Below are 56,525 nucleotides of genomic sequence, written 5' to 3'. Positions count from 1 at the left end.
GTCCGTGTCGGCGTCGTAATCTCGTCGGGGAATCCTATGGTCAAGGCATTGAAGCGGTTATGGATACCGCTCGTCATCGTGATCGTGGTGGCAGTTGCCGCGTTCGGTGTTTTCCGGCTGCATGGCGTCTTCGGGAAGACCGAATTGACCCGGCCCGGAAGCGGCCTGGCCAACGACACCAAACCGTTCAATCCCAAGCAGGTGACGTATCAGATCTTCGGCCCTGAGGGCGCGGTGGCGACCATCAACTACCTCGACCTAGACGCGCAGCCGCAGATCGCCCGCGACATCACGCTGCCCTGGTCGCTCACGCTCACCACAACCGCTCCGGCTGCCAGCGCCAATATCGTGGCGCAGGGCGATACCGACACGATCGGCTGCCGCATCCTCGTCGACGGTGTGCTCAAGGACGAGAAGACCTCGACCGGCGTCAACGCCCAGACCTTCTGCCTGGTGAAGTCCGCATGACCGATCTTCAGAGCCCCCCCAAGAAGAACCCGCTGATCCCCCGGTTCGTCCGGGCATTCTCGGTGCCGATCGTGCTGCTCTGGCTTGGGCTCGTCGTCGTCCTCAGCGTCGCCGTGCCGTCGCTGGAGCAGGTCAGCCAAGCGCACACGGTGTCGCTGGCGCCCGAAGACGCGCCATCGATGAAGGCGATGAAGCAGGTCGGCAAGACCTTCCAGGAGTTCGACTCCAACAGCAGTGCGATGGTCCTGCTGGAAGGCGACCAGCAGCTGGGCCCTGAGGCGCACCACTACTACGACACGTTGATCCAGAAGCTGCGCGCCGACACCAAGCACGTCGAGCACATCCAGGACTTCTGGGGCGATCCGCTGACCGCTGCCGGCTCCCAAAGCGCCGACGGTAAGGCCGCCTACGTCCAGCTCTACCTGGCGGGCAACCAGGGCGAAGCTTTGGCCAACGAGTCGATCGACGCCATCTCCAAGATCGTCGAGGCCAATCCGCCGCCGCCGGGAATCAAGGTCTTCGTCACCGGCCCAACGGCATTGAGCCACGATCAGCACAACGCCGGCGACTCGGCCGTCAAGATGATCGAGGCCCTCACGATCGCGGTCATCTTCGTGATGCTGCTGTTGGTCTACCGGTCGATCACGACCGTGATCCTCGTGCTGGCCATGGTCTTCACCGAACTGACCGCGGCCAGGGGCGTCATCGCCTTCCTCGGGAACTACGAGATCATCGGCCTGTCCACATTCGCGGTGAACCTGTTGGCGACATTGGCGATCGCCGCGGCCACCGACTATGCGATCTTCCTCATCGGCCGCTATCACGAGGCAAGACTGTCCGGCGAAGACCGTGAGACGGCGTTCTATTCGATGTACCACGGCACCGCCCACGTGATTCTGGGTTCGGGCCTGACCATCGCGGGTGCGACCTTCTGTCTGCACTTCACCCGGCTGCCCTATTTCCAATCGCTGGGCTTCCCGTTGGCCATCGGCATGTTGGTCGTGGTGTTCGCGGCGCTGACGTTGGGCGCCGCCGTCATCTCGATAGGCGCCCGGTTCGGATTGTTCGAACCGAAGCGGAAGATGAACACCCGCAGCTGGCGACGAGTGGGAGCGGCCGTAGTCCGCTGGCCCGGACCGATTCTCGTCGCCTCGATCGCGGTATCCCTGGTGGGGCTGTTGGCACTGCCAACGTACAAGACCAACTACAACGACCGCTTTTACCTGCCTGGCGACATCCCGGCCAACCAGGGCTATGCGGCCGCTGACCGGCACTTCCCGCAAGCCCGGATGAATCCCGAGCTGCTGCTCATCGAAACCGACCACGACGTACGCAACCCGGCCGACATGATCGTCGTCGATCGCATCGCCAAATCGGTCTTCCACATTCCGGGCATCGGTCGGGTGCAGACGATCACCCGTCCGCTGGGCGCCCCGATCGAACACACCTCGATTCCGTTCATCATCAGCATGCAGGGCACGAACCAGACGATGAACATGTCCTACCTGCAGGACCGCATGAAGGACATGCTGAAGATGGGTGACGAGCTACAGGTCACCATCGACACGATGGAGCGGATGCTGGCGCTGACCAAAGAGATGGTCGGCATCACCCACAGCATGGTCGGCAAGACCAAACAGATGGTCCTTGACACCAACCAAATCCGGGACCAGATCGCCAATTTCGACGATTTCTTCCGGCCCATCCGCAATTACCTCTATTGGGAACCGCACTGCTACGACATCCCGCTCTGCCACTCGATTCGATCGATCTTCGACGCGCTCGATGGAATCGACACTCTCAGTGACGATCTCGGACAACTGGTCGTCGATATGGACAGGCTTGACGTCCTGATGCCAAAGATGGTCACGATCATGCCGCCGATGATCGCGACCATGAAGAACATGCAGTCGACGATGCTGACGATGCAGTCGACGATGGGTGGCCTGCAAAATCAGATGGACGCCATGCAGCAGAACGCGACGGCGTTGGGGCAGGCCTACGACGCGTCGAAGAACGACGATTCGTTCTATCTGCCGCCCGAGGTGTTCGACAATCCCGAATTCAAACGCGGCCTGAAGATGTTCGTCTCCCCGGACGGAAAAGCGGTGCGGTTCATCATCTCCCATGAAGGGGACCCCGCTACCCCCGAGGGCATCTCGCACATCGAGAAGATCAAGAACGCCGCGTTCGAGGCGATCAAGGGCACACCGCTGGAGGGCTCGAAGGTCTACCTCGGCGGCACCGCTTCGGTCTACAAGGACATGCAAGAGGGAGCCAACTACGACCTCATGATCGCCGGGATCGCCGCGCTGGGGTTGATTTTCGTCATCATGCTGGTGCTCACCCGAAGTGTGGTAGCGGCGGCGGTGATCGTGGGCACCGTGGTGCTCTCACTCGGCGCGTCGTTCGGGCTCTCGGTCCTGCTGTGGCAGCACATCCTTGGCCAACCGTTGCACTGGTTGGTGATCGCGATGGCGGTGATCATCCTGTTGGCGGTGGGCTCGGACTACAACCTGCTCCTCGTGGCCCGGTTCAAGGAAGAGATACATGCCGGGCTCAACACCGGCATCATCCGGGCAATGGCGGGCAGTGGCTCGGTGGTGACCTCGGCCGGCTTGGTGTTCGCCTTCACGATGGCCTCGATGTCGGTCAGCCCGCTACGGGTCGGCGGCCAGGTGGGAACGACGATCGCCCTTGGCCTGTTGTTCGACACGCTGGTGGTCCGCTCGTTCATGACACCGTCGATCGCCGCCCTGCTCGGCAAGTGGTTCTGGTGGCCCCAGCGGGTGCGTCAGCGCCCGCTACCGCAACCGTGGCCGTCGCCGTCGCCGTCGCCGAAGGAATCGACCGATCGGGCAGAGGCCACCGCGAGCGCGCCTAGTGACTCGCAGTGACCGAGCAGCTACTCTGACCTGGCGAGTCGTCGGCTGTTAGGAACCTGTTCAGCTGCCGTTCGCACAGTGGCAAGTCCGGCCATTACTTTGCTGTCATCCTTGACGGCAGCCCTGTTGGCCGGCCGTCCCGGAAGGACTCTGATGTCGCTCGAACTGCGTCACGTCGCACCGCTGTTGCTCTGTGTCGGCGCGTCGATTGTGCTCGCGCCGTTGGCAGTTGCTGATCCGCCCGCCATCCCCGAGCCGGGCTCGGAGTCGGCCGCCGCCACCATCCGCGACCTCGACGCCGCGGGCTACGATGTCTCGCTGCAGTACGAGAACGGCGTCCCCAACGCTGGGCTGTCGACGTGCACGGTGACCGATATCAACACCCAGGGCACGGCGGGCTCCCAGGGCATCGCGTACGTCACCATCAACTGCTCGAAGTAGCCTCAGCGCGCGTGGCGTAGCGCTCCGACGGTGTCGAGTTCCTCGAGCGCGGTCACCGCACGCAGCAACCCCTCCATAGCGATACCGTCGTCCTGCATTCCGCCGAGGCTGGCCGTGCCCAGACCCGAGAACCAGGGGTGCACAACGGCGTGCCGGTAGCGTGTCCACAACTCGTCGCGATCCAGGTCCGGGCCGCCCTGGCCGGCCTGTGCGCTGCGATAGGTGTCGAGCAGGTCGCGTAAGGCGAGATCCCGGGACGAATGGCCGCGCCGGACCACCTGCCAATCCAGTAGCCCGGCGTTGCCGTCGCGGATGTAGGTGTTGCCGGGCTGGGAATCACCGCGCAGCACAGTATGGGGGCCCTGTCGATCGCGTCGAGCACAGCCGGGAAGTTCTCTCAGGTGTAACCGGCCCGCAGCCCTTGGGATCGACGTCGAATCGGCCAGGCGGCGCGCCGACATCCGCATCACCGTCGGCGCGATGAGATTCGACGGATCGCCTGGGGGCGCCATCAGCCAGCCGAATTGTCGACCGCCACTAGCCTTTTGCGGTAGCCGCCCTGGGAACGTCGCGTGCAGCGCGGCCAGCACTTCGACGAGCTGAGCCATCTGATCGGTCGATAACGGGTGCAGGGCGTCGGGAACTGGCACAGCGAGGTGGTCATGTCTTCGAGAACGACGACGAAGCGACCGGTCAGACGATCGAACGCCGACCCGTACGTGCGCGGTATGCCGCGCCGAGTTCGCGCGGGAGCTCGCTGGACTCAGTTGAGGCCGTGGTGATGAGTGCGGCGCCACCAACGACAGCGGCTATACGGGCACCATTCCTGGGCGCCTTCATGGGATTCCTCATTCGAAGCGGCGAACTCGCCCTCGCCGGGCGCCCTAGATAGGCCTGAATGCCTGTTCAACCAGGGTTTTTCCAGGGATTCACCGAAATGGGCAATCCGCGGAGTTTCCTCGCGCCGGTGTCACAGTCGCGTCACGATTCGCCAACGTCGCGGCCCACGAGCCGTGATCGCATCGGCACGATGGCTTCTCGCAACCGTTTGACCGGGGAGTTTGTTTGCGCGAGTCGTGTCCAGCGTGGCACATGGGGTTTGCCAGATGCGGTACCGTCGGCTCAATACCAAGGGGAGGCGTGATGAGTTCGACGAAGAATGCCTCGGCCTATGTAGGTCGTATAGGCGGCTTAGCGGTAGGCCTGGGAGTAGGTGTGGCGATCCTCGCTGGCGCCGGTGCGGCGTGGGCCGAGACCGCCGGACCCGGCGACTCCGGCCCATCGGCACACAGGTCATCTGCCACCAGCTCCCCCGGCACGGTCTCCGGGCCAAAGGAGGTAAACAAGCCCGCGGCGGCGCGCACCTCCAAACGTCCCGCACCGACGAGTTCGCCAGACGCACCGACCAGTGCGGCCACCAGCGGCATCAGCACGGCCGGCACCAGCCGGACCACCACCCCGACCGCCGCGGCCCTGCCCGCTCTGGTGCCGACGGCACAACGGGACGCCAAACACGTCGAATCGACGATTCGGGCGATGGTGTCGACGACGACCAGCAACATGACACCAACGTCGGCCGCGGTGAACTCCTCAGTGAGCCAGGTGACGTCGAATCCGATCGGCTGGGTGACCGGTCAGGTCAACGGCAGGTGGCCGCAGACCAATAACACCGCCGGCTTCGGCATCTACGGCACCGATCTCGGCATCATGTGGGAGAACACCCTCACCGGCAAGATCCAGCTGGCGTTCGGCGATACCTTCAGCGGGCCGAACATGACCGGTGGTTGGCGGTCCAACGTTCTACTGCTGAGCACCGACACCAATCTGAAGAATGGTCTGAGCCTGTTGCAGACCGGCTACGCCTACCAGTTCATCAAACCTGCTCCGAGCGCACTGTTCCCGTTCTTCGGCTCCGAAGTCACCATCATCCCGACCGCGGCCATCTCAGTGCTCGACCAGCAGTACGTCAACTACATGTCGGTCAAATCCTGGGACACCCCCGGCCGGTGGACCACCAACTACTCGGCGATCTCGATGTACGACGAGGCGACCGACTCCTGGAACCTGCTGAACTCGACCATCCGCTCGGCGAGCTGGTTCGGCTCGTCGAAGCCGTACGTGCCCGGCAATCAGAACTTCCAACAAGCGGCCTACGTCCTGGAACCTCTCGACCAGGTCGCGCCGGGAGACACCCAGTACCTATACACATTCGGCACGCCCTCGGGCCGTGCGGGTTCGGCCTACCTGTCCCGGGTCGGCGTCGACGATGTCGCCAACCTGGCCAAGTATCAGTACTGGAACGGCAACGACTGGGTGACCGGCAGGCCCGTGGCCGCCACGCCGATCCTCGGCGACTCCACCCATTCCGCAGGCCTTTTCGGCCCCATCATCGACTGGGCCAATAACCCCAACGTGTTCGGCGGCTATCTCGGCGGGCTGTTGGGCGCCAAGACAGGCGGCAATATCAGCGAGATGTCGGTGCAGTACAACGACTACCTCGACAAGTACGTGATCATGTACACCGATAGCCAGAACAACGTCGAGCTCCGCTACGCCGACCAGCCCAATGGCGAGTGGTCGGCACCGGTGACGGTGGCAACCTCGGCGACGTATCCGGGGCTGTACGCGCCGATGATCCACCCGTGGTCGGGCACCGGCAAGCTGGTCGACAACAGCGGTGACCCCGACATCAGCACCCTGTACTGGAACATGTCGATCTGGGGCAATTACAACGTCATCCTGATGTCCACGGATCTGACGTCGATCAAGAACTCGCTGGGCTCCGCCTCCACCAACGCGTAACCGTCACAGTCGTGCGTCACTCCTAAGTGACGTTCGACAGGTCACCTGAGTCTGAAATTCAAACCCTGCTAGGCTGATGCCCGTGTCCGCCGTCCGCGATCAGATCAGTGCCGAAAACTGTTCGGTCAAGCGAGCACTGGACGTCGTCGGCGAAAAGTGGACGCTCCTGGTCCTGCGTGAGGCGTTCTACGGCGCCCGGCGCTTCGAGCGATTCCAGACGCGCATCGGGTGTCCCCGCCAAGTCTTGACCGAACGACTCAACACCCTCGTCGGCGCTGGCGTGCTGCGGCGGGTGCCGTATCAGGAACCGGGCCAACGGGAACGCCACGAATACCGGCTCACCGAGAAGGGCCGCGATCTGCTGCCCGCGGTGATCGCACTCATGCAGTGGGGCGACAAGTGGGCGGCCGACCCGGCTGGACCACCGGTCGAAATCGTCCACCGGGACTGTGGGCACGCCGTCGAACTGACCCTGCGCTGCAGCAGTGACCAGACTCCCCTGACCGCTTATGACACCGAGCCGCTTCCCGGCCCCGGAGCCCGATCCGCCACGACCGGAAGGACGATCCGATGACCACCACCCTGCATTCGTTCGACACCGCAATCGACCTGGCCGACAACGGAAACGGGCAGTACGTCGGCCAAACCACATCGGACTACGCGAATATGGTCGGACCGTTCGGCGGGGTGACGGCCGCGGCGATCGTCCGCGCGATCGAGCGTAACCCGGACCGAATCGGCGAACCCGTTGCGTTGACCGTCAACTACCTGGCGCCGGTCACCGACGGTCGATTCGATATCACCGTGCGCGCCGCCCGCACCAATCGGACCAACCAACACTGGACCGCCGAGGTGGCCCAGCAACACGGGGTGACCACCACCGCCACTGCAGTCTTCGGCATACGCCGCGACGCCTGGTCCGATACCGAACCCACGATGCCCCCCGCACCGGATCCCGAAAGCATCGCGCACACAGCGACTTCCGGACCGGTTCCCTGGATGCGCAACTACGACATGCACTACGTCGATGGCGGGATACCGACGGAGCCTGCCGATAGTGCGTCGTCCACCACCACCCTGTGGGTGCGCCAACGTCCGGCTCGCGCGCTCGACTTTCCCGCACTCACTGCACTCAGCGACGTGTTCTATCCGAGGGTGTTCCTGCGCCGCGGGCGAATGCTGCCGGCCGGCACGATCTCACTGACCACCTACTTCCATGTCGACGGCACCGAGCTGGCCGCCCAGGGCACCGATTTCGTCCTGGCCACGGCGCGCGCTCAGCGCTTTGCGCGCGGTTACTTCGACCAGACCGCCCAGATCTGGGGCCGCGACGCGACCCTGCTGGCAACCAGTCACCAGATCGTCTACTACAAAGACTGAATGACCGACACCGCCGATCCTGCGGTAGCCCGCCGGTGGCCCCACATCCTGCGACTCGCGCTGTTCGCCGCGTTCCTGCTGGGCCTGTTCTATCTAGTCGCGGTGTCCCGGGTGATCGACGTGGAGCAGGTCCGTGACACGGTCGCCTCCACCGGACCGCTGGCTCCCCTGGTCTACCTCGCGATTTCGGCGCTACTGGCCGCGGTGTTCGTGCCGGGGCCGCTGCTGGCCGCCGGCAGCGGTGTGCTGTTCGGGCCGCTGCTCGGCACATTCGTGACCCTGGGTTCGACGGTGACGACAGCGCTCATCGCCGCCCTGCTCGGCCGGCGGGCCGGCCGAGACAGTGCGCGGGTCATCCTGGGACCGGACTGGTCAGCGCGCATCGACGCCCAGATCCAGCGGCGCGGGCTGTGGGCGGTCGTGGGTCAGCGGTTCGTGCCGGGGATCTCAGACGCGATGGCATCCTATGCATTCGGCGCCTTCGGAATGCCGTTGTGGCAGATGGCGATCGGAGCTTTCATCGGATCAGCGCCCCGCGCGTTCGTGTACACCGCACTGGGGGCGTCGATTTCGGATCTGTCCTCACCGCTGGCCTATGTCGCGGTCGGGGTGTGGTGCGTCACCGCGGTCATCGGGGCATTCGCCGCCCACCGCGGATACCGCGGATGGCGGCGGCGTGGCCGAGACAACGGGTCCCTCCCCACGGAGTGAGTAGGACCCGTAGCCGTTGTCGCTCATGGCCGCTGTAGCCGCCGCTGGCGGACTTGTGCGGGTGCTTCGAAGTGCTTACCGAATTGCTCTTGTCGTTGCCGTCATTAGCAAAATAGGTCGCGAAAACTTGGTGCCGCAAGGCCTTTGCCGTCTTCCCGGCTTCATTCGGCGCGGACGTACTGTCGTCGGCCTTGGCTGACGTGTCGGGCTTGGCCGATGTCTCGGTCGTGGACGACACGGCGGGCAAGGCCTTGGCCTTGACGGACGCCGGTGCCGGCGGCACTGAGGCCGGTGATCACCGGTCCGAGTAAGCCGACGACGTAGAGGCCGTCCTGCAGTGGATCACTGAAGACACCCGCCACGTTGAGCAGGTTCTGGAACGGCTGGATGACAACGTGCTCGACGGCAGGAAGGAGGTTGGTCATCGGCAGGCCGACGGCCAGGGGCACGGTGACGCGCGAAGGATCTTCACCGCGCTGCACCAGCGTGGCCTTGCCGATTCCCGGCTCGCCGCAGAGACAGATCACTGCGCCCGCACCGCGATCACCCGCCTGGCCGTAGCACCGCGGCCACGGGATACTTGCCAGATGGCTGATCGCAATGTGCTGGGCGGCCCCCTGGAAGCGTGCGGAACCGAGCCGATGACGGGTTTCTATCGCGACGGCTGTTGTTCGACCGGACCCGAGGACGCCGGCCGGCACACGATCTGCGCGGTGGTGACCGCCGAGTTCCTCGAGCATCAGCGGTCGATCGGCAACGATCTGACGACCCCGATGCCGCAGTACCGCTTCCCCGGCCTGTCGCCCGGCGACCGGTGGTGCGTGACCGCGCTCAACTGGCTGCGTGCCCATACCGACGGCCATGCCGCGCCGGTGGTGCTGGCCTGCACGCACGAACGGACCCTCGACGTCGTCCCGCTGGAGACGCTGCGGGAGCATGCCGTCGATGTGCCCGACGATATCGGCAGCCTGTGATCAGCCGTAGCCGTTGGCCGGCGGCCACACGCCGTTGACCACGTAGTTACCCGTCGCGTGGGCCTTGCGTGCTGTCCTTCGTGCTGGCCGGCCACGAACCACTCGAGGTCGGCAAAGCGCTCAACGCCGAGGGGATCGCAGTCCGGGCCGGGCATCACTGCGCCCAGCCGATCCTGCGGCGAATGGGCGTCGGGACCAATAGCGGGTAGAACCGCATTACCGGTCTCACACTGACCCTACGGCGTCTGGTAAAACTGTCTAAGCAGATTGCCGTAGCGGGGAGGATCTGGGCCTGGTGAGCACCCCGACCCAAGAGCGCGTGGTCGCCGCCGAACCGCCACAACGTGCGGCTTTGGCCAAGTGGATCCGCCGATTGGCCGTGCCGATCATCCTGGCCTGGATCGGCCTGATCGTCGTGCTGAATACCGTCGTGCCGCAGCTGGAAGAGGTCGGCAAGCTGCGGGCGGTGTCGATGTCCCCCAAGGACGCGCCATCGGTCATCGCGATGATGCGTTCGGGCAAGGTTTTCCAGGAGTCCGACTCCGACAGTTCGGCGATGATCGTCCTCGAGGGAGACAAGCCGCTCGGGGACGACGCGCGCCGCTTCTACAGCGACATGATCACCAAGCTGCGGGCCGACACCACCCATGTGCAGCACATCCAAGACTTCTGGGGTGATCCGCTCACCGAAGCCGGTGCGCTCAGCGCCGACGAAAAAGCCGTGTATGTGCAGGTGAACCTCGCCGGAAATATGGGCGAGGCACTCGGCAACGACTCGGTCGAGGCCGTCCAGAAAATCGTCAGGGGCCTGTCCCCGCCGCCGGGTGTCAAGGTGTTCGTGACCGGTGGCCCGGCTCTCCAGGCCGACCAGCAGCTGGCCGGCGACAAGAGCATCCGGATCATCGAGCTCACGACCATCGGCGTCATCATCATCATGCTGTTGTTCTTCTACCGGTCGGTGATGACGGTGGTGCTGGTTCTGGTGATGCTGATCCTGGGACTATCGGTCACCCGCGGCGCGGTGGCGTTCCTGGGCTATCACGACCTCATAGGCCTCTCGCCGTTTGCGACCCAGCTACTCGTGACTTTGGCAATAGCCGCGACAACGGACTATGCGATCTTCCTGATAGGCCGATATCAGGAGGCCCGGGCGCTCGGGGAAGACAAAGAGTCGGCGTACTACACGATGTATCACGGCACCGCGCACGTGGTGCTGGCCTCGGGTATGACGATCGCGGGTGCGACCTTCTGCCTGTCCTTCACCCGGTTGCCGTACTTCAAGTCGTTGGGCGTACCGCTCGCAGTCGGCATGGTGGTCGCCGTGGTGTCAGCGCTCACGCTGGGCGCCGCGATCGTCACGGTGGCCAGCCGGTTCGGAATGCTCGAGCCCAAGCGCGCTATGCGGATCCGGTTCTGGCGCAAGCTTGGCGCGCTCGTGGTGCGCTGGCCCGCTGGCATCTTGTTCGCGACGATCATGATTGCGTTGATCGGTCTGATCACGCTGCCGGGCTACAAGCCGAACTACAACGACCGCCAATACCTGCCGGCCGACCTGCCCGCCAACGAGGGCTTCGCCGCCGCCGAGCGGCACTTCCCGATTGCCCGGATGAACCCCGAGATGCTGTTGGTGGAGACCGACCAGGATGTGCGCAACTCAGCGGACTTCCTGGTGATCGAGCGGATCAGTAAGGCCATTTCGAAGGTTCCCGGTATCGGTCGGGTGCAGTCGATCACCCGCCCCGCTGGAAAGCCGTTGAAGTACAGCACGATTCCGGCTCAGATCAGCATGGGCGGAACCGGGCAGACTTTGAACCGCTCCTACCTGCAGGACCGCATGGCTGACATGCTGAAGCAGGGCGAGCAGATGCAAGACACCATCAACACGATGACGCAGATGATCAACTTGATGGAAAACATGAGCGGCCTCATGCACGACATGGTCGGCAAGATGGACGAGATGTATGTCGATATCGCGGATCTGCGCAACCACATCTCCGACTTCGACGACTTCTTCCGCCCCATCCGCAGTTACCTCTATTGGGAACCGCACTGCTACGACATTCCGCTGTGCTGGTCGACGCGGTCGGTGTTCGACACGCTGGACGGCGTCGGCACCATGGTCGACGACATCCAGGAACTGCTTCCAGATATGCACCAGCTGGATGCCTTGATGCCGCAAATGGTTCCGCTAATGAAATCGTCGATCGAATCGATGAAGCGGATGCGGATCATGATGCTGACCCAGCAGGCCACCCAGGCCGGCCAGCAGGATCAGCAGGCCGCCCTCAGCCAGAACCAAGCGGCGATGGGCACCGCGTTCAACGACTCACTCAACGACGACACGTTCTACCTGCCGCCGGAGATCTTCGACAACGACGAGTTCAAGCGCGGCATAAAGAATTTCATCTCCCCTGACGGCCACGCGATCCGTTTCATCATCTCCCACGAGAACGACCCGCTGTCGGCCGAAGGCATCAACCGCATCGACGCGATCAAGAATGCAGTCTTCGAAGCCATCAAGGGCACCCCGCTGGAGGGCTCGAAGGTCTACTTGGGCGGCACCGCCTCATCCTTCAAGGACATGCAGGAAGGCAATGAGTACGACCTGCTGATCGCCGGCGTGGCGGCGTTGTCGCTGATCTTCATCATCATGCTGATCATCACCCGGGCGGTCATCGCCGCCGCGGTGATCGTCGGCACCGTCGTGCTCTCACTCGGGGCGTCGTTCGGGCTGTCGGTGCTGCTCTGGCAGCACATCTTGGGGATGGAACTGCAGTTCATGGTGATGGCGATGGCGGTCATCATCTTGTTGGCGGTGGGTGCCGACTACAACCTGTTGCTGGTCGCCCGGATGAAAGAAGAGATACCGGCGGGCATCAACACCGGCATCATCCGCGCGATGGGCGGTAGCGGGTCAGTGGTGACGGCGGCGGGTTTGGTCTTCGCATTCACGATGATCTCGATGTCAGTCAGCGCCATGGTGGTGGTCGCCCAAGTCGGGACGACGATCGGGCTCGGTCTGCTGTTCGACACCTTGGTGGTGCGCGCGTTCATGACGCCGGCGATCGCCGCGATGATGGGTCCGTGGTTCTGGTGGCCGCAAACCGTGCGGCCCAAGCCGCTGTCGAAGCGGCCGCACGGCGCACTGCTGCGCTAGTTCTTCGACGAGCGTGCGTGTCGGTACACAACACGCCGGTGCGGACGTACCGGAACGCACACTCGCGGCGACGCCGGTCCGTGCATGCCCAGAGCGCCGCTCCTTATTGTGACCAGAGAGGCACATTCGGACTGTTGAGACACCTGTGACAGACCTTCTCGAACACACCCCCGACACCCGCCCACGGGGCGGTGAGATGTCGGCGCGGTGGCCTATCTTGGAGCGTCCGACCAACTACATCGAGGAGGAACGGCGTGGACGACGGCACCACCTTGTCCGCCGCTGACCTGCTCGAAATCAATCGCGGTATCCAGGGCTCCCCCACGGTCCGGCTGCTGGCCACGATCAACCTGGGCGGCTACGCCACCCTGATGGAACGCCACCTCAACGACGGCGTGATCCCCGAAACCGAACTGGTCGTGCGCATCGAACGTGACCTCGATGATCTCGGACGCCCCGGCGGCGAACAGTCCGGGCTCGGCCTGATCAAGAACTGGGCCAGCCAGGGCTGGCTGCACCGGGTGGCCGACCAGCGCAGCGGCATCGAACGCAACCTCTGCTATCTGACCCAGGACGCCCGTCGCGCTTTGGACTTCCTGCGCGGGCTGCGACGCCAGGACACCATCGCCACTGGCGGATCGATCAACGGCATCGCGGCCCGCCTCAAGCAGATCGCCCTACGGGTGGGCAATGACCCGGTCCGGATCCGCGCCGGCATCCAGGCCGAGATCACCGCACTCCAAGCCGAACTCGACGCCCTGGAACGCGGTGAGGACCTCGGCGACCGCACTGCCGAGGTCGATATGACCGATATGTACGACGAGGCCCACGCCATCGCCCTGCAGATGGAACGGCTGATCACCGACATCGGTCAGTACGGCACCATGATCGAGCGGGCCACCGCCGCCCTGGACGAGCCGATCGAGGGCAACCTCGCCTACCGCGACCGGCAGCGTCAGATGTACGCCGACTACCAGGCCGCGTGGGACTCCCAGGGCCGCGACAGCCACCGCGCCTTCCTGCGAATGATCAACGATCCCGACCAGCGGTCCGAGTTCGAGGCAGACGTCGCCGCCGTCGCCCATGCGCTGCCCGCCCTCGACCCGGCGCTGCGCAAGGTGATGGCGGGCTTCTTCGAGCTCGTCGGCCAGCAGATCGATGAGGTCGAGCGCATCCAACAGCGCTGCGCCCAGCGGGTCAAACGATTCACCGCGTTCGGGACCCTGGAGCAGAGTCGCGGGGTGGCCCGTCAGCTGGGCGACGCGATCGGCTCGGCCCGGGCGCTGCTCAAGAGCTCGCTGACCGACTCGCGCCTCGATATCGAACTCCCCCTGGCCCGGCACGCCATCAGTTCGGTTGGCGCCTTGAGCTTCCGGATCGGCGACCTGTCCAACCCCAGACCGGCGCAAACAGCTGAGGGCGAGCTCGACCTGTCCAGCTTCGCAGCACTGACCACCCAGGTCGACGCGCCCGCGATGTCGGAGATGATCAACACCGCGATCGACGCGGGCGGGCGGCTGTCGCTGCCCGAGGCAGTGGACATGCTCGATGCGGCCTACCTGGGCCACGTCATCGTGTTGTGGTCCTGGGCGCTCAAACAGCCCGACGTTGCACCAGACGCCAAGCCGGTCACCGTCCGGTTCCAGTCGCTGGACGGACGTGACCGCGAGATGGAGGTTCCACACCTGGTGTTCACCGAACCGATCTCCAGTCTGCTGGGAGCCAGCGCATGAGCACCGACGCCGATATCGATTTCTCCTCACTCCCCCAGGTCGACCAGACCGCCCGCACCCCGCACCAGCGGCGGCCACGATTCGACGGCGATATCAGCGAGCTGCCCGACCGGGCCTGCTGGGCTCTGCAGCAGCTGCTGACCCGCCGCTACATCAGCGCCGAGGCCGACCAGGACCTCTACAGCTGGGTGCTCGAATACCGTGCGCAATTGTCCGTGCGGCTCTGCGAGCTCGACCTGATACTGCGGATCACCGATGGCAGTGACATCGCCTTCATTGAGCAGGCTCGCTACGAATCAGCAAGGGGAGCAAAGCTTTTGCGTCGGGAGCCGCTGGGCACCTACGACTCCATCCTGGCGCTGCACCTGGCGCAAATGACGCGCGCAACGGGCGGCCAGGCCGTGTTGATCAGCCGCGAGGAGGTGCACGGGCTGTTCGCCGGGGTACTCAACGATGTCGACCGCGACACCGTCACCTTCACCGCCCGTATCGACGCGGCCATCACCCGCCTGGCCGGCCTGGAGATCCTGCGCAAGACCCGCGACGACGAAGACAGCTACACCGTCAGCCCGGTGATCAACGCCGTGATGACCGCTTCGGTGATTGCCGAGTTGCAGCAGCAGTTCGAACTGCTGCTGTCCGGCGGAGCCGCACCGGAGCGTGACGATCAGGAGGCCGCCCAGGATGGCTGAACAGTTCCACTTGTCGCGACTACAAGTCATCAACTGGGGTGTGTTCGATGGATACCACGACATCCCGTTCAGCGATGGTGGCGCGCTCATCGCCGGTGCCTCAGGCAGCGGCAAATCGTCACTGCTCGACGCGATTTCGCTCGGATTCCTGCCGTTCAACCGGCGCAACTTCAACGCCTCCGGTGATAACACCGCCGCCGGCTCCAGCGCGGGCCGGCGCACCGTCGACAAATACGTGCGAGGGGCATGGGGTCAGCGCAGCGACGGTGGTACCAGCAAGGTCATGTACCTGCGCGGCGAAGGCACCGCATGGTCGGCCATCGCGGTCAGCTACTCCAGCAACACCGGACGCACCGTCACCGGCCTGGTGCTGAAATGGCTGACCGGTGAATCCCGCTCGGATTCCTCGAGCCGGTTCGTGCTGGCCGATGGCGACCGCGATATCGAGGATGTCTGCAACCGCTGGGCCGCAGGCCGTTTCGACTCCGGGGTGTTCAAGGACGACGAATGGCGCTTTTCCACCAAAGTCGAATCGCAGTACCTCGCCCAGCTGTACGCCACCATCGGCATCCGCGCATCCGATGCGGCCCAGCAGCTGCTCGGCAAGGCCAAGTCACTGAAAAGCGTTGGCGGATTGGAGCAGTTCGTCCGTGAGTTCATGCTCGACGAGCCGAGCAGCTTGACCCGCCTGCCCGATGCGCTCAAGCAGATCGACCCGCTGGTGGAGGCCCGCGAGCTGCTGGCCGTCGCGCAGCGCAAGCGCAAGATCCTCGGCGATATCGAGAAGATCCAGCAGCGCTACGCGTCGGAGTCTTCCGACCTGGGCATCATCGACCTCGTCGATCTGTCGATGGTGCGGGCCTACACCGACCATGTGCGACTCGCGCAATGCGCACCGCAGATCACCGCACTGGACTCGACGATCGACCAGCTCGGCAACGAGTATGAGGACGTCACCCGTCAGCTCAATCTCGCTAAGGCCGAAGGAGATTCGCTCAATGCGCAGATCAGCGGATCCAGCGCGAACCTGGGGCCGTTGCAGTCGCAGGTGGCCGGCGCCGAGGCACAGGCCGAGCAGGTGTCACGCCGGCGGGCCGCCTACGAAGCGATGCTGAACGCGCAGGACATCGACATCCCCAACAGCGCTGACGACTTCTGGAACCTGCGTGAGGAACTCACCACCAGTGTCACCGAACTGCTGGCCAAGCTCGACCGGGGCCGCGAAGCCTCCACCGATGCCGAATACGCGCAAAAGGCGGCGCGCATCGCCCGCGACGACGCCGCCAAGGAACTCAAACGCGTCGAGCATGTCGGCTCGGCGCTGCCCGAGTTCGCGATCACCATGCGCGAACACATCTGTGCCGCAGTCGGTGTCGACCCCAGCGAACTGCCCTATATCGCCGAGTTGATGGACCTGCGCCCGGACCAGAGCCGCTGGCGGGTGGCGGTGGAGAAGGTGCTGCGCGGCGTCGGCCTGCGACTGCTGGTACCCGACGAGCAGTATTCCGCAGTGCTGCGGTTCGTCAACGAGACCGATATGGGTGGCCGGCTGCAGCTGCATCACGTCCGTACCAGCCTCGTCGGCGCCGCGGTGACAGAGGCCGAGCCGAATACGTTGGCCGGCAAGCTGTTTGTCGTCGACCCGACCCATCCGTGTGCCGCCGAGGCCGCTGACGTCATCGCCGCGGCGGGCGACCACATCTGTGTGGATACCCCGGATGTGTTCTCCCGCTTCCGGCGCGCGGTCACCGATACCGGCCTGTACAAGGATTCCGACCGGCTGGCCATCAAGGATGACCGGCGTCCGCTGCGACAATCCGATTACATCTACCAAGGTGAGGTGGCCGCGAAGATCGACGCGCTGACCGTCGATCTCGCCAATGCCGAAGACGCCTACCAACAAGCGCGCCGGGCCGCCGATGAGATTGCCGCACAACGCCAGCAGTGGCGGGACCGGTCTGCGGCGTGCAAGGCGATCTGCGAGCAATTCCCGCAGTGGAATCAGGTAGACGTCGATACTGCCGACGGGCACGCCGACCGATTGCGCGAGCAATACGAGCTCCTGCTGGCCGACAATCCCGATATCGAGGCGCTCAACGCGCGCGCCGACGAGGTGTGGGACGAGATCCAGACGCTGATGACGCGGCGCGGTGCCATCCAGACCCGCCGTGACGATCTGGACGCCCGACGCACCCAGCTGCTCGACCTCCAGGATCGGCTGGCGCCCACGTTCGTCTCGGAGCCGCTGACCGAGCTGCTGAACCGTTATGCCGCCGATGTGCCGGTGCCGTTGGAAGTGCTCAATCCCGAGCCGCACCGCGAAGCGGTGTTCAACACTATCCGCAAGGAACGCGAGCAGCTGAGGGAAAGCCGCAGGCGTTCCTACGATGAGCTGGCCCGCATCCTCAACACGTTCGACACCACCTTCCCCGATGCGATCCCCAACGACAGCGATGTCTTCGACGAGCGGGTGCATGACTACGTGGCGCTGTGCCGGCATATCGACGAACGCGAGCTGCCCGAGGCCTACGACCGGATGATGCGGCTGGTCACCGAGCAGGCACCCGACGCCATCCTCACCCTGCACCGAGTCGCCGAGCAGGAAACCCGGCGGATCAGCGAGCAGATCGACCGGGTCAACACCGGCCTGGGCGCCGTCGAGTTCAACAACGGCACCCGGTTGACGCTGCGCGCCACTCCTCGCAGCCTGACCGCCGTCGCCGAGCTCACCGAGATCGTCCGGGCCATCTCTCGGCGCATCGCTGAGGTCGGCCTGGGCGATAAGCAGGCGATCCTGGATCAATACGCCGACATTCTGCGGTTGCGCAACCGGCTGGCATCGACCGCACCGGAGGACAAGGCGTGGACCCGTGACGCGCTGGATGTCCGCAACCGCTTCACCTTCGACTGCGCCGAATGGGACATCCGCACCGAGGAACTGATCCGCACGCACAGCAACGCCGGTGACAACTCCGGTGGCGAGCAGGAGAAGCTGATGGCGTTCTGCCTAGCCGGCGCGTTGAGCTTCAACCTGGCCAACCCTGAGAGTGCGGACAACAAGCCGGTTTTCGCCCAGTTGATGCTCGACGAGGCGTTCTCCAAGTCCGATCCGCAGTTCGCCCAGCAGGCGCTGCAGGCGTTCCGGAAGTTCGGTTTCCAGCTCGTCATCGTCGCCACTGTGCAGAACGCGACGACGATTCAGCCCTATATCGACAGCGTGATCATGGTGTCGAAGACGGAAGCCACCAGCCGCAATGCCCGCCCGGTGGCCACCGTGGCGGCCAAGACGATCTCGGACTTCACCAACCTGCGCGCCGAGATGCGCAGCACGGCGGCGCGGGAGCGGGTGCCGGCGACCGTCTGACTCATATCGCCAACGCCAACGCCGGTTTCGGCTTCCTGCGACGGATGTGGTGATCGAGCTCGACACTGTGGACGAACTGGTGGAGCGATTCTGGCTCAGAAGATCATCACTGCTGAGCAACGGATCGTCCTGCAGCTTGGCACCGAATGCTCCGAAGAGGCGTCCGCCACGGTGACGCTGGCGGTCCGCCGCTACGTTCAGCTGCGCATGCGCCGGGCGACCCGCGAACATAATCTGATTTGGCGTCAGGGAAAGCGGTCACTGTTCAGCGGCTCGCTGCTCTTCATCATCGGCGTCTCGCTGTCGTACGCGTTCACGCGGCCGATCATGGGCGAAGTGGTCGAGGGCCTGCTCGGCAACGGGGTGTTCCTGGTGGTGGTCCGCGCCCGCGATGAGAGCTCGACGGGAGGAGTGACCCCGCATCCCCCGTTCAACCAGGCGTTGCCGCTGAGCGTGAATGCGCGCTTCCGGCGGTTTCGCAGGCCGCCCAAATCGGGGCTCTAGAAGCGAAAAGGCCGGGGGTGCAACGCCCCCGGCCGTTTCGCGAGGAGTTACTTCAGGTTGGGCAGGCCTGCCTGGATCGCGGCGACCTGAGCCTTGCCGACGGCCTCGGCGTAGTCCTGCGGGACCGGGGTGAGATCACCGGGGCCGCTGCCTAACACGATCACCGCGACGGTCCGGTCAACCGTGAACAGCAGAGCCGCCATCGCCGACTTGCCGTCCGGCGAGGTGCCGATGGTGACGGTCGCGTCGGGCGAGACTGCCGGCAGCGGTACCGGCGAGCCGGTCACCTGCGACGGAACGCTGTTGGCAGCGCCGGTCAGCGCGGTGGCGGCCTGCGATGCGTCATCGGCGATGATGATCGACACGTTGATGGCATTGGTGCCTGACGAGAACGTCTGGGTGACATCCGGCGGTGCGGGATCCAGAGTGGTCTTTGGCGCGTCACCAGTCCAGGGCGCGGTGCCGATCGGCGGGATGTCTGCGGCCTTGATCAGCAGCGACTCGTAGTTGGATGCCGCCGCAGCCGTTGGCGTCGCAGTGCTGGTGGACGTTGGGGTCGACGTCGCCTTGCTCATCGACGTTGAGGACGACTTTTCGTCATCCTTACCGCAGCCGGCCACGACCAACCCGAGAACGACGGCGGCCGCCGTAACCCGGACGACTGCTCGCGTCCATACACGACTCATAACGGCGCGCTCCCATCTGGCCACACCCCGCTGGAGGGCCAGGTGCAGCCTAAACGAGTAAGGTGGCCCACCCGCGCTATTTCACAGATTCGTCGGCAGGGTCAGTATTGCGCGGCGCAGAGCGCCGGTTCATGCGTCGCAACCATTCACCGAATGACAGCCACCACACCCAAGCCCCACTCTGTTCCGCTGGCTCCCGGTCGTTGCTCGAGCCGCGGCAGGATTTTGAAGCCGTTTGCCTGTACTGCGCGTCAAGCGTCTCGCCTTCGCGGTCGCGACCACGAAGGTTCACGAGTATCGATAGGAGTTAGAGAGTGGAGCACTCCGATGCCGTCGCGCTGGCGGCCTGTTCCATCCCATTGAGGATCTGGCTCGCCGACCGGGAGCGACTGATCGAGGCGGGCGGCCAAGGCTTTCAGATTTGCGATAGGCACCGTCACGATCGGGCGCTCCGGCGTACCCGTCACCATCGCCTTGGCCATGTCGGCGCCGGCGATGAGCAGCCCCAGATCGGACGGTTGATCGGCGAGGCTTCGATACGTACGAGGACCTCGTTCTCGCTCGGCTTGGGAACTGGCACTTCGTGCAGGGAAAGCTCGAGCGTGCCCGCTGAGGTCACCAACGAGCGCAGCTCGAGGGCCTTGTCAAGTAGATCTGCGGCGATGGGTGGTGGTTCCTGTGTGCGGCGGATACTCAGACCATTGGAACTCATGACGGCGGCAGAAATGTCGCCACGCCGATTTTCTCTGCGAGACAATGCAAATCACGCACAGAGCCGCTCGGTCACAACATGGCGAGCGACATCGCCTGCCTCTAGGACAACCCAAGTCATCCTCGAACTGGGCAATTTGGGTAGCTGACGCGACACCCGGTCCTTTGATGCCACCTGCGAGATCGACAAACCATCGAAGGCAAAAGGGTAAGCAGCACCCGAGGTCATACGACCCCTGAAGTAGGGCGGGCGGGGCTCGAACCCGCGACCAAGGGATTATGAGTCCCCGGCTCTAACCAACTGAGCTACCGCCCCAGTGCGGCAACTATGGTCGCATGCCGACAGCATGTGGAGCTACCAGGCTCGGGTTAGCCCAGTGCGCTGCCGTCGCCGTCGATGATCTGCTCTACTTCGCCCGCGAACGCTGACAACTGCGCGCGTTCTGCGTCGGTGTACTCCCGCGCGGCGTCATCGAGTACGCATACCGTCCCGACGACCCTGCCCGCCGCGCCGACGCTGTAGTGCTGCGTGGCTTCGCCCGCAGTGGCAGCGACCACCATCGAATCCGGTTCCGAGCGCATCACCAACACTGACTTCACTCCGAGCTGCTTGGCGATCTTCTCGAGTTCGACGGACAGGGGTGCAAGCCCCGCCGTGGTGTCCGTCTTGTGAGGTTCGGCCTGCGACATGCCCCCAGTCTCCTGGTACGCGCGACGGGCAGCAACCGTTTCCCTCATTCCCTGCTCGACGAGGCCGGCGGCCCAACACGCGTCTCCGGCGCCAGCCTGTACGCACTCGCCAGCGACGACGGCATCGTCGACCCCGCCTTGCTGGACCATCGCATCACCCGCCGTAGCGACGTTCACGTCGACGGCTCCCGATTCGCCAATGCGATTGCCGCCCTTGATGTCCCGCCAGCCTAAGCCATCGGTGGCGCGATCCTGGTGCGCCGTCCCGAGCACTTCACCGGTATGGAGTTCGCCCAGAAGCAGAGCGGCCATCTGGCCAGCAAACACCGTTACGTCAGAGAGCGCTTCGCCGTCCACTCACCCGACCCGCACAAGCCGGCGGTAAGGTTCGTTTGTTCACGGGCAACCACCGACGACGACGTCGACGCCGCCCTGCACACATTCGCGCAAGCCCAGGATCGCACCATCTAAAGGAGCGACGGGATGCCGGTCACCACGGCGTATCTGGCCCGGCACGGCCGCACGGCTTCAACGCCGAGGACCGGATGCGCGGGTTGAGCGAACCGCCGCTCGACGAGGTCGGCATCGCCGAAGCCCAGAAGCTGGCGGAAGCACCGGCCAACAGGCAACGTGCGACCGTGATCAGCAGTCCACTGCAGCGGGCAGTCGCCACCGCGCAGTCGATCGCCGACGCGGCCGGGGTGCCGGCAGAAGCCGGGCTAAAGCTCGGCGAACGCCGTCTGACCGTCGGCGTCGATGACGTAGCGGTCGGTGCCCTCCGCCACCCGCGCCTGATCGGCCTTCAAGGACACCGCGATCTTGTTGCTCGCGTTGCGCATCACATCCAGGGTCAGCTCGCGGGCCTGCTCGCGCGAAAAGTGTTCCCGCACACCAGCAGCCACCGCCGGGCTGATCCGCGCCGGCGACCAGATCAACGCATCGGCGTACCGCAGCGCCGCCTTGTGCGCCTCGGTCAGCAGCTCGGAAGACTCGAAGTGCTCGATGTCGTCGTACATCGACTCGCTACCACCGGCGTCCAGGGCATTGCCCTCCCGCAGCGACTTGCACAGCCGGCAGTTGTGCGCGACCGCCCCGCGCAGCCGCACCACCTCGGTGGTCACCGAGTCCACCGACTTGAGCTTCGCCACCCCCGGCAGCAACTGGTTGAACAGCACATCGGCGGCGTCGACACCTGGATCCCACACCGGCTCCTCGGGGACCCAGCCGACCGGCAGGCCGAGCACTTCCAGTCCGTTGCGCACGCGCGGCAGGAAGTCGGCGAAGAACATCTGCGCGACGGCGCCGAACGCGCTGGCGCCCACTGCGCCGGTCAGCGATTCCCGGTCGCGATCGGAGATCGCCGACACATCGACACTGAACTGTTCGGCGAACGCGGCGACCGCCTCTTCGGCGTCGGTCTCCAGCGCGCTCACCGGCGTCTGCGCGGGCAGCGGCGTCAGCGACAGCGTGTTGCCACACCTTGCGCGTATCAGTCCCACCAACCGCTGCTGATCGGCCGGTGACTGCACCACCAGCTTGGTCAGTACTGCATCAAGATCGTCAGCCATCTTTGGATTATTGCGCTTGGCTGACCGACGACATGTGGAAGTCTGGGATTCGCAGCGTCGGCATCACCGCCCGGGTCGCCCAGTCACCCCATTCACGGGGCAGCGTCGGCTCGGCCACACCTGCCTCGGTGGCCCGCCGCAACAGATCCAGCGGGCTCTCGTTGAACCGGAAGTTGTTGACCGCCGCGGTGACTTCGCCGTCCTCGATCAGGTAGACACCGTCGCGAGTCAGCCCGGTCAGCAGCAGCGTCGTCGGATCGACGGTGCGGATGTACCAGAGTGTGGTCAGCAGCAGGCCTCGTTCGGTGGCTGCCACCATGTCCGCCAGCTCGGCGCTACCGCCGGTCATCAGCAGGTTGTCAGCCGGAACCGCCGGCGAGGTCCCGAACTCGGTGGCCGCCGCCCGTGGATACGCCAGCGCGTTGATGACACCGTCGCGGATCCAGTCCACCCGCCCGATGTCCATCCCGTTGTCGAAGATCGAGACCGTCTCCGAGCCACTGACAGCCGCGACGAACGGCGCACACTGAAGGCCCGCCGCGAAGGGGTCGGAGTACATCGTCAGCGGTAGCGCGGTGAGCTTCTCTCCCACCCGGGTTCCGCCGCCGGGCGCCGATAACGCGGTGCGGCCCTCTTCGGCACCGCGACCGTCCATCGACCAGCCCAGGTAGATCATCATGTCGGCCACCGTCGATGGCGGCATCAGCGTCTCATAGCGACCCGCGGGCAGCTCGATAGTCCGGTCGGCCCAACCCAGCCGCAGCGCGAGATCGTCGAGCAGCGCATCAGTCTGCACATCGGTGAACCACGGTGCGCTCACCCCGGCCCAGGCGCTGGCCCCGCCGCGTTTGGCGGTGACCTCCACCGTTCCGGTCGGCTGGGTGAAGCGCCGACGGATCCCGGTCGAGGTAGCCAGAAACGTCGTCTCGACAACGTGATGGGCGTACCCGTAGAGCCGGTCGGCGCCGCCGAAGCCGCGCGACAACGATGCTACGACATCGGCGAACACCGCGGCCCCGGTCTCGGGCACCGGCGCATTCCAGTCGTCGGGAGTTCCGTTGCCCGTCAACAGCGGGGCGCTGTCGCGGGCCTCGGGAGCGGCATGTGCGGCTTCCTCGGCGGCGGCTACCAGCGCACCGATCGCGGCCGGGTTGACGTCGCTGGTGCGGATCGCCCCGGTGTGCGACGAATCCTCTTCGCGCACAATGGAAATAACGGTGGTGGACCGGGTGGTCGAGACGCCGTTGGTGGTCATCGAGTTGCCGGCCCACCTCAGGGACGCCTCGGCGCGATCGGTGACGATGACGATGGTCTCGTCGACGGTAGCGGCCTGCAATACCAGTTCGACGACTTGCTGTGCGGGGATCATCGACCGGACTCCTCCCGGGTATTCAGCACGTTGACACCGCGGAACAGCGCCGACGGGCAGCCGTGGCTGACCGCGGCGACCTGACCGGGCTGGGCCTTACCGCAGTTGAACGCCCCGCCGAGGCGCCAGGTAGACGGCCCGCCAACGGCTTCCATCGAATTCCAGAAGTCGGTGGTGGTGGCCTGGTAGGCCACGTCGCGCACCTGACCCTCCAGTCGCCCGTACTTGATCCGATAGAACCGCTGCCCGGTGAACTGGAAGTTGTAGCGCTGCATGTCGATTGACCAAGACTTATCGCCGACGATATAAATGCCGTCTTCTACTCCGCTGATCAGGTCGTCGGTGCTCAGGTCATCGATTCCCGGCTGCAGCGACACATTGGCCATCCGCTGGATCGGCACATGGTGTGCGGAGTCGGCATACGAGCAGCCGTTGGAGCGGGCCTGACCCAGCCGCGGCGCGAACACCCGGTCCAGCTGATAGCCGACGAAGATCCCGTCGCGCACCAGATCCCAGCTCTGCGCGGCAACCCCTTCGTCGTCGTATCCGATTGTCGCCAAGCCGTATTCGACCGTCCGATCGGCGGTCACGTTCATCACCGGTGAGCCGTAGCGCATCGTGTTGAGCTTGTCCGGGGTAGCGAACGACGTGCCCGCGTAGGCAGCCTCGTAGCCGATCGCACGGTCGTATTCGGTGGCATGCCCGATGGATTCGTGAATCGTCAGCCACAGGTTGGTCGGGTCGATCACCAGGTCGGTCGCCCCGGCAACCACGGTGGGCGCCTTGGTCTTGTCGGCCAGCAGAATCGGCAGCTCAGCCAGCTCGGTACGCCAGTCCCACACATCGTCGGCGACGAGCGCTTCCCAGCCGCGTGCCATCGGCGGAGCCAGCGTCCGCATCGACTCGAAGCTGCCCGCGGCGGCGTCGACGGTGATCGCATCCAATGCCGGCATAAGCCGCACCCGCTGCTGGGTGATGGACGAGCCGAAGGTGTCGGCGTAGAACACCTGCTCCTTCACGGCGTTGACCATCGCCGAGACGTGGTCGACCCCGTCTGAAGCCAGCAGCCGGCCCGAGTACTCGCCCAGCACCGCAATCTTGTCGGCGGTCGACACCGTGAACGGGTCGATGACGTAGTTCGACACCCACGTCACGTCGGCGTAGACCGGCTCGGGCGCCAGCTCGATACGTTCGGCGTTCAGCGCGGCCAGCGACGTGGCCACCGCGACGGCCCGCCGTGCGGTGTCGGCGGCAACCTCCGGCACAAGCTCGGCATGGGAGGCGAACCCCCAGGTTCCGTCGACGATCACCCGCACCGCGAGCCCGATCTCACGGTCGGTGACCGCGCTCTGCAGCTCCCCGTCGCGCAGCTGGACCACCTCGGTGGTGATGGCGTGGATGCGCAGGTCGGCGTAGCTGGCGCCGGCCGCACGGGCCGCCGACAGGGCCGCGTCGGCCAGCGCGTGGCGTGGCAGGGCCAAGAAGTCGGCGTCAACATCACGTGGACTCACGTGCTACACCGTAACTGCCACGTCGGTGGACCCGCTTTAATGGCCAAGGTGACGACTCGGCGTGTGCGCTCCACCCTGCTGGGGTACGCGTTGCTGGCGCCGAGCCTGTTCGGGGTGGTGTGCTTTCTGCTGCTACCCATGTTCGTGGTGATGTGGTTGAGTCTGCACCGCTGGGATCTGCTGGGCCCGATCCGCTATGTGGGGCTGGACAATTGGCGTTCGGTGCTCACCGACGCCAGTTTCGGCAACTCGTTGTTGGTGACGCTGGCGTTCATCGCGATCGTCGTCCCCTTCCAGATCGTCCTCGGGTTGGCCGCCGCGGCCCTGCTGTCCCAGGAGCTGCCCGGAAGTGGCGTGTTTCGCACCCTGTACGTGGTGCCGTGGGTGTGCTCGCCGCTGGCGGTCGCGGTGCTGTGGCATTGGATCCTGGCCCCCACCGACGGCGCGGTGAGCACCCTGCTGGACCGCCGCATCGAATGGCTCACCGATCCGGGGTTGGCGCTGCCGGTGGTCTCGGCGGTGACGGTGTGGACCAACGTCGGTTACGTGACGCTGTTCTTCGTGGCCGGCATCCTGGCGATCCCGCCGCAGATCCACGCCGCCGCGCGGCTAGACGGCGCGACCAGCTGGCAGCGGTTCTGGCACATCACCCTGCCGATGCTGCGCCCGACGCTGTTCTTCGTGTCTGTCACCGGCATCGTCAGCGCTGCCCAGGTCTTCGACACTGTGTACGCACTCACCGGGGGCGGACCGGCCGGGCACACCGATCTGGTGGCGCACCGCATCTACGCCGAGGCGTTCGGTGCCGCGGCACTCGGGCGGGCCGCGGTGATGGCGCTGGTGTTGTTCCTCATCCTGGTCGGCGCAACGATCGTCCAGCATCTCTACTTCCGTCAACACCGTACATACGATGTGTACTAGCAAATGACCAGCATCAAGCTGGTTTCTGCCGTCTACTTCTGAGGCGAGTGCGGCGGAGCTTGGGGCTGCGGCACACCGGTAGTCGACGTGATTGTCTCCTGCGGAGCGGGGTTGTCAACCCTGGTCTTTAGGTAGGTGCATCCCGCGCCTAGCGCCAACGTCACCAGCGTCACCAGAAGGCCGCCCACAATCGCCACGAACCACTGATGGTTCACAAACCGGCGGAACGGGCTGCTCGCTGGAAAGTTCATGGCTGGCGGATCAGCACGCCAGTCTTCAGCCTCTTGCCGCGCGAACTCTGACTCATGCGTAGGGGTCCAACAAAGGACATCACCGACGACCGTAGTGATTCGGTGGCTTTAGATCAGCCCTTTCGGGATCTCGGGGTGGTCGGTGTCCCACGGTAATTCGAGCCAGTGCCGCAACTTCGCGTAGTAGTCGAGCCGGCGTACTTGCCGCTGATCTTCGGTCAACCGACACACTGCCCGCGACTTACGGCGCGTCTTCGCCATAGTTCCCGACATGGTCAGCCTTCCTCGAAGTTGAGACGAGCGAGAAGCTGAGCCATCAGCGAACGTTGGGCTCTGGCCTCCGCGATGAACGGCGAGATAACCTGTTGTCCCATAGACCCGCTGACCGTCAACGGTGCATCCGCTGCGGCCTCATCCAGCTCTGCGATCACGTCCGCGACGCGGCACGCTTGGGTGAGAATCTGAATCTTGTGGGGCTCGGATTCAAGGTCGAACTCGGCGGTAACGGTACGCCATAGGCGCTTACCGTCAACGCGCAAACCCGCAGGTGAGCGCATGAAATCTCCTAACTTACTGACTCTGAAAAAATGAACTTCTGGCTCGTCGTATCGGGCGCACGCTTAACCGAGCGATCAAGCGCGCGGGGGCAGGGGCATACCCCCCTGGGGCCGGCAGCGTAATCCCTTGCCGCACAGCACAATCCCGCGCTAGCGTCTGCCCCATCCGGGCGGTGCCTCGCCCGCAACCCCACTCCCACAAGGACACCCGCGAGGCCACGCACCTACACACTCCCCCTCGCTGCCCTACTCCTAGCCGCTAGTGCAGCCCCTGCTGCCCACCCCGCAGGCCACAGCCACGCCGGCCACCCCCACCCTGGACGGCTTGCCTACCTGCCAGCAAGAGGACGGCAACCCGGACGGGGCAGCGTGCGCCTGGACAGACCCCGATACCGGCACCCGGTATCGGGTGGACTCGGCCGACTACGATTGACCGGCATGCCCTCGCGCGGCATCCGCCGAAAAGCACTGCACCTTCTCTGCCGCCTGCGGAATACTCTCCGCGTGACATCCAACGAGACCGAGCGGGTACCAGTCGGCTACATCGGTGACGTACGACTCGATCATTGGCCGGAGCCAGAGCGCGCAATCCTCCATTCACGGGAGGGCAACAAGGTCTACCTTCGCGGTGCCGACCCGTGCGACGAAGTGTCCGAGCGCGTTCCGGTGTACGAGGGCGACGAAGTGATTGTGATGGAGCACATCGCGTACATCAGTGCCCACACTGAACCCGAGGGTGCAGCGGGATACATGCTGTCGCAGCGAGTTGTCCCTTTGCGGGAAGAGCCCGGGAAAGTGTTCGCCCGCACTCTGCGCCACGGCGAGGAGGACGACGGCCGCCGCGCGCACTGTCGACCAGGTGATGAGTTCGTACTCGAAGAAATGCAGATCAGTGTCGATCACGTCGATGAGTGGGAGGGGAAGGGCGTGGACGGATACGTTCCCCTTACGCCTGTGCTGTTCACTTGGATGTCTTTTGCCACCCACCACTCCGCTGAGAAGCACCGCTACTTGTTGGCAGCCGCCAGACGGCTCGATCAGGCGCAAAGCCTGTTTGACCGGATCGACGTACTCCGTCAGAGCGACCCGGAAGGTGCTCCCGCGGTTCGGCGCGCTGTGTTCGAGCTTGTCGGTACAACCGAGTTGGCTACCGTCTCGCTCGGCCGCGTCGTAGACATGTGCATGCAGGCCCGAACCGCCATTGGTGCCGCGGCTCCGGTGCCGGCCGACATCCGGACACGATGTGATGGGGTGCGCGCTATTCGTAATGCGTATGAACACATCGAGGACCGGGCGCTCGGCAACGTCCAGGGATCTCCACATCCCGACGCACTGACAATTTTCAACCACCAACGTGTTGTGGCAGATGGCGTAATCGAGTACGGCACTCACCAACTCGACCTCAGCACAGACGTGCCGTCGATCGTCAACGCGGCGCGTCAATACCTCAAGGACGTTGCGAAAGAGGTCTAGAGGTGCTTAATTGCGTGCCATTGTTCATCGGTGATGCCGACCTCTGAGGCCGCTTGGTACAGCCGGTAGTCGCTGGCGTAGTAATCCGTCAGCGCATCGTTCAACGTGACCGCTGCGACCCAGTGAGCCGCGTCTCCGGTCGCTTCGCAAATACGTTGTGCCCGTTCAAGTTCCTGGTGGACAACGTCGCACAGGAAACAACAACCCGCGCGGTCGCCACGGACGTTGCGGTTGCACCCTGAAACGCCCTGGTTCTGCCGGAGGCTCGGGCTATTGGATTTCGACCAGGTGTTGGTCGCTCCGTTGGGCATCGTAGAACGTGGCTTCGAACTCAGCGGGCGGGACGTCGTTGAGGTAGCCGTGTAAGCGGTTGGTGTTGTGCCAGAAGACCCAACTGAGGGTGGCCAGCTCGACGTCCTCGACGGTCTTCCACGGCCCGCTGCGGGCGGGACCGTAGATCAGCTCGGCCTTGTAGTAGCCGTTCACCGTCTCCGCCAAGGCGTTATCGAAGCTGTCCCCGATCGAACCTATAGAGGGGCGCCGATCTCGGCGAGCCGTTCGCCGTAGCGAATGGAGGTGAACTGCGACCCAGCATCGGAGTGACATCTCAAGCCCGCCAACAGGTTTCCGCGCGACCAGCGCGCCATCTCCAACGCGTCGAGGACCATCGAGGTCCGCATATGGCCGGCCACCCGCCAGCCCACGATCATCCGGGAGTACGCATCGACGATGAAACACGCGTACGCGACGCCGGCCCAAGTCGGCACGAATGTCAGATCCGTCACCCAAAGCTGGTTCGGCGCGGTCGCGGTGAACTTGCGCTTCACCAGATCGGGTGCCGCGCAGCGCTGGCATCTGGCTTCGTGGTCTTGACCCGTTTACCGCGCCGTGCCCCGCAGATACCGGCAGCCCGCATCAACCGGCCCACCTGATCGCGGCCCACGTCGTGGCCATTTCGGCGGGCGGTCTTCCACAGTTTGCGGGCCCCGTAGACGCGGTAGTTGTCCTCCCAGAGGGCCACCAGGGCCGGCCCCAGTTCGGCGTCACGTTGCGCGCGCGCCGACGGACCGCGGGACTTGGCGTCGTAGTAAGTGCTCGGGGCCATCACCACGCCTGCCGATCGCAGGACGGTGATGATGGGCTCGACCCCGAACTCCTCGCGCTGGGCGTCGATGAAATCGACTATTTCTTGTGTTGGCGGTCGAGCTCCGCCCCGAAAAAACTGGCCGCACGTTTCAGTATTTCGTTGGCACGCTTGAGTTCTCGGATCTCCTGCTCGAGCTCTTTGATCCGTGACGACTCCGCGCTGGACACTCCCGGAGCGCATCCCTCGTCAATATCGGCTTGACGCACCCAGGACCGCACCGACTCCACCCCGTAGCCGAGTTGGCGGGCCACCCGCGACACGGTTCCCTGCTCGGTCCCCAACTCGGCACGCAGAGCCCGGACCATCCGCACCGCAGCGGCCTTCTCCTCCGGGCTGTAACGACGCGCCGTGGGCTTCCCGGCAGACTGTTCCTTCGGCATACCTGCATCCTCGTTTCCAAGGTCAGGAGCCTCCGGGATTTCCAGGGCGTTTCAATCACCGCAGAGGGCAACCGATTCATGTCAATCTTGGACATCATTTCCTTCCCATCAGGGGTTTACCGACCACCAGGGCCGGACATTTTGTTGAGCTACGCCGTGTCGGCGGTGGCGGCTCTGAGCGCTGCGTACGCCTCCCGGCACCTGCGGCGGTACGCGCGTTGCGCCGTGCGGGAGCATTCGGCGCAGGCTCCGTTGACTCGCAGATCACTTGACTTGCGGATGATGTGCTTGCCGCTGCGGCAGCGGCCTCCGTAATTGGCCATGGCGGGCCTCCTCCTCTGAATTGTTAGGGCTATAGTTTTTTCGTAAATAAAAGCAGCCGAACACCTTTCGGTATCCGGCATTATGTTTGGTGGTGGCGGTCGAACCGGGTTAACGGCACGAAGTGCAACCCGCACCAACCGTTGACGGGCTGCGCCTCGCGCCATCTGCGGCGGCGCTCGCGGCGTTGAAGCCGGAGCAGCTAGGCAGTCTGTCGGCCTGCCTACGCCGAAGCTCTATCGTCGGGCGGGAGAGCCGTGTGACTCTCCGAACCCCCTCACAAGGTAAGTAGGAGCAGGCAAGCACCAATCCCACCAATATGTGATGTAACTCACATAGACATCTGGGTGCCCCTGGAGTAGGAGGGGGGTACCACCACACCGGGTGACCTGCCAAAAGCCGGGAGAATGGCATTCCAGGCCAGCACGGTAGGTCTGAGAGCGGGTCCACCGCTGCGACAACCGAAGACAGACGCGCGAGATGTTGAGCCCGTCGTTTCCCCGACCCCCTACGACATGTATTAGATAAAGTCTGGAACCGGTTTTTAGGGTTGCCTTAGTGACGGATGTCACTTCGGTAGGGGTGGTCCCATCCCCATCTTCTCGGCCAGTAGGTAGAACCGCTCGGTCACGACATCGTCGTGACTCGGGGGCTCGACGGGCTTCCGGGGGACGGCCCGCACAGGCTTGCCACGTGCCCTCCGCATCCGATCCTTGGCCCCCGCGTTGTGCTTGCGGGCTCTCTTCCCGCGGCACTCGTCGCACGTCACCGGCCACCGTCCCGTTCGGCCGTGATAGGCCATTTTGCGAAGCACAGAGAAGGGCCTGCGGCAGTGCTTGCACCGTGTGTAGTAGACCTTGACGCCCAAGAATGCGACCACGAACCCGTACTTGGTTGTCCAAGTCCGCACCGCATTGGGGTGGCCGGCACGCCATCGGTCGATGTTGGCCGTACTGCGCTCGGTAGTTCCAGGTGGATTGCGCCAGCGCGCGGAAGCATGCGCGGCCTCGATAGCTGCATTCAACTCCGGTCTCGTCATGGCGCTGCACCCACTAACGTCCCCACGTAGGGCCAAACTTCCGCGCAGGCCAGCCGTCGTCGTTGACGACGATCAGGTCCAGCCCAATTAGTCGCTGTGTCTGCTCGCTGGCCAACTCATCCGCCGTCAGCGGGCGGTGCAGCCGTATTAGGTCTAGGGCTGCCTGGTGATCGTCAGTTGTCGCGGGCGAATGGTCCTCGGTCACTTGGTTATTCCTCTCCTAGCGGGGCGATTGCGGGGTGCGGCGACGGGATGTAACCGCCGTTCGGGTGCTCGATGAGCAGCCCATCGGCCACCATGACCGCGATGAGTTGGGCCTCGGTCATGTCCAGCTCGACGCATGCCTCCGCGATCGAGACCAGCTCGGTTTGGCGGCAGTAGGACCACGGCACCGTCACCGTGCCGAACCTCAGCAGGTGGTGCCCGCAGAGCGAGTCCTCAGGCTCGACAAAATCCGGCGCAGGGTGATCGCACGGGATGAACGAAACAGATTCCACGTACCCGGTAAAGATCAGCTCTGCGATGGAGTCGTTCACGTGCCGAGCGGTTACACCGTCGACAACGGTGGTACCAGCGGCCAGCGCCGCTGCAACCTTGTGGTCGGTGTCGATCAGCTCCGTGGAATTGGCTACGGCAGTGAGTAACTCGCCGGTAGTCATAGTCATCGGATGATTCCCCCTATCTGCGCACCCTGCGCGTGCTTAGGAGACCACGTGCGGATACAAGCCGTCAAGCACTGAAATATGTTGTGCTGCAACGATTCGTACGATGTCAAGCGTGCGGAGCGTTGAGCGGCGCGTCCAGATCGGTTTGTATGCGCCAGATGTTCGGCAGCGTCACGTGCAGAGTGACACCCGCGTCGGTCAACAGCTTGCGGCGCTCCTCTGGTGTCGCAGTCGGCCACACTTCGCCATATGTCTGGTCCGACTCAGCATCGACCCACCCCGCTCGCACGATCGGCAACGCGGACAGCTCATCGCGCTTGGCAATCAGCGCGGTCATCTGCCGGCGGAACATCTCCTCATCCTCCGGGGTGCTGAATAGCCCCATAGCGCGGTCCTCGCGCAACGATTCGATGGTCCGGTTGGTCTGCTCTAGCGCGGCTGAGTGGTCGCTACCGTCGCGCCATACGCGCGTTCTCACCCGGCGGTGTGCGTGGTGTTCTAAGAACTCCTGCTCGACCATCTCCTCAGCGTCGGCGGCGATGACCGACACCTTCGGGCACGCCTTGGGTGCGTTGCTACACAGGTAGTAGCGGTGCGTTACCCCGCCCCGCGTCGTCTGCGACCGCTGGCGCATGTTCTTTCCGCAAAGCGCACACTTCGCAACGCCCAACAGTGGATTAGTAGAGTGTCGCCGCTTTTGGGGTTCCGTTCCGCGCTGGGCGATTTCGGATTGCAGCCGCTCCCACGTTTCCGGATCGAAAGACGGCGGTCCAACGCGCACGGGCTCACCGTCCGCGTCCAAGATCGGCGTCCCGACAGGACGTTTCCTTGTGGGAGTGCGGTTGGGCGCGTGCGTCTTGATCCCCTGCGTTGTCGGGTTCATTAGCATCATCCGGAGCGTGTCAACGGTCCATTTCGATCCCGTAACCGACTTGCCGGAACGTGCCGCGTGGTGGTCACGGGGACTGAGCACTCCCCTGTTGTTGAAGTCGTGCGCTATGCCCGTCCAGGAACCACCCGCGAGGAACCGCGAAGCTGCTTCGTGTAGGACCCTCTGAGCGTCCGCGTCGTGGTCCAGAGCCTTGCCGACCCCGGACGGGTGGTCAACGACCTGGAAGCCGTACGGGGGCAATCCGTAGCCCCAACGGTCGGTGTTGCGAAGGTAGGAAACTCGGTCTCGGGCACGCTGAACGAACCGCTGGCCTTCAATCTCTGCGAAGACCGAGGCGAGGATCAGGAACACCTTTGACATCGCCCCGGCGAAGGCGTCTTTCGCGTCCTCCGGGTGGTAGTAGTCCAGCCGTATGCCATCGTCCACCAACACGAGGATCTTGCTGTGCTCACGGCACCACTCCGCGAGCTTGACGCAGTCGTTGGCCGAGCGGAACACACGGTCGGTCTTGGCGAAGATCAGCGCGTCCCATTCGTTCGCGCGGTCGGTCAACCACACCTTGAGGTCTGGCCGCTCGAAAGGTGACAGCTTGATCGCGCTTACGTCCAGGTCCTCGAAAGCGCCGACTACAGTCCAACTCTGTGACACGGCGTAGGCCTCACCCTTGGACCGCTGAGTCTTGTGGCTGGTCTTCTCATCACCTTGCAGGCTCGACACGCGAGCGCCGACAACGGCTCGAATACTGCTCATGTACGGAGTATCGCAAAGCATCTCTGCTTCCGCCGCCGGATCAGCTATGACCTCACGTAACACACTGATCTATCTCGGGCTGTTGGCCGGTGCGCTGATCACCCTGGCCCCGTTCGGGTTGAGCCTGCTGACATCGTTCACCTCCGCACAGCAGTTCGCCACCGGCACACCGCTGTCCCTGCCCGACCCGCCCACACTGGCCAACTACACCGGGCTCGGTAACGCCGGATTCGGCCGAGCACTGGCGGTCACCGCACTGATGACGGCGATGATCACGCTGGCCCAGCTGACCTTCTCGGTGCTGGCGGCCTATGCGTTCGCCCGCCTGGAGTTCATCGGCCGCGACGCAGTGTTCTGGGTGTACATCGCGACCCTGATGGTGCCCGGCACCGTCACCGTGGTTCCGCTGTATCTGATGATGGCCGAGATCGGGCTGCGGAACACGTTCTGGGCGTTGGTATTGCCGTTTCTATTCGGCTCGCCATACGCGATCTTCCTGCTGCGGGAATACTTTCGCGGTATTCCCACCGACCTGATCAACGCCGCCCGCTTGGACGGAGCTAACACCATGGACGTGCTCGTGCATGTGGTGTTGCCGGCCAGCAAGCCGATCCTGGTGACTCTGACGTTGATCACCGTTGTCAGTCAATGGAATTCGTTCATGTGGCCGTTGGTCATCGCCAGCGGTGGCACCTGGCGGGTGCTGACCGTCGCGACGGCCGGGCTCCAGACGCAGTACAACGCACAGTGGACGCTCCTGATGGCGGCCACGACGGTGGCGATCGTCCCACTGATCGCGCTGTTCCTGGTGTTCCAGCGCCAGATCGTGCGCTCAATCGTCGTCACGGGCCTGAAATGAGCGGGCTGCGGTTCTCCACCCGGATGCTCGCCGGGCTGATCGCGGTCGCGATGCTGCTGGTGGCCGGCGCGCTGGTGCTGGGCCGCACCGACGAGCCGTCCGGGAAAACGATTGTCACCGTGCGGCTGTGGGATCCCGCGGTAGCCGCCGCCTACGCCGAGTCGTTCGCGGAGTTCACCCGCGCGCACCCCGATATCGAGGTGCGCACCGACGTCGTCGCCTACGCCAGCTACTTCAATACCCTGCGCACCGATGTGGCCGGCGGCGGCGCCGACGACATCTTCTGGATCAACAACGCCAACTTCGCCGAATACGCCGACAACAACCGCGTGATGGCCATCGAGCCCAGCCCAGACTGGGATCCGTCGGTGACCGCCCAGTTCACCCGCAACGGCAGGTTGTGGGGGGTTCCGCAGCTGACCGACGCCGGCATCGCCGTGTACTACAACGCCGACCTACTGGCCGCTGACGGTGTCGAACCGGCCGAACTCGATACGCTGCGCTGGGATCCGAGCCCGGCCGTCGACACCCTGCGACCGATGCTGAAGCGCCTCACCCACGGCAGGCAGTGGGCATATAACGCCGCCAACGACTTACAGGCCATCTACCTCAACTACATCGGCTCGGCGGGCGGGGTGTTCTCCGAGGGCGACCGGTTTGCGTTCGACAACCCGAAGGCCGCCACCGCTTTCACCTACGTCGTCGGTCTGATCAACACCGACCAGGTCGCGCCGCCCGCGTCGGACACCAACGACAACGGGGACTTCTCCCGCAACCAGTTCCTGTCCGGGCGGATGGCGCTGTTCCAGTCGGGCACCTACAACCTCGCTCAGATCGCCGAACGCGCGGCGTTCCGCTGGGGCGTGGCGCTGCTGCCGGCCGGGCCAGCGGGTCGGGTCAGCGTCACCAACGGCATTGTCGCCGCGGGCAATCCGGCCAGCCGACATCCCGAAGCGGCGCGCCAGGTGCTGGCCTGGCTCGGCAGCACCCGCGGCAACGAGTACCTCGGCCGCCACGGTGCGGCCGTCCCTGCGGTGGTGTCGGCTCAGAGGGTGTACTTCGACCACTGGTCGGCCAAGGGAGTGGACGTGCGGCCGTTCTTCACCGTGCTCGACGGACCGCGCATCGCCGCTCCGGGTGGGGCGGGTTTCGCGGCCGGCTATCAGGCGATCAAGCCGTACTTCGACGAGATGTTCCTGGGTCGAACGCCCGTCCCCGATTCGTTGGCGATAGCGCAGAAGGCGGCCAACACTGCCGCCGCGCGCTAGATACCGCCGCCCGCCAGCACCGTCACCTGCAGAAGCACCGAGACCGCACACACCACCGCCGAGATCGTCAGCACCACCCAGTCAGCCCGTCGCGGGCCGGACGGTGCCGCCGAAATCAGGCCTGTCCCACCGCGTGCGGTGATCGCATCGCCCATCTCATCAGCACGGCGCAGCGCGACCGTGATGCCGGCTGCCATAAGATCCACCATCTCGATGGCCCACCGCCGGCGCCCAGCCCGTCGGCTGTTCAGCACCGGCCGCGGACGCAATCGACGCGCGGCGTGGAGCAACCGGAATTCCTCGAGCAGCATCGGAAAAGCCCGCAGCGACAGGGCCAGTGCCACCGCCCAGTCGTCGACCGGGATGCGTAACACCTTCAGCGGCCGGCCGAGTCGAGCGACGGCAGGCGCGACATCGGCGACGTTCGTCGTCCAGGACACCAACATGCCCAGCGCCAATAGCACGACCGACACCACGGTGATGCGGACGAATTTGAGGAGTCCGCCGAACGCGATGCCGTATGACCCCAGGTGCACTTCCGGAGCGCCGCCGCCGATCGTAGCGGTGACCGCACCCAACAACAGCAGAAGCCACAGCCACCTGGGCACCGACGGTACGACCCCGCGCGGGATGCGTGCCAGCCGAATCGCGATGCCGATGAGGATCGCGACGAGGGCCAGCGGCACCCAGTCCGGGTAAAACGCCATCAGGGCCGAAAACGCCAGGACCACTATTATTTTGGTGCCCGCCCACAGCTCGTGGATCACTGAGGTGCCGGGCACCGGGCGCAGCAGTACCACCGGGCGGGGTTGGCGTGCCGTCGTCATGACGGATCCTCGGTCAGCACGCCGTCGCGCAGATGCAGGGTGCGCGGGCACAGTTCTTCCAGGCCGACGAAGTCGTGTGAGATCACCACGACCGTAAGGCCACTGTTGCGGCGCAGATCGGTCAGCAGCCGCAGCAGACCGCGCTGGCTGGCGGCGTCCAGCCCAGCCAACGGCTCGTCGAGGATCAGCGCCTGAGGTGAGCGGGCCAGTAGCCCGGCGATCACCACGCGGCGCATCTGACCTCCGGAGAGCTGGTCGATCCGGCGCCTGGCCAGTGAGGCGTCCAGGCCGACCTTCGCCAACGCGGCGACCACCCGAGTACGGTCGCGATGGGAAAACCCGGCAGCCGAAGCAACTTCGGTGTCGACCCGGCCGCGCATCAGCTGCAACCGAGCGGCTTGGAACGCGATCGCGACCTCACCCACGCATTCCGTCGCAGGGCGCCCGCGCACCAGGCAGGAGCCCGTGGTGGGTGTGGTCAGCCCGGCCATGATCCAGGCCAGGGTGGACTTGCCCGAACCATTGCCACCGTGGATGAGCAGGCCCTCGCCCTCATGGACGGTGAAGGCGACGTCACTCAGGGCGGGCTTGGCCCACGGTGTGCCGCTGGCATATTCGTGCCCGACGTGGTCGAGCTGCAGCACCGGCTCCGCCGCGCGGGGCGCGACGCTCACCGTTGGCGCAGGCGCAGCAGTGCTCTCGACCAAGTGTGTGTTGTCCTGCGATTCGCTGAGTTGGACGATCCGGTCGGCAGCCTCGGCCTCGTTGTTGTAGTGAGTGATCTGCACCAACGCCATCTGGTGACGTTCGGTGAGCCCGGACAGCACCGCGAGCAGCGCCTCCCGCCCGCGCTGGTCGACCATGCTTGTGACCTCGTCGGCGATCAGCAGCGACGGCCGGCGGGCCAGTGCCGCAGCCACCGCCAGTCGCTGCAACTCGCCACCGGATAACCCGCCGGTGTCACGTTCTTCCATACCCGTCAGGCCGACCTCGCTGAGCAGCTCCGCGACATCGGTTTCTGTTCCCGGCGGCAGACCCCAGACGACGTCGTCGGCGACTCGCGTTCCCAGGACCTGACTTTCGGGATGCTGCAGGATGACCGCCGTCCCGCCCAGTTGGCCCAGCCCGACGGCGCCAGGGCGCTCGATCGAGCCGGAGGTGGGGTCACGCCCCGACAGCAGCAGCATCAGCGTGGTCTTCCCCGAGCCGTTCGCACCGGTGATCGCCACGTCCTCCCCCGCGTCGACGGTCAGGCTCAGCGGCCTCAGCGCATCGTGCGTGGCATTGGGATAGCGGAACCGGGCGTCGACCAGCCGCACCGGAACCGGTGCTACCGGCCCAATTTCGTCGGGTGTCTCGAGCTTGTGCACATCCGGGATGCCGCTGAGCCGACCCAGCACCCGCGACAGTGCCCACCACCCGACCAGGGTGACGATCATGATCGAGAACATCGCGTAGACCATCAACAGCAACGGCCAGTACTGCAGCGCAAGGCCAAAGAGATGCCGGGCATCCTGTGCCGCCGGCCGGAACGGCTCGAAGTGCGACACCACCGAGACGACGCCGTCAAAGTTGGCGGTCATCGCCGAGAAGGTCAGGGTGCGCAGCCGCACCAGAACGGTCAGCGCGGCGATGATGAAGAGACCGAAGATCACCCCGGCCACCAAACCCACCGCGATGACGGTCGGGGTGCCGCGCCCGCGGCGCTTCATGATGCCAGCCAGCCCACCCACGTAGGCGCAGTTGACCACCACCATCAACCCGCTCACGCCGGCGATCAGGAACGCCACGACGCTGGCCGCGAACGTCGCGGCGACCAGTACCCGCAGGCGGTAGCGGTAGCCGAGCAGTCCCATCGGGACCGTGGTGAGTAGTGACAGTCCCCCGGCAAACGGCACGACGACGGAAATAATCGACAGTGCGGCAGCAAGCGCGGCCATCACGGCGGCCTGCGCCATCTCCACCGGCGACAGCGAGCCAGTTCGCCGGCGATCCACCGACGGTCCGGAGGGCTGCCGCGCAGGGGCCTCCGGTCTCGTCGCGGTCATCACCTGATTCTGCCAGCCATTGGGCCGGGCAACCGGTTCGACCTGCGGCCACCAGGTCGGCTGTGGGCATGCTCTGCGAAAGGCCACCTCACCGAGGGCGACAACATAGTATTTCTATGTAAATATGGGATGCATGAGTCCGCAGCCCACCGAGGAACCCCCCGGCGCCGTATCCGGCTTGGGATCCGATCTGCTCGGCGTCATCGCACGGCTGAACCGGCTGGCAACCCAGCGCATCAGACTACCGCTGCCCTGGGCGCAGGCCCGGCTGCTCGGCACCATCGACGACCAGGGCGAAGCCCGGATTTCCGATCTGGCCGAACTCGACCACTGCTCCCAGCCAACGATGACCACCCAGGTCCGCCGCCTGGAGGACGCCGGCCTGGTGGACCGCACCCCCGATCCCGACGATGCGCGTGCCGTCCGCATCCGCATCACCGGAAGGGGCCGGACGATCCTGGCCCAGGTCCGCGCCGACCGCGCCGCAGTGATCGATCCGCGTATCGCGCGGCTCTCCGACGAGGACCGCGAAATTCTGTCGGCCGCCGTGGGGGCATTGCATCGCCTGCTGGATGACCTCGACAACCAATAGTTAGGAGTGAGCCACTCATGTGGCGTCAACCCAAGGCCGTCTGGGCCGTCGCCATTGCGTCCGTTGTGGCGTTTATGGGCATCGGCCTTCCGGGCACTGCGGCACCGGGGCTGATCTTCTTCGGCTGAGGTCTGTGCCTGGCGTTCACCTCGGTGGTGGTGGCCCCGCGACTGCAGCATCGCTTCGGCACCGTGCGGGTGCTGGTGATCAACCTGCTCTGCTTCTCCATGCTGCTGGCCGTGATGGCGGTATTCACCGATGAGAAAACGATTCTGGCGGCCTGCGTGGTGGTCGCCGGATTGTTCATCGGCATCAACAACACACTGATCACCGAGACGGTGATGAAGGCCGCGCCCGTCGAACGGGGGGTGGCCTCAGCCGCCTACAGCTTCCTGCGATTCGGCGGCGCCGCCCACACCTTCGTCAGCGGCGAGCGTTACCGCGGGCCGATCGAGCGGTTCGCTGAAACCATTGTCGCGCAGTGCCGTTGAGCACTCACATCCAAACAGTGGCTCTCGGACCTTCCCGAGGCTGAGCCAGCGGGTGACCGGCTCCCAGCAGGTTGCCGGTGATGACGCCACAGAAGCGATACATCGCGATGTCGAAAATGGTGTTACTCATCGGCTGTTCGATGAAATGCCCGATCCGCTCGGCGGCGATGAACACGATCATCAGCAGCAGGCCGATCGCGATACCGGCGAAGGGATGCGCGGAGCCGTCCAGGCGGCTGAATGCCATGATCGCGAAGAACCATGCCACCGCGCGGATGAAGATATCGTAGGGCAGCGGGATCGGCTCGTTGCGGATGCGTTCCAGCCCGCTCTGAGCGCTCACCAACGCGGTGTTGACGCTCATCAGCATCACCCGGGCCTGATTGTCGATACTGCCGTCCGCGGACAACTTCTGGATATCGACAGCCTGGCCCGCCATCAAGTCGACGGCCGACGCGTCGGCCGGGTCCTCCGGCGTCAGATCGGTGACCCCCTCAACTGGAGCGACCCCGCGCAGCTCCGCGGCGAGCTGCCAGGCGTAGCGGACCTGGCGGCGGCGCATCCGATCCAGGATCGGAGCCATCTCGGGTGCCCCGGAATCGACCGACGACAACCCGTTGTGGGTGGCGCGGGAGTTGATGATGACGTTGCCCCACAACGTGCGGGCCTCCCACCACCGGTTGTAGGCAATGGTGTTGCGGAAGCCGATGAACACCGAGGCGCCGATACCCAGCACCGACAGCACGGACGCGGCGTATTCGATCTGGGTGGGATCGGGAACCGGTATCAGCGCGGCGGCAACCGCCAAGACCGATACGACGTCCCAGCGCAGCCGCCACAACACCAGCCCGGCAACCTTGAGCGGGCCGAGTTTCCCGACGCTACGAATCACCGCGTCAGCGTATTACCTGACCGACTCAGAGCACCGCTTCGACAAGATTTCCGACTAGATACGTCGCCGCGATCGCAACAGCCCCGAACGCCATCTGCCGTCCCGCGCCGAACCACATCGACCCCTTCGTGAACCGGGCGGCCACCGCACCGGCCACCAGTAATCCGACCGCGCTGCACACCAGGCCGACCCACAGCGACTCCGACCCGAGCAGGTACGGCAGCAGCGGAACAAGCGCTGCGACGGCAAACATCAGGAACGACGAGATCGCCGCCACCACCGGCGATGGCTTCTCCTGCGGATTGACACCCAGCTCCTGCACGAGGTGGAAGTTCACCGCCCGGTCCTCGTCATGGTGGATCTCCTCGGTGGCCTTGCGTGCGGTCGCCTCGGTCATCCCCATATCCATCAACGTGGCCACGAGTTCGACCCGCTCGGCGTGCGGATGGAGCGTGAAGGAGCGTCGTTCCACGCGCACTTCGGACTCGATCTGTTCGTTGGCCGTCGTGACGGACGTAAACTCGCCCAGTGCCATCGAGAACGCGCCCGCGAGCAGGCCGGCCACCCCACTGAGCACGACCGTATGCGCCCCAGCGCCAGCCGCGACCCCGGCGATCAGCGCCGAATTACTGACCAGACCATCCATCGCGCCGAACGTCGCCGCACGAAGCCAGCCTCCGGTGACATCGGCGTGGGAATGGTCTGTCGTGCGGCAAACCGACTTTTTGCTTGCGCGTGCTGGTCCCGTCGGACTCCGACATGTAGACCATTGAACGCCACCCCGTCAGCTCACATCCATTGAGGTTGGTCTGTGTTTGCCACATCCACGTTTATGGAAGCAGCCGCAAGGATATGTTCGGGGGATGACCACCACTGCGGAGCATCTCCGTGACGCCCTCGATGGCCGCTGGCGAGATGTCAAGAACGGCGTTCGCACCGAACTTTCCACCGAGGTCTTCAAGCCGCACTACACGCCCAACACGGCAATCGCCCGGGCAAAAGTCGCCGAGCAGATGAAGATCATGGCCGCCGCCGGCGCTGCCGAGGACGGGTTCCGAAAAGAGCACGGCGGCAACGGTGATGTGGGCGCGGCGGTGGTCCGCATCGAGATGCTCGCGATGTCCGACCTGTCGCTGATGGTCAAGGCCGGGGTCCAGTGGGGCTTGTTCGGAGGCGCGATCGAAAACCTGGGCACCGAACGCCACCACAAGGCCTACGTGCAGCGCATCATCGACCTGGACCTGCTGGGCTGCTTTGCCATGACGGAGACCGGACACGGCAGCGACGTGCAGTCACTGGAGACGACGGCCACCTACGACCCGGCCACCGAAGAATTCGTGATCAACTCCCCCACCCCGACATCGCGCAAGGACTACATCGGCGGCGCGGCCGAAACAGCCCGATTGGCAGCAGTCTTCGCTCAGCTGATCACCGACGGCGAAACACCCGGCGTGCACTGTTTTCTGGTGCCGATCCGCGACGAGGACGGCACCGACCTACCGGGCATCACCACCTCGGACTGCCACTACAAGGGCGGACTGCCCGGCGTCGACAACGGCCGGATCACATTCGACAACGTCCGCGTTCCGCGAGAGAACCTGCTGAACAAATACGCTGACGTCGCCGCCGACGGCACCTACTCCTCGCCGATCGAAAACTCCGGCCGGCGGTTTTTCACGATGCTGGGCACGCTGATCCGCGGCCGGGTCACCGTGGGCGGCAGCGCGGGCGCGGCGGCGCGGGTGGCCCTGGACATCGCGGTGCGATATGCGTTGGAGCGCAAGCAGTTCAGCGCCCCGGACGGCGAAGGCGAAGTGCTGATCATGGACTACCTGGTGCATCAGCGCCGATTGTTCCCGCTGATCGCCCGCTCGTACGCGCTGCAGTTCGCCCAGAACGAATTGGTGGCCAAGCTTCACGAGGTGCAGACCTCGGACAATCCCGATGCCGAAGAGCAGCGCGAGCTGGAATCCCGGGCCGCCGGGCTGAAAGCGGCCAACACCTGGCATGCCAGCGCGGCGATCCAGGAGGCTCGCGAAGCCTGCGGTGGCGCAGGCTATCTCGCCGAGAATCGGCTGATCGCGCTGCGTGCCGACACCGACGTGTTCACCACCTTCGAGGGTGACAACCACGTTTTGACACAGCTGGTGGCCAAGGAACTGCTGACGGCCTACGCCGACGACATCAAGGGCATGAGCCCGGTGGAGTGGGTGCGATTCGCCGCCAACGTCGCCGGTGACCGGGTGCTGAAAAGGACTGCGGCCGAGGCGATCATGCAACGGATTCTCGACGCCCGCCAGGACAGTGAGGAGGAAGGCAGCCTCTTCAACCGCGGCACTCAGGTGAAGATGTTCGAGGACCGCGAGCAGTATCTGCTCTCGTCGGTGGCGCGGCGGCTGCAGGGCAAGGCCAAGGAGATGTCGGCGTTCGACGCATTCAACTCGGTGCAGGATCACGTGTTGGACACCGCCAAGGCGCATATCGACCGGGTGGTGCTCGAGGCATTCGTGGCCGGCGTCGACGCCTGCGAAGACGAGCAGGCCCGCGAGATCCTCGGACTGGTGTGTGACCTGTACGCATTGTCGGTGATCGAGGAGAACAAGGCCTGGTTCATCGAGCACCGCTACCTGTCCACCGAACGGGCCAAGGCTGTCATCCGCGGTATCAACGAGCGGTGCCGGGCGCTGCGCCCGTACGCTGAACTGCTGGTCGACGGCTTCGGGGTCCCGGAGCAGCTGCGTTACGCGGAGATGCTGAACCCGGAGCAACTGGTCTGACAATTCGCCACCCATTTTGACAATTTTGACAAAACTAGGGCGCTGAGCCAGCTGTTCGCCGCTACGATTTTCGTTCCGGCACTGCTATTTCCGTTCCTGATCATGGCCGCCGCCGCATTCCGGCCCGACACCCGGCCACCGGACATCACCCAGGCACTCAATGACGTGTTCTGGCTGATGTTCATCGGCATCGTCGGGACGATCATCGTGCAGAACATCACCTTGGCGATCGCGTCGTTCATCGACAACACCGAGCCGCAGACGTTCCCGCGCTGGTACGGCTACCTCAACCTCTGGGTGGCGCTGCTATCAGTGCCTGGGTGTGTGGTCGTGGTGTTCAACGACGGACCGCTGGCCTGGCACGGGGTGTTCGCGTTCTACATTCCGGGTGCTGCACTGACGATCTGGCTGTTCTCGACAACCTACGTACTGAACCGGGGCATCAAGGCCCAGCAGCTCGCTGAAGCGCAATGACGGCAGTCGGCGAACCGGTGCCAGTTCACACACGACGTATCCCCGGCGAAGCCGGCACCTGGGTTTTCCTGCTGGGCGACATGCTGGTGTTCGCGGCGTTCTTCGCCACGTTCATGGTCGAAAGATCAACGACACCAGAGGTTTTCGACGCGGCCCGCAAGACGTTGCACGTCAACATCGGGCTTGTCAACACTCTGGTGCTGCTGACCAGCTCGCTATTCGTAGTGGCGGCGATCGGTGGTCTTCGCACAGGTGCTGGTGCGATCGCGGCGAGAGCCCTAGTGATCGCTATCGGCTGCGGTGTGGTGTTCGTGGCGTTGAAGATCAGCGAATACGTGCTGCTGGTCGGTGCCGGACACACCGCGGGCGCCAACCACTTCTACCTGTACTACTTCATCCTCACCGGGCTGCACCTGCTGCACGTCTGCATCGGGATCGTCGTCCTGGTGCTGATGTTCACCCAGACCCGGCGGACTGAACTGTCGGCCACCAGGCTCGCGGTGATCGAGGGCGGCGGTTGCTTCTGGCACCTGGTCGACCTGCTGTGGATCGTCCTGTTCCCACTCCTGTATCTGGTGAGCTGATGTTGGCATTGCTGCGTAACCGCGCCTGCGCGAGCTGGCTGATCCTGGTGACCGCCACACTGGCGTCGTTCGCTCTGGGCGCCGATCACGGCACAGGGTCGTTGGTGGTGATCGGCGTCCTGGCGATCGCCGCGATCAAGGTGCGGCTGGTGGGACTGGACTTCATGGAGCTGCGGCACGCCCCGATCCCCCTGCGGGTGGCGTTCGAGGCCTACTGCGTGGCCTTGTGGGCGCTGCTATCCGGCCTGTACCGATGGCTCTGACGAACTAGCGGCTGGCCCCTGGCACTCTTGGCGGCACCGGCGCTCTTGGAGGACGAAGGCGGCGACAGCCGAACTGATCACGGCTGCCGCGGACGTGCTGGACTCCGTAATCGCGGTGTTCACTGCGGCCAACTCGACTGCCCGTACCTCGGTGCGCAGCGCGGTAACCGGTGGCTGTCCGGCACGGTGACGAGAGTCAGTGCCATCGTGGCCGCGGTGGCTGCTGCCATGGCGGCCGTACGCGTACGAATAACGTTTGCCATTGGATCGTGACGGGGTGGCGAAAGCGCTACGAATCTGCTGTGAACTCCAGAAACAGATCGGCGACCAGGCTCCATGCCGGTCGGCGATTCACCGGGCACTGTTGGCTGTGGCAGCTCGTTGCCGACGCGCAGGTTTTCTCCAGCAGTCAGTTACCGGCACCCGGTGACGTCGCGAAATCGTCAGTGGGGCTGATCAGTAACGGCCAACTCTGGGTGCGTCCGCAGGCCAGCCTCTCGGGCCGACGGTGGGGACTATTCGCACCGTGCCCTCATTGGCCTGGGTTCCGTTGCTGCTCTTGTGGTTTGGCATCGGTGAGGAGCCCCAGGTGTTCCTGGTCGCGATCGGAGCGTTCCTTCCGGTCTATCCGACGGCATCGGCGCTGGCCCACGTCGATCCGCATCTGGTCGCAGCCGAATTGATCGCCTCGTCGAAAGGGTTGGGATTCCGGCTGATCGACAGTCAGAACACGGGGCGCACCGACGTGATGATCTCGGCGTTCAGCCTGTTCGAGCATCGGGTGGCTAGAGCGCGCGCCACCAGCTGATGGGCCGCACTGCGGCGGAATTGCTCTGCCAGGCCGGGCGCCACCGACCTTCGGTGGATTTCGCGGCCTGACCGTCGAGCAGCTGACGAACCCGTCGACCTAACCAGCTTCGTGCGATCATCACGACCTCCTGCCGCCGCGCCGCGAGCGCTATGCCCTGAGTATGCGGCAACGACCGCGGCATCGCGGCATTGCCCGCATTGACACGCCCTAAACGTCAAGCGACGATGTGGGGGCGCTCGCTACCGACGATGGCCACGTCAGCCGCCGAACAGAAGGTACAAGCCGGTGAACGTCTAGGCCACCATCGTCAGCATCATCGTTAGCTGTCCGGTGACCTGATGCCACTTCGGGAGTAGCCGGATCGCACCGTCGTGCGGCAATCACTGTGAGCGCGAACAGCTTCCACACGTCACGTAAGAGCAGGGCACCGCAGTGTCGTCAGCGCGAGCCGGTGACGATGTCCACGAACAGCTTGTGCACGCGCCGATCGCCGGTCATCTCGGGGTGAAACGCCGTGGCCAGCACACCCCCCTGCCGCACCGCCACGATGTGATCGTCGGCACGGGCCAGCACCTGGACCTGGGGGCCGACCCGCTCTACCCAGGGCGCCCGGATGAAGACCGCGTGGGCGGGTCCGTCCAGCCCGTCGAAGGTGACCTCACCCTCGAAGGAATCCACCTGACGCCCAAAGGCGTTGCGCCGCACGGTCATATCGATCGCGCCCAGCGCTACCGCCTCACGGCCGGGGGCTCCGGCGTCCAGGATTTCCGAAGCCAGCAGGATCATTCCCGCACACGACCCGTAGGCCGGCATACCGTCAGCCAGGCGCTGCCGCAGTGGGTCCAGCAGATCGAAGGCGCGCAGCAGGTGGCTCATCGTCGTCGATTCACCACCCGGGATCACCAGGGCATCGACTACGTCGAGTTCGCTGCGGCGGCGCACGGTGGACACCTCGGCGTCAGCCTCGCGAAGGGCCGCCACGTGCTCGCGGGTGTCCCCTTGTAAAGCCAGCACACCCACGTGCACGCTCACGGGCCGGTGTATCCGCGCTTGTAGCGCGTCAGCCCCTCCTGCATGACGGCGGCGACCAGCTCCCCGTATTGGTTGAAGATCTTGCCCTGTGTCAGCGAGCGGCCGCCGCACGCCGACGGCGAGGACTGATCATAGAGCAGCCACTCGTCGGCCCGGAACGGCCGCATGAACCACATGGCGTGATCCAGCGAGGCGACGTTGAGGTGCTTGCGTTCCTCGGGGTGACTGACCTGCGCGGAGCCGAGCAGCGTCAGATCGCTCATGTAGGCCAACGCGCAGATGTGCAGCACGGAATCGTCGGGCAGCGGATCCCGATGCTTAAACCACACCTGCTGCTGAGAAGCCTTGCCCGGCAGGCGAGCCACCTGGTCACGCGGGACGATGCGGACGTCCCATTCGGCGAACTGCGAGAAGCCGGCATCGTCGAACACCCCGCCCTTGGAGATGAACCCGGGCAGGTCGTCGGGCGGCGGCGCGGCGGGCATCGCGTCCTGGTGCTCGATACCGCTCTGGTCCTGCTGGAACGACGCCGACATCGAGAAGATGGTCTCGCCGTGCTGGATCGCGTTGACCCGGCGGGTGACGAATGATCCGCCGTCGCGCAGCCGCTCGACGATGTACACCGCCGGGGCGGTGGCGTCGCCGGGGCGCAGGAAGTAGCCGTGCAGGGAGTGCACCTGGAAGGCCGGATCGACAGTGCGTACCGCCGACACCAGCGACTGTCCGGCGACATGGCCGCCGAACGTGCGCTGCAGGAAGCCGGATTCAGGGCTGAAGACCTGACCGCGGTAAATATTGACCTCGAGCTGCTCCAGGTCGAGGATCTCTTCGATCGCCATCGGTTACCAGCCGCGTTCGGCGAGCCGGTGTGGCTGCGCGATGTCCTCCACGTTGATGCCGACCATGGCCTCACCCAGACCGCGCGACACCTTGGCCAGCACGTCCGGGTCGTCGTAGAAGGTGGTGGCCTTGACGATGGCCGCCGCGCGGGCGGCGGGGTCGCCGGACTTGAAGATGCCCGAGCCGACGAACACACCCTCAGCGCCCAGCTGCATCATCATCGCGGCATCGGCCGGGGTGGCGATACCGCCGGCGGTGAACAGCGTCACCGGCAGCTTGCCCGCCCGAGCCACCTCAGCCACCAGCTCGTAGGGCGCCTGCAATTCCTTTGCGGCAACGAACAACTCGTCTTCCGACAGCGATGTCAGTCGGCGGATCTCCCCACCGATCTTGCGCATGTGGGTCGTGGCGTTGGACACGTCGCCGGTGCCGGCCTCACCTTTGGAGCGGATCATCGCCGCGCCCTCGGTGAGACGGCGCAGCGCCTCGCCGAGGTTGGTGGCACCGCACACGAACGGAACGGTGAACTTCCACTTGTCGATGTGGTTGGTGTAGTCGGCGGGCGTGAGCACCTCGGACTCGTCGATGTAGTCCACTCCGAGGCTCTGCAGGATCTGCGCCTCGACGAAGTGTCCTATGCGGGCCTTGGCCATCACCGGGATGGTCACCGCGGCGATGATGCTCTCGATCATGTCGGGGTCGCTCATCCGCGAGACGCCGCCCTGGGCGCGAATATCAGCCGGGACGCGTTCCAGGGCCATGACGGCCACTGCTCCGGCGCCCTCGGCGATGCGCGCCTGCTCGGGGGTGACGACGTCCATGATGACGCCGCCCTTGAGCATCTCGGCCATACCGCGCTTGACCCGAGCGGTACCGGTCTGCGCGGGGCTACCCGAGCCGTTGGTATCCACTGTCATTCCCTTCGTTTGATACGGATCCAGTCTAAGGGGCCGTGCAAAACTGAATGTTTCCGCATATCTCCGCTGTTCAGCTCAACGGATCGGATGTAACTCTGTGGCCGGCCGGCCGGCACGTCCATCGGCCAGCAGGTTGGCTTCCTCGAGCAGCTCACCGAGCTGCAGTGGGTAGACCGTCTGCCCGCCCGCGGCCAGCTGATCGATCGCCGCCGAGTCACACCAGCGGTGGCCGTGAATGTACCGCAGCTCCAGCTGGGTGCGCCCGGCCGCGGTCGGTTCGAACCGGGCCGTGCGATGCACGAAGTAGAACTCCTGGCTGGACACGACGGTGCCGTTGAAGTCGATCAGGGAATCGCGACGCCACACCGGCCCGACCATGTCGGCCGGCGCCACCTGCAGACCGGTTTCCTCGGCGATCTCCCGAACGGCGGCATCGACCAGCCGCTCCCCTGGTAACGCCTGTCCGCCGACGGTGAACCACCAGCGCGGTGCCAGGCCGCCGGGAACCGCGGGATCGGACCCGCAGAACAACAGCACCGCACCCTGTTCGTCGAGCAGTACCACCCGGGCCGAGGTGCGGCGGTCCACCCGATCGGGGTCGTCGTTCGCCGGTGGCGCGGCCCGCTCGGCGATCTCGAAATACGTGGGCAGCGCCGCGGTGCCGCCCAGCCGCAGCCACCGAACCGGGCGTCGTTCCCGCAGCGCCAGAGTGTCGCGCACGGCGTCATTGTGGAAGCGGCGGGCGAGCAGCACTCGGGCCTCGGCGTCGGCGAGCTCGGCGACCAGCGCGACCGGCATCGATATCGGGTCGACCATGGCCAACGCGGCCGACAGCTCGTTTTCGGCTGCTTCCCGGCCGGACCGGGGTGCGCGTTCAGCCGCCCCGGCCAGGGCGGCCAGTCGTTTGCCCTCCGGACGGCCGCGATAGGTGTCGGCGGCCACGGCGCGCGCGACGACCGCGCGCCGGCCCAGCGCCCCGTCCAGCGCCTGCCACGACAGGTCGTAGCGGATGTGCAGCCGATCCAGCCGGTTGGCGGTTTGCAGAGCCAGCAGCGCGCTCACGACCAGCACGACGATCAGTACCGCCGTCAACGACCAATACAGCCCGGCATGCATCAGCTATTTTCCCGCGTCGCTTCGCTCCGGCCCGCCGAACCAGCCACCTGGACCTTCATCCCCGCGCCCGCCACGGTCTCGTAGACGCGCATGATCTGGTCGGCCACCACCGGCCAGTCGTAGCGGCGTACCGCGACATTGGCGGCCGTCACGTAACGCTTGCGCAGCGCCTCGTTGTCGAGCACCTCGATCAGTCCCTGCGCCAGCGCCTCGGAGTCGTCGACAGGGACCAGCCGGCCCGCTTTGCCGTCGAGCAGCACGCGCCGGAACGCGTCAATGTCGCTGGCCACCACGGGGGTACCGGCGGCCATCGCCTCGACCAGCACGATGCCGAAACTCTCGCCGCCGATGTGCGGGGCGCAGTAGACGTCCGCGCTGCGCAGCGCGGACGCCTTCTCCTCGTCGTCGACCTGCCCGAGGAAACGCAGATGAGACGCCAGCTCGCCGCACTCGTCGCGCAGCTCGTCCTCATCCCCACGCCCGACTATCAGGATCTCGATGTCATTGAACCGGTCCACCAGCGCGGGTAGCGCGCCCACCAACACCGCCATCCCCTTGCGCGGCTCATCGAAGCGCCCGAGGAACAGCACGGTCTTGCCCAGCCGCGGGTAGCCGTCCAGCCGCGGTGCCGACTTAAGGGCGGCCACGTCAACTCCATTGGGAATCTCGACGGCATCGGAGCCCAGCGCCTCCATCTGCCAGCGCCGAGCCAGATCGGACACCGCGATACGGCCAATGATCTTTTCGTGGAACGGCCGCAAAATGCCCTGAAACACGCTGAGCGTCAACGACTTTGTGGTCGATGTGTGAAATGTCGCCACGATCGGCCCCTCGGCGGCCTGCAGCGCCAGCATCGACAAGCTGGGCGCATTGGGTTCGTGCAGATGCAGGACGTCGAACTCACCGCGCGCGAGCCATTTCTTCACCTGCCGGTGGGTGGCCGGGCCGAACCGCAATCGCGCGACCGAACCGTTGTAGGGAATCGGCACCGCCTTACCGCCGGAGACGACGTAGTCGGGCAGTTGCACATGCGGCGACGACGGCGCCAGCACGCTGACCTCGTGGCCGCGTGCGCGCATCACCTCGGCAAGTTGCAGGATGTGCGACTGCACCCCGCCGGGCACGTCGAACGAGTACGGGCAGACCATCCCGATCCGCATCAGCTCGTCCCGTCGTCCCCTAGGCGGGCACGCTTTTCGTCGGACAGATCGGCCAACCACTGCGGCTGCAGCATGTGCCAATCCTCAGGGTGCTCGCCGATGTTGGCGCCGAACCGGTCGGCCAGCGCTTGGGTGATGACGCCGACGTCGCGGCTGGAGCAATCCAACTCCGGATAGAGATCGACAACCCAGCCGTCATCGGTGTACCAGGAGTGCACCGGGATCAGCGCCGCGCCGGTATCCAGCGCGAGCTTGGCCGCACCGGCGGGCATCCGGGTGGCTTCTCCGAACAGGTCGACGGGTACCCCCGAGCGGCTCAGGTCTCGTTCGGCCATCAGGCAGACCACCCGGTTGGCTTGCAGCCGTTCGACCAGAATTTCGTAGGCCGGCCGGTCACCACCGGTCAGTGGCAACACCTCAAAGCCGAGACTCTCGCGGTAGTCGAGGAACCGCCGGTACAGCGACTCGGGCTTGAGCCGCTCAGCGACGGTGGTGAAGGTCCCGTTCAACTGGACCAGCCAGACCCCGGCCATGTCCCAGTTGCCGCTGTGCGGCAGCGCGAGGATCGCACCGCGGCCGGCGGCCAGCGCGGCCTCCATATGTTGTTTGCCGTACGCGGTTTTATCGAGCTCGGTACCCAACTTGGCGTGATCCATCGTGGGCAACCGGAATGCCTCCCGCCAATATCGGGCGTAAGAGGCCAGCGAAGCACGAACCAGCGAATCTGGCACGTCGGCGGGCGTGGTGCCGATCACCCGGGCCAGATTCTTGCGCAGCTGCCCAGGCCCGCCGCCCTGCGCCGCATACCAGGCACCCGCGTCGAACGCGTTGCGTGCCACGAACTCCGGCAACGCCCGCACCACCCGCCACCCGGCCGCATAGCCGAGATCGCTGATGTTCGCTGTGCTCGGCAGCCAGCTGCGACCGCTGTTCCACAGCTGCCCCGGTGTGCTGATCACTGCTCGGTTCCTGTCGGCTCATCACCGGCGGGCGCCGGACCGGCCGGCGCGATCTTGTCCATCGCGCCGGGGCTGCTGCGTACCGAGTGCACCCGCTGACCCACCGTCACCAGGCTCAGCACCGCCAGCAGCCACATCGCGATGGGCAGCACCACCGGCGAGCAGAACGGCAGGTCCGAGAATCCGGCACCGACCAGGACGATGATCAGCCGCTCGGGGCGCTCGATGAGCCCGCCGCCACCGTCGAGCCCGCTGGCCTCGGCACGGGCCTTGACGTAGGAAATCACCTGCGAGGTCACCAGGCAGATCATCGTGGCCACCGCCAGCGACGAGCTGTGCAGGCTGAACACCACCCACCACAACAACCCGCAGAAGATCGCGCCGTCACTGATCCGGTCACAGGTCGCGTCCAGAACCGCACCGAACCGCGTTCCGCCGCCGCGTTCGCGCGCCATCGCGCCGTCGAGCATGTCGGCGAGCACGAAGACGAAGACCGCGACAGATCCCCACCACAGCTGGCCGATCGGGAACATGATCAGCGCGGCCAGCACCGAACCCGCGGTGCCGATGATCGTCACCATGTCGGGGGTCAGCCCGATCTTCAACGCGCCCTTGGCTACCGGTCCGCTCAGCTTGGCGTAGGCCGCGCGGGTCATCAGGTAGAAGTCGCTCACGGCTGGCCGGCCCATTCGTCGGCCAGCAGCTTGCGGGTGTCACGCAGCAGCTGCGGGATGACTTTGGTTTCACCGACCACCGTGATGAAGTTGGCGTCGCCGGCCCAGCGCGGCACCACATGCATGTGCAGGTGCTCGGCCAGCGAACCACCGGCGGACTTGCCGAGGTTCAGTCCGACGTTGAACCCGTCCGGGCTCGACACCGATTTGATGACGCGAATCGCCTTCTGGGCGAAGGCCATCAGGTCGGCACTCTCCGCCAGGGTGAGATCCTCCAGCTCCGACACCTGGCGATACGGCACCACCATCAGATGGCCGGGGTTGTACGGGTAGAGGTTGAGCACGACGTAGACCTGCTCACCGCGGGCGACCACCAGTCCGTCCTCGTCCGGCAGGGTCGGAATGTCGGTGAACGGGCGCGACGGTTCCGACAACTTCTTCTGCACCGGTACGTCCAGGATGTAGCTCATCCGGTGCGGGGTCCACAGCCGCTGCAGACGGTCGGGCTGCCCGACGCCCCGGTCCGTGATCGCGTCTGCTTCGTCAGACACCGTCAACCTTCACCAGTTCGGCTGTGGGGATGGCATTCTCGCGGTCGGCAATCCACTTCGTGATCGTCGCGACGGCCTGAGCTCGGGGCACCCCGTTGATCTGGGTGCGGTCGCCGAACCGGAAGCTCACCGCACCGGCTTCGACGTCGCGGTCACCTGCCAGCAGCATGAACGGCACCCGCTGGTTGGTGTGATTGACGATCTTCTTGGCCATCCGATCGTCGCTGCTGTCGACCTCGACCCGAACTCCGCGCGATTTCAGCTCGGCAGCAACGTCTTCCAGATACTCCACGTGGCCATCGGCGACGGGAACACCCACCACCTGCACCGGGGCCAGCCACACCGGGAAGGCACCCGCGTAGTGCTCGGTGAGCACTCCGAAGAACCTTTCGATCGAGCCGAACAGCGCGCGGTGGATCAACACCGGGCGCTGCCGCGTGCCGTCGGCGGCGGTGTATTCGAGCTCGAAGCGATCAGGCATGTTGAAGTCGAGTTGGATGGTCGACATCTGCCAGCTGCGACCCAGCGCGTCCTTGACCTGAACGGAAATCTTGGGCCCGTAGAACGCCGCACCGCCCGGGTCGGGGACCAGCTGCAGCCCGGATGCCTCGGCGACCTCCCGCAAGGTCTCGGTGGCTTCATCCCACATCTCATCGGAGCCGACGGACTTCTGCGGGTTCCTGGTCGAGAGTTCCAGATAGAAATCGTCGAGGCCGTAATCGGCGAGCAGGTCGAGCACGAAGCGCAGCAGCGAGGCCAACTCTTCGCGCATCTGCTCGCGGGTGGTGTAGACATGCGCGTCGTCCTGGGTCATCCCGCGCACCCGGGTCAGGCCGTGCACCACACCGGATTTCTCATAGCGGTACACCGAGCCGAATTCGAAGAGCCGCAACGGAAGTTCGCGATACGACCGCCCCCGCGACCGGTAGATCAGGTGGTGCATGGGGCAGTTCATCGGCTTGAGGTAGTAGTTCTGCCCGGGCTTGCGCAGCTTGCCGTCCTCGTCGAACTCGGCATCGATGTGCATCGCCGGGAACATGCCGTCGGCATACCACTCCAGGTGCCCCGAGGTGATGTAGAGCTGTTCCTTGGTGATGTGTGGAGTGTTGACGAACTCGTACCCGGCCTGCTCATGTTTGCGACGCGAATAGTCCTCCAGCTCGCGCCGGATGATGCCGCCCTTGGGATGGAAAACTGGTAGGCCAGAACCCAATTCGTCGGGGAAGCTGAACAGATCCAATTCGACCCCGAGCTTGCGGTGGTCGCGGCGCTGGGCTTCCTCGATCAGCTCCAGATGGCGGTCCAGCGCCTCCTGCGACTCCCACGCGGTGCCGTAGATGCGCTGCAGGCTGGCGTTGTTCTGGTCGCCGCGCCAGTAGGCGGCCGAGCTGCGAGTGAGCTTGAAGGCGGGGATGTCTTTGGTGGTGGGGATGTGCGGTCCCCGACACAGGTCGCCCCAAATACGTTCGCGGGTGCGGGGATTGAGGTTGTCGTAGGCGGTCAGCTCGTCACCGCCGACTTCCATGATGTCAGCATCGCCGGACTTGTCGTCGACCAGTTCGAGCTTGTAGGGCTCGTGGCAAAGTTCGAGTCGAGCTTCGTCCTTCGACTCGTAGACCCGCCGGGAGAACAGCTGACCGTCCTTGACGATCTTGCGCATCCGCTTCTCCAGCGCCTCGAGGTCCTCGGGCGTGAACGCCTCCGGAACGTCGAAGTCGTAGTAGAAGCCGTCGGTGATCGGCGGGCCGATGCCCAGCTTGGCCTGCGGGAAGAGTTCCTGCACGGCTTGGGCCAGCACGTGGGCGGCCGAATGCCGGATGACACTGCGACCCTCGTCGGTGTCGGCGGGGACCGGGATGACCTCGACATCGGCCTCCGGCGTCCAGCTCAGGTCGCGCAGCTTGTCCTCAGCGTCGCGCACGACGATGATCGCGCCGGGCTCACCGCGGCCAGGCAGTCCCGCGTCGCGCACCGCAGCGCCCGCGGTAGTCCCGGCGGGCACCCGGATCGGGGCTACCGGGGCGGGGTGTGCAGGGGCGCTCATTGCTGGCCTCTTTCGGCTGATGGGGACATCGACGACCGCCGCACGTGCTCGCGTCGGACGCGACCATGCTATCGGGGTGCTGGTCAGGCGCCGAGGCCGATGGGGCTGTCCAACGCGGGATGGTCGAAGCCCAGCAGTCCAGCCGACCAGCCCACCGCACCGACCAGCCACAGCGTGGCCACCACCACGGCGGCCGTGAACACCGCGCCCAACGCCTGCGCAAACCAGCCCTGCCCGCGGAACCACGCCATCGCACTGTCGTAACGGTCGCGGGTGAACGTCAGGGTGCGATGCGCCCAGTAGAACTCCGTGGCCAGGATCGCCAGCCCGACGAACACGATCGCCCAGCCGGGACCGGGGTACGGGATCGCGATGATCCCGACCAGCAGCACGACCAGCCCGACGACACCCACCACGACCCGGTACGCGAAATCGGCGACCGGACGCTCCCGCAGCCGGTCCCGCCGGTGCGCCCACGCGTGCCGCCACCGCCTCATGGCTGCCCCGGTTTGAGCGTCACGAACAGCCCTTCCCCGTCGGCGAGCAGGTCATCACCGTCGCAGAGCCGGATGTCGACGAAGATCTTGCGGCCCTCGATGCGCAGCATCCCGGCGTCGATCTGGAGTTCTTTCTCGATGGGCACGATCTTGCGGTAGTTGACGTGCAGATAGGCGGTGCGCTGGTACGGCCCGCCGGTCACTAGGAACGACGTCTTGCCCAGCACCGAGTCGAAGAGATGGGCGATGAACCCACCGTGCACAGCCCCGTTGCGGCCCAGGTGGTAGCGCCGGAAGCGGACCCAGCCGCGCAGCCGCCCGTCCTCGCCGACCTGCGTGTCGTTGGGGACGGTCACGATGCTGCCACGCATCGGCAGGTCCATCCGTCGGCCTGATGGGGTGGACCACTCGTCGGCGTCGTAGGGCGTCAGCAGTGCCGACGCCTGCTCCAGCAGCTCGGCTGCTCGGGTGATCACCTGGTCGGGCGCGTCCACGGCCCGCGCCCGGTCCTGCAGATCTCTAACGGCTTCGACGAACCGGCCGTAGTCGGGGCCGCCTTTGGTCGTCGGCGCCGGCGGATTGAATCCACCGCCTGGATGGAGCGCCGCCACGGCTTCGTTGATCGCCGTCATGTCCTCTGCCACCTGGTTACCGTATGCCGCCGCACACCGGCGGCTTACCTCGACAGTACGCAAACAGATGAGGCAGATGAGAGGGTGGAGGCCGTGAAGCTCAGCGACCTGGCCAGCCGCCCGTTGACCTATACCGAGGTAGGCGCGACCGCAGCGGACCTGCCCGCCGGCTATC

52 protein-coding genes, 1 tRNA gene, 6 pseudogenes and 1 other annotated feature (1 of these 60 cut by a window edge) are annotated in these 56,525 nt (G+C 65.2%); of the genes and pseudogenes, 28 read left to right on the top strand and 31 right to left on the bottom strand.

What is annotated here, in order from left to right; translation table 11 throughout:
- Window positions 1-36: 36 nt before the first annotated feature.
- The 3 genes from G6N13_RS17060 (at window position 37) to G6N13_RS17050 (ending at window position 3,794) form a co-directional block, all read left to right on the top strand.
- Window positions 37-468, top strand: a complete 432-nt coding sequence (locus G6N13_RS17060) for an MmpS family transport accessory protein (RefSeq protein WP_163698858.1) — start codon at window positions 37-39, stop codon at window positions 466-468.
- Window positions 465-3,365 (top strand): MMPL/RND family transporter, encoded by a 2,901-nt coding sequence (locus tag G6N13_RS17055; protein ID WP_163698856.1) that lies wholly within the window; start codon window positions 465-467, stop codon window positions 3,363-3,365. The genes G6N13_RS17060 and G6N13_RS17055 overlap by 4 nt, the downstream gene beginning before the upstream one ends.
- 141 nt (window positions 3,366-3,506) lie before the next feature.
- On the top strand, window positions 3,507-3,794 hold the full coding sequence (locus G6N13_RS17050) for a hypothetical protein (RefSeq protein WP_163698854.1): 288 nt from the start codon (window positions 3,507-3,509) through the stop codon (window positions 3,792-3,794).
- A gap of 2 nt (window positions 3,795-3,796) precedes the next feature.
- On the opposite strand, the gene G6N13_RS17045 is transcribed toward G6N13_RS17050, so the two are convergent.
- Entirely contained in the window at window positions 3,797-4,444 is a 648-nt protein-coding gene (locus G6N13_RS17045) for a protein kinase family protein (protein WP_163698852.1), read from the bottom strand.
- 493 nt (window positions 4,445-4,937) lie between these two features.
- Between G6N13_RS17045 and G6N13_RS17040 the strand changes: the two genes are divergently transcribed.
- The 4 genes from G6N13_RS17040 to G6N13_RS17025 all read left to right on the top strand — a co-directional run bounded on the left by G6N13_RS17040 (window position 4,938) and on the right by G6N13_RS17025 (window position 8,687).
- Window positions 4,938-6,596 (top strand): glycoside hydrolase family 183 protein, encoded by a 1,659-nt coding sequence (locus G6N13_RS17040; RefSeq protein ID WP_163698850.1) that lies wholly within the window; start codon window positions 4,938-4,940, stop codon window positions 6,594-6,596.
- 82 nt (window positions 6,597-6,678) lie between these two features.
- Window positions 6,679-7,170 (top strand): winged helix-turn-helix transcriptional regulator, encoded by a 492-nt coding sequence (locus tag G6N13_RS17035; RefSeq protein ID WP_197746803.1) that lies wholly within the window; start codon window positions 6,679-6,681, stop codon window positions 7,168-7,170.
- Window positions 7,167-7,976 carry an acyl-CoA thioesterase gene (locus G6N13_RS17030; RefSeq protein WP_163698846.1) on the top strand — a complete coding sequence of 270 codons (810 nt, stop codon included), beginning with the start codon at window positions 7,167-7,169 and terminating at the stop codon, window positions 7,974-7,976. The genes G6N13_RS17035 and G6N13_RS17030 overlap by 4 nt, the downstream gene beginning before the upstream one ends.
- Window positions 7,977-8,687, top strand: a complete 711-nt coding sequence (locus G6N13_RS17025) for a TVP38/TMEM64 family protein (protein ID WP_163698844.1) — start codon at window positions 7,977-7,979, stop codon at window positions 8,685-8,687.
- A 161-nt stretch (window positions 8,688-8,848) separates the two neighbouring features.
- On the opposite strand, the gene G6N13_RS17020 is transcribed toward G6N13_RS17025, so the two are convergent.
- On the bottom strand, window positions 8,849-9,214 hold the full coding sequence (locus tag G6N13_RS17020) for a hypothetical protein (RefSeq protein ID WP_163698843.1): 366 nt from the start codon (window positions 9,212-9,214) through the stop codon (window positions 8,849-8,851).
- A 60-nt stretch (window positions 9,215-9,274) separates the two neighbouring features.
- Here G6N13_RS17020 and G6N13_RS17015 point away from each other — a divergent pair, with 60 nt between their 5' ends.
- From G6N13_RS17015 to G6N13_RS16985, 7 genes and pseudogenes are all read left to right on the top strand, one after another.
- Window positions 9,275-9,661, top strand: coding sequence for a DUF2237 family protein (locus tag G6N13_RS17015; RefSeq protein WP_163698841.1), 387 nt, complete (start codon window positions 9,275-9,277; stop codon window positions 9,659-9,661).
- Window positions 9,662-9,729: 68 nt separating this feature from the next.
- Window positions 9,730-9,852, top strand: a pseudogene (locus tag G6N13_RS17010) (aminotransferase class V-fold PLP-dependent enzyme); the annotation flags it as partial.
- A gap of 104 nt (window positions 9,853-9,956) precedes the next feature.
- Complete coding sequence (locus G6N13_RS17005; RefSeq protein WP_163698838.1) at window positions 9,957-12,818, top strand: MMPL/RND family transporter; 2,862 nt, start codon at window positions 9,957-9,959, stop codon at window positions 12,816-12,818.
- Window positions 12,819-13,072: 254 nt separating this feature from the next.
- Complete coding sequence (locus G6N13_RS17000) at window positions 13,073-14,551, top strand: DUF3375 domain-containing protein (protein ID WP_163698836.1); 1,479 nt, start codon at window positions 13,073-13,075, stop codon at window positions 14,549-14,551.
- Window positions 14,548-15,243, top strand: coding sequence for a DUF4194 domain-containing protein (locus G6N13_RS16995; RefSeq protein ID WP_163698833.1), 696 nt, complete (start codon window positions 14,548-14,550; stop codon window positions 15,241-15,243). The genes G6N13_RS17000 and G6N13_RS16995 overlap by 4 nt, the downstream gene beginning before the upstream one ends.
- On the top strand, window positions 15,236-18,607 hold the full coding sequence (locus G6N13_RS16990; RefSeq protein WP_163698831.1) for an ATP-binding protein: 3,372 nt from the start codon (window positions 15,236-15,238) through the stop codon (window positions 18,605-18,607). The genes G6N13_RS16995 and G6N13_RS16990 overlap by 8 nt, the downstream gene beginning before the upstream one ends.
- Window positions 18,608-18,778: 171 nt before the next feature.
- Complete coding sequence (locus G6N13_RS16985) at window positions 18,779-19,111, top strand: hypothetical protein (RefSeq protein WP_235677798.1); 333 nt, start codon at window positions 18,779-18,781, stop codon at window positions 19,109-19,111.
- Between the two features lie 47 nt (window positions 19,112-19,158).
- Here the strand turns inward: G6N13_RS16985 and G6N13_RS16980 are convergent, their stop codons facing one another.
- The 5 genes and pseudogenes from G6N13_RS16980 to G6N13_RS25275 all read right to left on the bottom strand — a co-directional run bounded on the left by G6N13_RS16980 (window position 19,159) and on the right by G6N13_RS25275 (window position 21,827).
- A complete protein-coding gene (locus tag G6N13_RS16980; protein ID WP_163698829.1) occupies window positions 19,159-19,797 on the bottom strand; it encodes a hypothetical protein in 639 nt (212 codons plus the stop codon).
- Between the two features lie 374 nt (window positions 19,798-20,171).
- Window positions 20,172-20,461: pseudogene (locus G6N13_RS25925) on the bottom strand (NADH oxidase); the annotation flags it as partial.
- 289 nt (window positions 20,462-20,750) lie between these two features.
- Window positions 20,751-20,824, bottom strand: a tRNA-Ile gene (locus G6N13_RS16975).
- A 53-nt stretch (window positions 20,825-20,877) separates the two neighbouring features.
- A complete protein-coding gene (locus tag G6N13_RS25920; protein ID WP_322789274.1) occupies window positions 20,878-21,555 on the bottom strand; it encodes a hypothetical protein in 678 nt (225 codons plus the stop codon).
- Between the two features lie 110 nt (window positions 21,556-21,665).
- A complete protein-coding gene (locus tag G6N13_RS25275) occupies window positions 21,666-21,827 on the bottom strand; it encodes a hypothetical protein (RefSeq protein ID WP_235677797.1) in 162 nt (53 codons plus the stop codon).
- Here G6N13_RS25275 and G6N13_RS25270 point away from each other — a divergent pair.
- A pseudogene (locus G6N13_RS25270) lies at window positions 21,783-21,878 on the top strand (histidine phosphatase family protein); the annotation flags it as partial. The gene G6N13_RS25275 and the pseudogene G6N13_RS25270 overlap by 45 nt on opposite strands.
- A 39-nt stretch (window positions 21,879-21,917) precedes the next feature.
- Here G6N13_RS25270 and G6N13_RS25265 read toward each other — a convergent pair.
- Genes G6N13_RS25265 through G6N13_RS16955 form a run of 3 tightly spaced genes read right to left on the bottom strand, consistent with a single transcriptional unit; the run spans window position 21,918 to window position 25,646 of the window.
- A complete protein-coding gene (locus G6N13_RS25265) occupies window positions 21,918-22,766 on the bottom strand; it encodes a carboxymuconolactone decarboxylase family protein (RefSeq protein WP_235677796.1) in 849 nt (282 codons plus the stop codon).
- A gap of 7 nt (window positions 22,767-22,773) precedes the next feature.
- The gene (locus tag G6N13_RS16960; RefSeq protein ID WP_163698827.1) at window positions 22,774-24,135 is read right to left on the bottom strand and encodes a metallopeptidase TldD-related protein; all 1,362 of its coding nucleotides are present in this window, start codon (window positions 24,133-24,135) and stop codon (window positions 22,774-22,776) included.
- A complete protein-coding gene (locus G6N13_RS16955; protein ID WP_163698825.1) occupies window positions 24,132-25,646 on the bottom strand; it encodes a TldD/PmbA family protein in 1,515 nt (504 codons plus the stop codon). The genes G6N13_RS16960 and G6N13_RS16955 overlap by 4 nt, the downstream gene beginning before the upstream one ends.
- Window positions 25,647-25,685: 39 nt before the next feature.
- Here G6N13_RS16955 and G6N13_RS16950 point away from each other — a divergent pair, with 39 nt between their 5' ends.
- A complete protein-coding gene (locus tag G6N13_RS16950; protein ID WP_163698823.1) occupies window positions 25,686-26,567 on the top strand; it encodes a carbohydrate ABC transporter permease in 882 nt (293 codons plus the stop codon).
- A gap of 359 nt (window positions 26,568-26,926) precedes the next feature.
- Here G6N13_RS16950 and G6N13_RS16945 read toward each other — a convergent pair whose 3' ends face one another.
- The gene (locus tag G6N13_RS16945; RefSeq protein ID WP_163698821.1) at window positions 26,927-27,091 is read right to left on the bottom strand and encodes a hypothetical protein; all 165 of its coding nucleotides are present in this window, start codon (window positions 27,089-27,091) and stop codon (window positions 26,927-26,929) included.
- A 2-nt stretch (window positions 27,092-27,093) separates the two neighbouring features.
- Window positions 27,094-27,375 carry a hypothetical protein gene (locus G6N13_RS16940; RefSeq protein ID WP_163698819.1) on the bottom strand — a complete coding sequence of 94 codons (282 nt, stop codon included), beginning with the start codon at window positions 27,373-27,375 and terminating at the stop codon, window positions 27,094-27,096.
- Window positions 27,376-27,637: 262 nt separating this feature from the next.
- Here G6N13_RS16940 and G6N13_RS16935 point away from each other — a divergent pair, with 262 nt between their 5' ends.
- Entirely contained in the window at window positions 27,638-27,808 is a 171-nt protein-coding gene (locus tag G6N13_RS16935; protein WP_163694291.1) for a hypothetical protein, read from the top strand.
- A 71-nt stretch (window positions 27,809-27,879) separates the two neighbouring features.
- Window positions 27,880-28,848, top strand: coding sequence for a light-mediated development protein DET1 (locus G6N13_RS16930; RefSeq protein WP_163698818.1), 969 nt, complete (start codon window positions 27,880-27,882; stop codon window positions 28,846-28,848).
- Here the strand turns inward: G6N13_RS16930 and G6N13_RS16925 are convergent.
- The 4 genes and pseudogenes from G6N13_RS16925 to G6N13_RS16905 all read right to left on the bottom strand — a co-directional run bounded on the left by G6N13_RS16925 (window position 28,845) and on the right by G6N13_RS16905 (window position 34,042).
- Entirely contained in the window at window positions 28,845-29,159 is a 315-nt protein-coding gene (locus tag G6N13_RS16925) for a hypothetical protein (RefSeq protein ID WP_163694290.1), read from the bottom strand. The two genes, G6N13_RS16930 and G6N13_RS16925, sit on opposite strands and share 4 nt — an antisense overlap.
- A pseudogene (locus G6N13_RS16920) lies at window positions 29,119-30,375 on the bottom strand (IS3 family transposase). The gene G6N13_RS16925 and the pseudogene G6N13_RS16920 overlap by 41 nt, the downstream one beginning before the upstream one ends.
- Window positions 29,945-30,076: a sequence feature (AL1L pseudoknot), on the bottom strand. It overlaps the preceding pseudogene by 132 nt.
- A 1,569-nt stretch (window positions 30,376-31,944) precedes the next feature.
- Window positions 31,945-32,400: a hypothetical protein gene (locus G6N13_RS16910; protein WP_163698814.1), complete on the bottom strand. Its 456-nt coding sequence runs from the start codon at window positions 32,398-32,400 to the stop codon at window positions 31,945-31,947.
- Window positions 32,401-32,506: 106 nt separating this feature from the next.
- A complete protein-coding gene (locus tag G6N13_RS16905; RefSeq protein ID WP_163698812.1) occupies window positions 32,507-34,042 on the bottom strand; it encodes a recombinase family protein in 1,536 nt (511 codons plus the stop codon).
- Window positions 34,043-34,088: 46 nt separating this feature from the next.
- Between G6N13_RS16905 and G6N13_RS16900 the strand changes: the two genes are divergently transcribed.
- Window positions 34,089-34,901 carry a carbohydrate ABC transporter permease gene (locus G6N13_RS16900; RefSeq protein WP_163698811.1) on the top strand — a complete coding sequence of 271 codons (813 nt, stop codon included), beginning with the start codon at window positions 34,089-34,091 and terminating at the stop codon, window positions 34,899-34,901.
- Complete coding sequence (locus G6N13_RS16895; RefSeq protein WP_163698809.1) at window positions 34,898-36,169, top strand: ABC transporter substrate-binding protein; 1,272 nt, start codon at window positions 34,898-34,900, stop codon at window positions 36,167-36,169. The genes G6N13_RS16900 and G6N13_RS16895 overlap by 4 nt, the downstream gene beginning before the upstream one ends.
- On the opposite strand, the gene G6N13_RS16890 is transcribed toward G6N13_RS16895, so the two are convergent.
- Window positions 36,166-36,996, bottom strand: a complete 831-nt coding sequence (locus G6N13_RS16890; RefSeq protein WP_163698807.1) for a CbiQ family ECF transporter T component — start codon at window positions 36,994-36,996, stop codon at window positions 36,166-36,168. The two genes, G6N13_RS16895 and G6N13_RS16890, sit on opposite strands and share 4 nt — an antisense overlap.
- Window positions 36,993-39,044 carry an ATP-binding cassette domain-containing protein gene (locus G6N13_RS16885; protein WP_163698804.1) on the bottom strand — a complete coding sequence of 684 codons (2,052 nt, stop codon included), beginning with the start codon at window positions 39,042-39,044 and terminating at the stop codon, window positions 36,993-36,995. Before G6N13_RS16885 ends, G6N13_RS16890 begins: the two co-directional genes overlap by 4 nt.
- A gap of 133 nt (window positions 39,045-39,177) precedes the next feature.
- Between G6N13_RS16885 and G6N13_RS16880 the strand changes: the two genes are divergently transcribed.
- Together G6N13_RS16880 and G6N13_RS16875 are read left to right on the top strand one after the other, a co-directional pair.
- Window positions 39,178-39,636 carry a MarR family winged helix-turn-helix transcriptional regulator gene (locus tag G6N13_RS16880; RefSeq protein WP_407663744.1) on the top strand — a complete coding sequence of 153 codons (459 nt, stop codon included), beginning with the start codon at window positions 39,178-39,180 and terminating at the stop codon, window positions 39,634-39,636.
- A gap of 107 nt (window positions 39,637-39,743) precedes the next feature.
- Window positions 39,744-40,049, top strand: a pseudogene (locus G6N13_RS16875) (MFS transporter); the annotation flags it as partial.
- Between the two features lie 82 nt (window positions 40,050-40,131).
- Here the strand turns inward: G6N13_RS16875 and G6N13_RS16870 are convergent.
- On the bottom strand, window positions 40,132-41,019 hold the full coding sequence (locus G6N13_RS16870; protein ID WP_163698800.1) for a bestrophin family protein: 888 nt from the start codon (window positions 41,017-41,019) through the stop codon (window positions 40,132-40,134).
- 25 nt (window positions 41,020-41,044) lie between these two features.
- Window positions 41,045-41,665 (bottom strand): VIT1/CCC1 transporter family protein, encoded by a 621-nt coding sequence (locus G6N13_RS16865; RefSeq protein ID WP_163698798.1) that lies wholly within the window; start codon window positions 41,663-41,665, stop codon window positions 41,045-41,047.
- A 217-nt stretch (window positions 41,666-41,882) separates the two neighbouring features.
- Between G6N13_RS16865 and G6N13_RS16860 the strand changes: the two genes are divergently transcribed.
- From G6N13_RS16860 to G6N13_RS25260, 5 genes and pseudogenes are all read left to right on the top strand, one after another.
- Window positions 41,883-43,796 carry an acyl-CoA dehydrogenase family protein gene (locus G6N13_RS16860; protein WP_163698796.1) on the top strand — a complete coding sequence of 638 codons (1,914 nt, stop codon included), beginning with the start codon at window positions 41,883-41,885 and terminating at the stop codon, window positions 43,794-43,796.
- Between the two features lie 39 nt (window positions 43,797-43,835).
- Window positions 43,836-44,270 (top strand): annotated as a pseudogene (locus G6N13_RS16855) (hypothetical protein); the annotation flags it as partial.
- Window positions 44,267-44,854, top strand: coding sequence for a cytochrome c oxidase subunit 3 (locus G6N13_RS16850; protein ID WP_163698794.1), 588 nt, complete (start codon window positions 44,267-44,269; stop codon window positions 44,852-44,854). The pseudogene G6N13_RS16855 and the gene G6N13_RS16850, both read left to right, overlap by 4 nt.
- On the top strand, window positions 44,854-45,117 hold the full coding sequence (locus G6N13_RS16845) for a cytochrome C oxidase subunit IV family protein (RefSeq protein ID WP_163698792.1): 264 nt from the start codon (window positions 44,854-44,856) through the stop codon (window positions 45,115-45,117). Before G6N13_RS16850 ends, G6N13_RS16845 begins: the two co-directional genes overlap by 1 nt.
- A gap of 526 nt (window positions 45,118-45,643) precedes the next feature.
- Entirely contained in the window at window positions 45,644-45,925 is a 282-nt protein-coding gene (locus tag G6N13_RS25260) for an ABC transporter permease family protein (RefSeq protein WP_235677795.1), read from the top strand.
- A gap of 441 nt (window positions 45,926-46,366) precedes the next feature.
- Here the strand turns inward: G6N13_RS25260 and pdxT are convergent, their stop codons facing one another.
- The 11 genes from pdxT to G6N13_RS16785 all read right to left on the bottom strand — a co-directional run bounded on the left by pdxT (window position 46,367) and on the right by G6N13_RS16785 (window position 56,350).
- The gene (pdxT, locus tag G6N13_RS16835) at window positions 46,367-46,960 is read right to left on the bottom strand and encodes a pyridoxal 5'-phosphate synthase glutaminase subunit PdxT (protein ID WP_163698790.1); all 594 of its coding nucleotides are present in this window, start codon (window positions 46,958-46,960) and stop codon (window positions 46,367-46,369) included.
- Window positions 46,957-47,799: an acyl-CoA thioesterase II gene (gene tesB / locus G6N13_RS16830; protein ID WP_163698788.1), complete on the bottom strand. Its 843-nt coding sequence runs from the start codon at window positions 47,797-47,799 to the stop codon at window positions 46,957-46,959. Before tesB ends, pdxT begins: the two co-directional genes overlap by 4 nt.
- A gap of 3 nt (window positions 47,800-47,802) precedes the next feature.
- Window positions 47,803-48,717, bottom strand: a complete 915-nt coding sequence (pdxS, locus tag G6N13_RS16825) for a pyridoxal 5'-phosphate synthase lyase subunit PdxS (protein ID WP_163698786.1) — start codon at window positions 48,715-48,717, stop codon at window positions 47,803-47,805.
- 75 nt (window positions 48,718-48,792) lie between these two features.
- A complete protein-coding gene (locus tag G6N13_RS16820; RefSeq protein WP_163698783.1) occupies window positions 48,793-49,833 on the bottom strand; it encodes an NUDIX hydrolase in 1,041 nt (346 codons plus the stop codon).
- On the bottom strand, window positions 49,833-50,993 hold the full coding sequence (locus G6N13_RS16815; protein ID WP_163698781.1) for a glycosyltransferase family 4 protein: 1,161 nt from the start codon (window positions 50,991-50,993) through the stop codon (window positions 49,833-49,835). Before G6N13_RS16815 ends, G6N13_RS16820 begins: the two co-directional genes overlap by 1 nt.
- Window positions 50,993-51,931, bottom strand: coding sequence for a phosphatidylinositol mannoside acyltransferase (locus G6N13_RS16810; protein ID WP_407663934.1), 939 nt, complete (start codon window positions 51,929-51,931; stop codon window positions 50,993-50,995). The genes G6N13_RS16815 and G6N13_RS16810 overlap by 1 nt, the downstream gene beginning before the upstream one ends.
- 17 nt (window positions 51,932-51,948) lie before the next feature.
- Entirely contained in the window at window positions 51,949-52,626 is a 678-nt protein-coding gene (pgsA, locus tag G6N13_RS16805; protein WP_163702225.1) for a phosphatidylinositol phosphate synthase, read from the bottom strand.
- A complete protein-coding gene (locus G6N13_RS16800) occupies window positions 52,623-53,177 on the bottom strand; it encodes an ATP adenylyltransferase (protein WP_163698777.1) in 555 nt (184 codons plus the stop codon). The genes pgsA and G6N13_RS16800 overlap by 4 nt, the downstream gene beginning before the upstream one ends.
- Entirely contained in the window at window positions 53,170-55,221 is a 2,052-nt protein-coding gene (gene thrS / locus G6N13_RS16795) for a threonine--tRNA ligase (RefSeq protein WP_163698775.1), read from the bottom strand. Before thrS ends, G6N13_RS16800 begins: the two co-directional genes overlap by 8 nt.
- Window positions 55,222-55,304: 83 nt before the next feature.
- A complete protein-coding gene (locus G6N13_RS16790; protein WP_163698773.1) occupies window positions 55,305-55,718 on the bottom strand; it encodes a TIGR02611 family protein in 414 nt (137 codons plus the stop codon).
- Window positions 55,715-56,350: a PaaI family thioesterase gene (locus tag G6N13_RS16785; protein ID WP_179965161.1), complete on the bottom strand. Its 636-nt coding sequence runs from the start codon at window positions 56,348-56,350 to the stop codon at window positions 55,715-55,717. Before G6N13_RS16785 ends, G6N13_RS16790 begins: the two co-directional genes overlap by 4 nt.
- Window positions 56,351-56,443: 93 nt before the next feature.
- Between G6N13_RS16785 and G6N13_RS16780 the strand changes: the two genes are divergently transcribed.
- A protein-coding gene (locus G6N13_RS16780; protein WP_163698771.1) for a DUF1990 domain-containing protein crosses the window boundary here: on the top strand, window positions 56,444-56,525 show its 5' portion. It continues 416 nt past the right edge of the window; 82 of the gene's 498 nt are visible here — the first part of the coding sequence; it begins with the start codon at window positions 56,444-56,446; the stop codon falls past the right edge of the window.

Source organism: Mycolicibacterium sarraceniae (assembly GCF_010731875.1).
GTDB classification, from domain to species: domain Bacteria; phylum Actinomycetota; class Actinomycetes; order Mycobacteriales; family Mycobacteriaceae; genus Mycobacterium; species Mycobacterium sarraceniae.
Note: the sequence above shows the minus strand (reverse complement) of the source record. Positions and strands in the feature narration are given on the sequence as shown.

Bases quoted from the DNA above. Each gene is read 5' to 3' on its own strand.
- G6N13_RS17060 (WP_163698858.1), top strand. From the start codon at position 37: ATGGTCAAGGCATTGAAGCGGTTATGGATACCGCTCGTCATCGTGATC.
- G6N13_RS17055 (WP_163698856.1), top strand. From the start codon at position 465: ATGACCGATCTTCAGAGCCCCCCCAAGAAGAACCCGCTGATCCCCCGG.
- G6N13_RS17050 (WP_163698854.1), top strand. From the start codon at position 3,507: ATGTCGCTCGAACTGCGTCACGTCGCACCGCTGTTGCTCTGTGTCGGC.
- G6N13_RS17040 (WP_163698850.1), top strand. From the start codon at position 4,938: ATGAGTTCGACGAAGAATGCCTCGGCCTATGTAGGTCGTATAGGCGGC.
- G6N13_RS17030 (WP_163698846.1), top strand. From the start codon at position 7,167: ATGACCACCACCCTGCATTCGTTCGACACCGCAATCGACCTGGCCGAC.
- G6N13_RS17025 (WP_163698844.1), top strand. From the start codon at position 7,977: ATGACCGACACCGCCGATCCTGCGGTAGCCCGCCGGTGGCCCCACATC.
- G6N13_RS17015 (WP_163698841.1), top strand. From the start codon at position 9,275: ATGGCTGATCGCAATGTGCTGGGCGGCCCCCTGGAAGCGTGCGGAACC.
- G6N13_RS16995 (WP_163698833.1), top strand. From the start codon at position 14,548: ATGAGCACCGACGCCGATATCGATTTCTCCTCACTCCCCCAGGTCGAC.
- G6N13_RS16990 (WP_163698831.1), top strand. From the start codon at position 15,236: ATGGCTGAACAGTTCCACTTGTCGCGACTACAAGTCATCAACTGGGGT.
- G6N13_RS16980 (WP_163698829.1), bottom strand. From the start codon at position 19,797: ATGAGTCGTGTATGGACGCGAGCAGTCGTCCGGGTTACGGCGGCCGCC.
- G6N13_RS25265 (WP_235677796.1), bottom strand. From the start codon at position 22,766: ATGGCTGACGATCTTGATGCAGTACTGACCAAGCTGGTGGTGCAGTCA.
- G6N13_RS16960 (WP_163698827.1), bottom strand. From the start codon at position 24,135: ATGATCCCCGCACAGCAAGTCGTCGAACTGGTATTGCAGGCCGCTACC.
- G6N13_RS16950 (WP_163698823.1), top strand. From the start codon at position 25,686: ATGGCCAAGGTGACGACTCGGCGTGTGCGCTCCACCCTGCTGGGGTAC.
- G6N13_RS16945 (WP_163698821.1), bottom strand. From the start codon at position 27,091: ATGTCGGGAACTATGGCGAAGACGCGCCGTAAGTCGCGGGCAGTGTGT.
- G6N13_RS16940 (WP_163698819.1), bottom strand. From the start codon at position 27,375: ATGCGCTCACCTGCGGGTTTGCGCGTTGACGGTAAGCGCCTATGGCGT.
- G6N13_RS16925 (WP_163694290.1), bottom strand. From the start codon at position 29,159: ATGCCCAACGGAGCGACCAACACCTGGTCGAAATCCAATAGCCCGAGC.
- G6N13_RS16910 (WP_163698814.1), bottom strand. From the start codon at position 32,400: ATGACTATGACTACCGGCGAGTTACTCACTGCCGTAGCCAATTCCACG.
- G6N13_RS16905 (WP_163698812.1), bottom strand. From the start codon at position 34,042: ATGAGCAGTATTCGAGCCGTTGTCGGCGCTCGCGTGTCGAGCCTGCAA.
- G6N13_RS16900 (WP_163698811.1), top strand. From the start codon at position 34,089: ATGACCTCACGTAACACACTGATCTATCTCGGGCTGTTGGCCGGTGCG.
- G6N13_RS16895 (WP_163698809.1), top strand. From the start codon at position 34,898: ATGAGCGGGCTGCGGTTCTCCACCCGGATGCTCGCCGGGCTGATCGCG.
- G6N13_RS16890 (WP_163698807.1), bottom strand. From the start codon at position 36,996: ATGACGACGGCACGCCAACCCCGCCCGGTGGTACTGCTGCGCCCGGTG.
- G6N13_RS16885 (WP_163698804.1), bottom strand. From the start codon at position 39,044: ATGACCGCGACGAGACCGGAGGCCCCTGCGCGGCAGCCCTCCGGACCG.
- G6N13_RS16880 (WP_407663744.1), top strand. From the start codon at position 39,178: ATGAGTCCGCAGCCCACCGAGGAACCCCCCGGCGCCGTATCCGGCTTG.
- G6N13_RS16865 (WP_163698798.1), bottom strand. From the start codon at position 41,665: ATGGATGGTCTGGTCAGTAATTCGGCGCTGATCGCCGGGGTCGCGGCT.
- G6N13_RS16860 (WP_163698796.1), top strand. From the start codon at position 41,883: ATGACCACCACTGCGGAGCATCTCCGTGACGCCCTCGATGGCCGCTGG.
- G6N13_RS16850 (WP_163698794.1), top strand. From the start codon at position 44,267: ATGACGGCAGTCGGCGAACCGGTGCCAGTTCACACACGACGTATCCCC.
- G6N13_RS16845 (WP_163698792.1), top strand. From the start codon at position 44,854: ATGTTGGCATTGCTGCGTAACCGCGCCTGCGCGAGCTGGCTGATCCTG.
- tesB (WP_163698788.1), bottom strand. From the start codon at position 47,799: ATGGCGATCGAAGAGATCCTCGACCTGGAGCAGCTCGAGGTCAATATT.
- pdxS (WP_163698786.1), bottom strand. From the start codon at position 48,717: ATGACAGTGGATACCAACGGCTCGGGTAGCCCCGCGCAGACCGGTACC.
- G6N13_RS16820 (WP_163698783.1), bottom strand. From the start codon at position 49,833: ATGCATGCCGGGCTGTATTGGTCGTTGACGGCGGTACTGATCGTCGTG.
- G6N13_RS16815 (WP_163698781.1), bottom strand. From the start codon at position 50,993: ATGCGGATCGGGATGGTCTGCCCGTACTCGTTCGACGTGCCCGGCGGG.
- thrS (WP_163698775.1), bottom strand. From the start codon at position 55,221: ATGAGCGCCCCTGCACACCCCGCCCCGGTAGCCCCGATCCGGGTGCCC.
- G6N13_RS16790 (WP_163698773.1), bottom strand. From the start codon at position 55,718: ATGAGGCGGTGGCGGCACGCGTGGGCGCACCGGCGGGACCGGCTGCGG.
- G6N13_RS16785 (WP_179965161.1), bottom strand. From the start codon at position 56,350: ATGACGGCGATCAACGAAGCCGTGGCGGCGCTCCATCCAGGCGGTGGA.